Annotated in this window: 39 protein-coding genes; 21 read left to right on the plus strand and 18 right to left on the minus strand. The window is 60.3% G+C overall.

Translation table 11 applies throughout. The features are described from left to right. Positions 1-402: 402 nt before the first annotated feature. The 9 genes from cbiM to ACYQ11_RS17990 all read left to right on the plus strand — a co-directional run bounded on the left by cbiM (position 403) and on the right by ACYQ11_RS17990 (position 6,733). Entirely contained in the window at positions 403-1,032 is a 630-nt protein-coding gene (gene cbiM, locus ACYQ11_RS17950) for a cobalt transporter CbiM (RefSeq protein WP_459925193.1), read from the plus strand. After that, positions 1,025-1,786: a cobalt ECF transporter T component CbiQ gene (gene cbiQ, locus ACYQ11_RS17955; RefSeq protein ID WP_459925194.1), complete on the plus strand. Its 762-nt coding sequence runs from the start codon at positions 1,025-1,027 to the stop codon at positions 1,784-1,786. The genes cbiM and cbiQ overlap by 8 nt, the downstream gene beginning before the upstream one ends. Further along, complete coding sequence (locus ACYQ11_RS17960; protein ID WP_459925195.1) at positions 1,765-2,445, plus strand: energy-coupling factor ABC transporter ATP-binding protein; 681 nt, start codon at positions 1,765-1,767, stop codon at positions 2,443-2,445. The genes cbiQ and ACYQ11_RS17960 overlap by 22 nt, the downstream gene beginning before the upstream one ends. 165 nt (positions 2,446-2,610) lie before the next feature. Further along, entirely contained in the window at positions 2,611-3,048 is a 438-nt protein-coding gene (locus tag ACYQ11_RS17965) for a DUF3842 family protein (protein WP_459925196.1), read from the plus strand. After that, positions 3,041-3,259, plus strand: a complete 219-nt coding sequence (locus ACYQ11_RS17970) for a CooT family nickel-binding protein (RefSeq protein ID WP_459925197.1) — start codon at positions 3,041-3,043, stop codon at positions 3,257-3,259. The genes ACYQ11_RS17965 and ACYQ11_RS17970 overlap by 8 nt, the downstream gene beginning before the upstream one ends. 64 nt (positions 3,260-3,323) lie before the next feature. After that, positions 3,324-5,018, plus strand: a complete 1,695-nt coding sequence (locus ACYQ11_RS17975; protein ID WP_459925198.1) for a hypothetical protein — start codon at positions 3,324-3,326, stop codon at positions 5,016-5,018. Positions 5,019-5,033: 15 nt separating this feature from the next. Continuing rightward, positions 5,034-5,648, plus strand: a complete 615-nt coding sequence (locus ACYQ11_RS17980) for a MotA/TolQ/ExbB proton channel family protein (RefSeq protein WP_459925199.1) — start codon at positions 5,034-5,036, stop codon at positions 5,646-5,648. A 3-nt stretch (positions 5,649-5,651) separates the two neighbouring features. Next, positions 5,652-6,053, plus strand: a complete 402-nt coding sequence (locus ACYQ11_RS17985; RefSeq protein WP_459925200.1) for an ExbD/TolR family protein — start codon at positions 5,652-5,654, stop codon at positions 6,051-6,053. Positions 6,054-6,055: 2 nt separating this feature from the next. Then, entirely contained in the window at positions 6,056-6,733 is a 678-nt protein-coding gene (locus tag ACYQ11_RS17990; protein ID WP_459925201.1) for an energy transducer TonB, read from the plus strand. An 8-nt stretch (positions 6,734-6,741) separates the two neighbouring features. Here ACYQ11_RS17990 and ACYQ11_RS17995 read toward each other — a convergent pair whose 3' ends face one another. The 4 genes from ACYQ11_RS17995 to dfsP form a co-directional block, all read right to left on the minus strand. Then, positions 6,742-7,386 carry a lactate utilization protein gene (locus tag ACYQ11_RS17995; protein WP_459925202.1) on the minus strand — a complete coding sequence of 215 codons (645 nt, stop codon included), beginning with the start codon at positions 7,384-7,386 and terminating at the stop codon, positions 6,742-6,744. Positions 7,387-7,770: 384 nt separating this feature from the next. Then, positions 7,771-11,898, minus strand: coding sequence for a fibronectin type III domain-containing protein (locus tag ACYQ11_RS18000; RefSeq protein WP_459925203.1), 4,128 nt, complete (start codon positions 11,896-11,898; stop codon positions 7,771-7,773). Between the two features lie 297 nt (positions 11,899-12,195). Further along, the gene (gene thpR, locus ACYQ11_RS18005; RefSeq protein ID WP_459925204.1) at positions 12,196-12,783 is read right to left on the minus strand and encodes an RNA 2',3'-cyclic phosphodiesterase; all 588 of its coding nucleotides are present in this window, start codon (positions 12,781-12,783) and stop codon (positions 12,196-12,198) included. After that, entirely contained in the window at positions 12,780-13,442 is a 663-nt protein-coding gene (dfsP, locus tag ACYQ11_RS18010) for a DUF166 family (seleno)protein DfsP (protein WP_459925205.1), read from the minus strand. The genes thpR and dfsP overlap by 4 nt, the downstream gene beginning before the upstream one ends. Before the next feature lie 153 nt (positions 13,443-13,595). Between dfsP and ACYQ11_RS18015 the strand changes: the two genes are divergently transcribed. Next, positions 13,596-14,438 carry a M15 family metallopeptidase gene (locus ACYQ11_RS18015; protein ID WP_459925206.1) on the plus strand — a complete coding sequence of 281 codons (843 nt, stop codon included), beginning with the start codon at positions 13,596-13,598 and terminating at the stop codon, positions 14,436-14,438. A 133-nt stretch (positions 14,439-14,571) separates the two neighbouring features. Here ACYQ11_RS18015 and ACYQ11_RS18020 read toward each other — a convergent pair whose 3' ends face one another. From ACYQ11_RS18020 to ACYQ11_RS18040, 5 genes are all read right to left on the minus strand, one after another. Further along, positions 14,572-14,925: a PilZ domain-containing protein gene (locus tag ACYQ11_RS18020; protein ID WP_459925207.1), complete on the minus strand. Its 354-nt coding sequence runs from the start codon at positions 14,923-14,925 to the stop codon at positions 14,572-14,574. A 50-nt stretch (positions 14,926-14,975) separates the two neighbouring features. Then, complete coding sequence (locus tag ACYQ11_RS18025; RefSeq protein WP_459925208.1) at positions 14,976-17,180, minus strand: DUF4388 domain-containing protein; 2,205 nt, start codon at positions 17,178-17,180, stop codon at positions 14,976-14,978. Positions 17,181-17,490: 310 nt separating this feature from the next. Then, positions 17,491-18,231 carry an amino acid ABC transporter ATP-binding protein gene (locus tag ACYQ11_RS18030; protein WP_459925209.1) on the minus strand — a complete coding sequence of 247 codons (741 nt, stop codon included), beginning with the start codon at positions 18,229-18,231 and terminating at the stop codon, positions 17,491-17,493. After that, on the minus strand, positions 18,221-19,009 hold the full coding sequence (locus ACYQ11_RS18035) for an amino acid ABC transporter permease (protein ID WP_459925210.1): 789 nt from the start codon (positions 19,007-19,009) through the stop codon (positions 18,221-18,223). Before ACYQ11_RS18035 ends, ACYQ11_RS18030 begins: the two co-directional genes overlap by 11 nt. A 105-nt stretch (positions 19,010-19,114) precedes the next feature. Next, on the minus strand, positions 19,115-19,867 hold the full coding sequence (locus ACYQ11_RS18040) for a basic amino acid ABC transporter substrate-binding protein (protein WP_459925211.1): 753 nt from the start codon (positions 19,865-19,867) through the stop codon (positions 19,115-19,117). A 235-nt stretch (positions 19,868-20,102) separates the two neighbouring features. On the opposite strand from ACYQ11_RS18040, the gene ACYQ11_RS18045 reads away from it, so the two are divergent. The 3 genes from ACYQ11_RS18045 to ilvE are packed head-to-tail and all read left to right on the plus strand — an operon-like array spanning position 20,103 to position 22,708. Next, on the plus strand, positions 20,103-20,999 hold the full coding sequence (locus ACYQ11_RS18045; protein WP_459925212.1) for a DMT family transporter: 897 nt from the start codon (positions 20,103-20,105) through the stop codon (positions 20,997-20,999). 12 nt (positions 21,000-21,011) lie between these two features. Continuing rightward, on the plus strand, positions 21,012-21,860 hold the full coding sequence (locus ACYQ11_RS18050) for a TrmB family transcriptional regulator (RefSeq protein WP_459925213.1): 849 nt from the start codon (positions 21,012-21,014) through the stop codon (positions 21,858-21,860). Next, positions 21,857-22,708: a branched-chain-amino-acid transaminase gene (gene ilvE, locus ACYQ11_RS18055; RefSeq protein WP_459925214.1), complete on the plus strand. Its 852-nt coding sequence runs from the start codon at positions 21,857-21,859 to the stop codon at positions 22,706-22,708. The genes ACYQ11_RS18050 and ilvE overlap by 4 nt, the downstream gene beginning before the upstream one ends. 8 nt (positions 22,709-22,716) lie before the next feature. On the opposite strand, the gene parC is transcribed toward ilvE, so the two are convergent. The 3 genes from parC to ACYQ11_RS18070 all read right to left on the minus strand — a co-directional run bounded on the left by parC (position 22,717) and on the right by ACYQ11_RS18070 (position 27,561). Further along, a complete protein-coding gene (parC, locus tag ACYQ11_RS18060; RefSeq protein WP_459925215.1) occupies positions 22,717-25,005 on the minus strand; it encodes a DNA topoisomerase IV subunit A in 2,289 nt (762 codons plus the stop codon). 6 nt (positions 25,006-25,011) lie between these two features. Next, positions 25,012-26,925, minus strand: a complete 1,914-nt coding sequence (parE, locus tag ACYQ11_RS18065; RefSeq protein WP_459925216.1) for a DNA topoisomerase IV subunit B — start codon at positions 26,923-26,925, stop codon at positions 25,012-25,014. 129 nt (positions 26,926-27,054) lie between these two features. Next, a complete protein-coding gene (locus ACYQ11_RS18070) occupies positions 27,055-27,561 on the minus strand; it encodes a shikimate kinase (protein ID WP_459925217.1) in 507 nt (168 codons plus the stop codon). A 295-nt stretch (positions 27,562-27,856) separates the two neighbouring features. On the opposite strand from ACYQ11_RS18070, the gene ACYQ11_RS18075 reads away from it, so the two are divergent. Next, positions 27,857-30,622, plus strand: a complete 2,766-nt coding sequence (locus ACYQ11_RS18075; protein WP_459925218.1) for an Ig-like domain-containing protein — start codon at positions 27,857-27,859, stop codon at positions 30,620-30,622. 30 nt (positions 30,623-30,652) lie between these two features. On the opposite strand, the gene thyX is transcribed toward ACYQ11_RS18075, so the two are convergent. Then, on the minus strand, positions 30,653-31,273 hold the full coding sequence (thyX, locus tag ACYQ11_RS18080) for an FAD-dependent thymidylate synthase (RefSeq protein WP_459925219.1): 621 nt from the start codon (positions 31,271-31,273) through the stop codon (positions 30,653-30,655). Between the two features lie 189 nt (positions 31,274-31,462). On the opposite strand from thyX, the gene ACYQ11_RS18085 reads away from it, so the two are divergent. Both ACYQ11_RS18085 and ACYQ11_RS18090 read left to right on the plus strand, forming a co-directional pair. Continuing rightward, positions 31,463-32,716, plus strand: a complete 1,254-nt coding sequence (locus ACYQ11_RS18085; RefSeq protein ID WP_459925220.1) for a mechanosensitive ion channel family protein — start codon at positions 31,463-31,465, stop codon at positions 32,714-32,716. 32 nt (positions 32,717-32,748) lie between these two features. Continuing rightward, positions 32,749-33,984 (plus strand): DEAD/DEAH box helicase, encoded by a 1,236-nt coding sequence (locus ACYQ11_RS18090; protein WP_459925221.1) that lies wholly within the window; start codon positions 32,749-32,751, stop codon positions 33,982-33,984. Positions 33,985-34,389: 405 nt separating this feature from the next. On the opposite strand, the gene ACYQ11_RS18095 is transcribed toward ACYQ11_RS18090, so the two are convergent. Then, positions 34,390-36,201 (minus strand): BCCT family transporter, encoded by a 1,812-nt coding sequence (locus tag ACYQ11_RS18095; RefSeq protein WP_459925222.1) that lies wholly within the window; start codon positions 36,199-36,201, stop codon positions 34,390-34,392. A 473-nt stretch (positions 36,202-36,674) separates the two neighbouring features. On the opposite strand from ACYQ11_RS18095, the gene ACYQ11_RS18100 reads away from it, so the two are divergent. Continuing rightward, positions 36,675-37,289, plus strand: a complete 615-nt coding sequence (locus ACYQ11_RS18100; protein ID WP_459925223.1) for a hypothetical protein — start codon at positions 36,675-36,677, stop codon at positions 37,287-37,289. Between the two features lie 91 nt (positions 37,290-37,380). Beyond that, positions 37,381-37,755 (plus strand): sirohydrochlorin chelatase, encoded by a 375-nt coding sequence (locus ACYQ11_RS18105; protein ID WP_459925224.1) that lies wholly within the window; start codon positions 37,381-37,383, stop codon positions 37,753-37,755. A 7-nt stretch (positions 37,756-37,762) separates the two neighbouring features. Here ACYQ11_RS18105 and ACYQ11_RS18110 read toward each other — a convergent pair whose 3' ends face one another. Beyond that, positions 37,763-38,128: a PilZ domain-containing protein gene (locus ACYQ11_RS18110; RefSeq protein WP_459925225.1), complete on the minus strand. Its 366-nt coding sequence runs from the start codon at positions 38,126-38,128 to the stop codon at positions 37,763-37,765. Positions 38,129-38,265: 137 nt separating this feature from the next. Here ACYQ11_RS18110 and ACYQ11_RS18115 point away from each other — a divergent pair, with 137 nt between their 5' ends. From ACYQ11_RS18115 to ACYQ11_RS18125, 3 genes are all read left to right on the plus strand, one after another. Beyond that, positions 38,266-38,919 (plus strand): HAD family hydrolase, encoded by a 654-nt coding sequence (locus tag ACYQ11_RS18115; protein WP_459925226.1) that lies wholly within the window; start codon positions 38,266-38,268, stop codon positions 38,917-38,919. A 125-nt stretch (positions 38,920-39,044) separates the two neighbouring features. After that, on the plus strand, positions 39,045-40,532 hold the full coding sequence (locus tag ACYQ11_RS18120; RefSeq protein WP_459925227.1) for a DUF1302 family protein: 1,488 nt from the start codon (positions 39,045-39,047) through the stop codon (positions 40,530-40,532). Between the two features lie 16 nt (positions 40,533-40,548). Further along, positions 40,549-42,246: a hypothetical protein gene (locus ACYQ11_RS18125; protein ID WP_459925228.1), complete on the plus strand. Its 1,698-nt coding sequence runs from the start codon at positions 40,549-40,551 to the stop codon at positions 42,244-42,246. Between the two features lie 79 nt (positions 42,247-42,325). On the opposite strand, the gene ACYQ11_RS18130 is transcribed toward ACYQ11_RS18125, so the two are convergent. The 3 genes from ACYQ11_RS18130 to ACYQ11_RS18140 form a co-directional block, all read right to left on the minus strand. Continuing rightward, on the minus strand, positions 42,326-45,049 hold the full coding sequence (locus ACYQ11_RS18130) for a DEAD/DEAH box helicase (protein ID WP_459925229.1): 2,724 nt from the start codon (positions 45,047-45,049) through the stop codon (positions 42,326-42,328). Further along, positions 45,046-46,116, minus strand: coding sequence for a PDDEXK nuclease domain-containing protein (locus ACYQ11_RS18135; protein ID WP_459925230.1), 1,071 nt, complete (start codon positions 46,114-46,116; stop codon positions 45,046-45,048). The genes ACYQ11_RS18130 and ACYQ11_RS18135 overlap by 4 nt, the downstream gene beginning before the upstream one ends. Then, positions 46,113-46,549: hypothetical protein (locus ACYQ11_RS18140; RefSeq protein ID WP_459925231.1), on the minus strand; the 437-nt coding region annotated here is incomplete at its 5' end. The genes ACYQ11_RS18135 and ACYQ11_RS18140, both read right to left, overlap by 4 nt.

The raw sequence follows: 46,549 nt of genomic DNA on the forward strand, positions 1-46,549 counted from the left end.
GGAGTCGAAGAAAAAACAGTGATCCAGTTTTCAGAAGCATAAAAAGATGGGGTGGCCGCAGCTGTAGGCCAGGCGGGGAAGATGGTCCGGTCGGTGGTGGACGGTTGAGACGCACGGCGTGGGTGGGGGCACGGCGCGCCGTCCCCCTACAAATTCCACCGCGGGGGATGGGTCGGGTATATTTCCGGATACGGTTCAATTCCGGTTCGGGGTGCGAATTTTCCGATTGACAGCCTGAAAACCCTTGGGTATACCTTTTTTAAAGCGTCTGTCCGAAGGCAGATTTCAGATCACTTTTTAGTATCATCGACGTCATCCAAGCCACGAAGGCCTGCACCCGGAAGGGGTGTGTCTTTGCGGCTTTTTTTGTTTTGGGCGAATGATTCGGGAAACGGGGGCAGGGTGCACATTTCAGAAGGTGTTTTGAGGCCGGAGATTCTGGCCGGTGCGGCCGCGCTGACGGCTCTGGGCGTGGCGGCGGGACTGCGGCGCATCGAGGACCGGGAGATTCCGGCCATGGGCATTCTGTCGGCGGCCTTTTTCGTGGGCTCGTTGATCCATGTGCCCGCAGGCGTGGTGTCCGTGCATCTGGTGCTCAACGGGCTGGTCGGGTTCATCCTGGGTATCCGGGCCTTTCCCGTGATCCTGGTGGGGCTTCTGCTCCAGGCCCTGTTGTTTCACTTCGGCGGCCTGACCTCCCTGGGCGTCAACACGCTGAACATGGCCCTGCCGGCCTTCGTGTGCGGCCTGGCCTTCGGCTGGGCCAAGAAACCGGAAACAGGGCGGCTGACGTTCACTGTCGCCGCCTTCGCCTGCGGGGCGCTTTCCGTTTTGCTGTCGGGGCTCATGGTGGGGCTGACCCTGTTTTTGAACGGCCAGGCCTTCGTACCGGCGGCCAAACTCATGATGAGCGCCCATGTGCCGGTGATGATCATCGAAGGGCTGGTCACCGCGTCCTGTCTGGGATTTTTGAAAAAAGTCAGACCCGAAATGCTGACCGGCCCGGGGCCGGTGAAGGAGGCCGATGCGTGACGGCAGCTGTGTCCACGACGGGGCCGTGATGGTTCGTTTCGATCCCCGGCTGAAAGTGATGCTTCTGATCTGGATGTCCGTGCTGATCGCCGTGGCGAAAAGCCCCTGCTGTCTGGGGGCGGGCGCAGTTCTGGCCGGGATCGCCGCCTGTTTTTCCGGCCTGACGGCCCGCGAGGTCCTGACGGGCCTGTTGCCGGTCAACGGCATGGTGGTGTTTCTGTGGCTGGTGGTGCCGTTCAGCCTTCCCGGTGAGGTCCTCTGGACCCTGGGGCCCTTTTCCGCCAGTTCCGAGGGCATCCGCCTGGCCCTTCTGATCACGGCCAAGGCCAATATTCTGATGCTGTCGTTTATCGTCTACACCGCATCGACGCCGCTGGTGGTCACCGGCCAGGCCCTGTCCCGTCTGGGGCTTTCGGGCAAGCTGACCCGGCTGTTGCTGTTCACCTATCGCTATATCGCGGTGATCCACGACGAATACCGGCGAATGAAAACCGCCATGATCATCCGGGGGTTTGTGCCCAAAACCAGCCTGCACACCTACCGGACCTATGCCTGTCTTCTGGGGATGGTGCTGGTGAAAAGCGCGGCCCGGGCCGAGCGGGTGCATCAGGCCATGCTGTGCCGGGGGTTCGACGGCCGGTTTCACAGCCTTTCGGAGTTTTCCTTTCACCGTCGCGACGCCGTTCTGCTTGCCCTTTCCGGCGTGTGGATCACCACCATGGGGATACTGGAATGGACCTTACCCGCCCTGTAATCGATCTGGACGGCATCTGCTACGCCTATCCGGGCTCATCGTCTCCGGTGCTCGATCATCTCTGCATCACGGTCAACGAAGGTGAGCGGATCGCCCTGACCGGTCCCAACGGCAGCGGCAAGACCACCTTGTTTCATGTGATCATGGGCCTTTTGCGGCCGTCGGCCGGGACCGTCCGGATCGACGGGACGCCCCGGGTCCGGGACAGGGATTTCGTTTCGGTTCGCCGTCGCATCGGCCTGCTTTTCCAGGATTCCGACGACCAGCTGTTCAGCCCCACGGTACTCGACGACGTGGCCTTCGGCCCTCTCAACATGGGGCTCTCCCGGCGCGAGGCCCGGGACAAGGCCCTTTCCGTTCTTGACGTGCTTGGGCTTGACGGGTTCGGGCCGCGCATCACCCACCGTCTGTCCGGCGGCGAAAAACGTCTGGTGGCTCTGGCCTCGGTGCTGGCCATGGATCCCGGCACCCTGCTGCTCGACGAACCCACCACCGGCCTGGACGATCGGACCCGGGAGCGTCTGATCCACATCCTTGAGGGCCTGGACAAGACCCTGGTGGTGATTTCCCATGACCCCGATTTCGTGGACCGGGTCACCCGCATCCGCTACCGCATGGACGGCGGCACCCTCCGGGGCTCTCCCGGTTTTTTCAATTGACAGGCACGGGGCCATTGGTTATAGGTAGACCATTAATGTCGGCCCGAAGGCCGGCGGTAAAAAAAATTGAACCACATCCATAAGCCACTTGAAGCCACGAAGGCCGTCCCCCATGAGGGGTGTGTTTTCGCGGCTTTTTTGTTTTTTTGACGGGATAAATGAATCATGACGCGTTCTTTGGGCAGAACCATCTGCGTGATCGACGGACAGGGCGGCGGTATCGGCAAGACCCTGATCAAAGCCATCAAGGCCTGCTACGGTGAAACCTTGGATGTCTGGGGTCTGGGGACCAATGCCATCGCCACCGGCCAGATGCTCAAGGCCGGAGCCAACCGGGGCGCCACCGGTGAAAACGCCATCGTCCGTTCGGTGACGGCGGCGGATCTGATCATCGGATCGGTATCCGTGACCTGGGCCAACGCCATGCTGGGCGAGGTGACTCCGGCCATGGCCGAGGCGGTCATGGGTTCACCGGCCCTTAAAATCCTGCTTCCCCTGACCCAGGAATCGGTCCGGTTGGTGGGGCTGGCCACCGAGCCTCTGCCGCACATGGTCAGGGCTGTGGTCGAAAACGACATCAAGGAGGTTTTTTTTCATGTGTGAAGCCAACGCCTATGTGATCAAGGACGGCAAGGAATCCTTGCTGATGGAATCCGTGGACCTGCTGGAGCCGGTGGGCCATACGGGGTACCGGCTGACCAGCATCTTCGGTGATCAGAAAACCGTGACGGGCAGGATCCGGTACATGAACCTGGTCAACCACAAGATGGTCTTCGACACGGATGACGACGCAGGCCCGACGCCGCCTGTCTGATCCGCATCATCAACACGAAAACGGGGCAAACGGCCATGGGGCAGGGTTTGCCCGGGGAGAAACCATGGAACGACTGAGTGTCCGCCCATTTCGGCGCCGGCTGATCGCGGCGTTGTCGCTGACGGGCCTCCTGATTCCGCTGTGCACGTTTGCCGGTCCCCCCGAGGGGTATCGCACCGTTGAAAAAGACACCGACGGTAACGGCATCATCGATCAGATCGCCGAGTATGACCGGTCGGGGCGTCTTGTGTGCGTCCGACTGGACACCGACGAAGACGGTCGGCCGGACCGGTTTCAGTATTATGAAACGGGCCGGCTTATCCGGGTCGAGCGGGACCAGGACGCAGACGGCCGTCCGGAGGTGTTCGATTTTTTCAACGAGGGGCATCGCAGCCGCCAGGAGCGTCGGGATGACCGGGGCCGGGTCGTTCAGCTCGTTATTTTCGATGAAAACGATCAGCCCCTGTCCATGAAAAAGGACACCACCGCCAGCGGCGTCTTCGATCAGGTGTTCACCTTCGACAAGGGCCTTCCGGTCCGGATGACCCAGGATACCGATGAGGACGGCACCGTGAATGTCCGGGTGACCTTTGCCGCCGGGCGTCCGGTGTTCAAGTCGGTGGATGAGGACGGCGATGGACGGGTGGAAACAAAAACCGATTACGACGGGGAGGGCCTGCCGCTGAAAAGCCTGCACGATCAGGACGGCGACGGGGCCTTTGAGGTCCTGCGCGTTTATGCCGCAGGCGAGGTGGTTCGCCAGGATACGGACCGGGATCTCGACGGACGGCCGGACCGGGTGACCCGTTTTGCCCGGGGGCTTCCCGTTGCGCAAACCGGCGATACCAACCTTGACGGTACCATGGATGTGTTCATGACCTTCGATAAGGCGGGGCAGGTGTCCGAGATCAGGGAAGACAGCCGCCACACCGGCCGCATCGACCGGATCCGAACCTTTACGGACGGCCTGCCGGTCCGAACCGTGGCCGACACCGACGATGACGGGTTCATGGAGTCGGACTACCGCTATGAAGACGGTCTCCTTGTATCCCAGACCCGCGATGAAAACAAGGACGGGAAACCCGACACTTGGCTGACCTTCGGTCCCGATGAACAGAAAAAACGGATGGAGGCCGACACGACCTTCAACGGGGTTGTGGATCTGACCATTGATTATCACCGGGGCGTGAAGACGAAAGCGGAAAAAGACGGCGACGGCGACGGGTATTTCGAAACGGTGGACCGGTTCGACCGGCCGGACTGGGACCGTGTGACCGAGACGGATCAGAACGCCAACCGTGTCATCGAAAGCCGGTTTTGTTTCAGGGAGGGCGTCCTTCGGCGTCGCGAATTCGACGACAACGAGGATGGACGGGCCGATCTGATCGAGTTTCTCAGTGCGGCGGGGCAGGTGGAACGGGCCGAGGAGACGGACCCCCGGAGCGGCCGGGTGCGCCTGGTCTTTTTGTATGACGAAAAGGAAACGCCCTGGTGTGCCGAAGAGGACAGCGACGGCGACGGGGTGTTCGAGACCCGCTTCTTGTATGAAAACAATCGGCTCTATGCCGTGGAAGAGGATACGAACGCCGACGGCAGGGCCGATGTCTGGGAAACTTACGACGAGGCCGAGACGCTGCTGTCCACCCGCCAGGATTTCGATTTTGACGGTGTGCCCGATATGGAAAAGGACAAGACCGGGTCCTGGCCCCTTCTGGCGGCCCAGGACCGCGATAACGGGGAGACCCCCCAAGCCCATTGACGTGAAGGATGATTTATGCTCGATTTTCTGGCAAAAGGCGGTGTGTTGGTGGTGCCGATTCTGTTGTGTTCGGCCCTGGCCCTGGCGATTTTTCTCGAAAGGATCATTCGGTTTTCCCGGATGCGCAGCCGGGGAGCGGGCCTGGCGGATTCGGTGGCGGGCCTGGTGCTCAGCGGCAAGGAGAGCGAGGCCCTCGCCCTGGCCGAACAGAGCGATTCGCCCATGGGCCGGGTACTCGCCCGGGCCCTGGACGTGAAGGATCTGGACCGGGAAATGCTGGAAACCGTGATCATCAACGCCACGGATGAAGAGGTCCGGAGCATGTCCGCCTACATCCAGGCCCTGGCCACCATCGGCAACATCGCCCCTCTTCTGGGCCTTTTGGGGACGGTCATCGGCATGATCAAGGCGTTTATGGTCATTCAGAACACAGGCGGCAAGGTCAACGCCGCCGTGCTGGCCGGGGGCATCTGGGAGGCCATGCTGACCACGGCCCTGGGACTTGCCGTGGCCCTGCCCGTCATGGTGGCCCACAGCTACCTGACCGCCCGGATCGACGCCTATGAGGCCCGGCTCCAGAACGGTTCCGTGGTGTTCATCAAGGCCCTGTCCATGAAAAAGGAAGCCTAGGCCATGCTGGTTCATCGGAAAAGACGTCCCCGTTACGCCATCCAGGCGCCGCTGACCTCCCTGATCGATATCGTGTTTATGCTTCTCATCTATTTTCTCCTGACCACCAATTTCCTGGTCGAGGAGGGCATCCGCATCAAGCTGCCCCAGGCCCGTGCCTCGGCACCCATGACCCAAGAGGAGATCACCGTGTACGTGGACCGGGACGGACGGGCGTTCATCAAAAACACCGAGTACCGCGAAGACCTTCTGTTCAAGGAACTGAAAACCCTGATCGGCGGGCGGTCCGACCGGCTGGTCATGGTCAAGGCCGACCGGCTGGTGGAACTCAACCGGGCCGTGAAGGTGATGGATCTGGCCAAGGCCGCCGGGGCCGAGCGGCTGTGTCTGGCGACGGAAAAGTAGACGTGGACGGGCAGGACATGGGGCAGGCATTGAAACGACAACCCAACCGACTGTTTCAGCTGATGATCGGCCTGTCGGTGCTGGTCCATCTGGGACTGCTTGTTTACATCGCGGGCATCTATCGGTCCGAATCGCTGACCGTCATTGAGATGAGCGTGGCGGATATGCCGGGGCCATCGGGACGGGTGATTCCCCGGCCCAGGCGGCGTCCGGAGCCGCCGAGAATCACCGAGCCGTCCCTGCCCAGTCCCCGGGTTCCGCAGACGGTTCTTCCCATGGAAGCCCCGGACCTTTCTTCCTCCCTGATGGAATCGCTTGCCGTGCCCGCCAATCCGGTGGACGGGCTGGCCGGTTTGCCGGATCTTTCCTCAGCCGACAGCCGGGGCCTGTTTTCACGGAAGGATTATTTCGAGATGGTCCGGATGAGAATCGAGCGGGCCAAGCACTACCCCGAATCCGCCCGAAGCCGCATGGTCGAAGGGCGGGTCACCGTGCGTTTCACCATCACCCCCGACGGTCAGGCCACCGACCTGTCCATCGTGCGTCATTCGGGCCGCCGGGATCTGGATCAGGCGGCTATGGATGCGGTCATGAACGCCGCACCCTTCAGTCGTCTTCCCCGGTCTCTGTTCACCGGCCCCCAGCAGCTGGAACTGACCCTCTGTTTCGAACTGACCTGAGAACCGTTTCAGTATCCCAGCGTTTCGTTGATCACAAGGACGCTGATGTCCGTCATCATGGGTTTGCGATGTAAAATGGACGTGACGTTGCAGATCCGCATGGGTGCGTTGCAGTCGGTGCAGCGTCCGGTGAGGGCGCAGGGGGTGTCCACGCCCAGGCTTTTGGCCCGCATGGGGGCGGCCACCTCCCGGACGCGCCGGACGGCCGACTCGAGGTCCGCCGTGATCTTGTTGACCCCGGCCACGATGATCACCTTGCCGGGACCGAAGGTCATGGCGTTGGTCCGGTTGCCCACGCCGTCCACGTTGACGATTTCGCCGGTCAGAGACAGGGCGTTGGCGCTGCACAGAAAACAGTCGCAGGAGGCTTGTTTCTTACGATAGTCGAGGCTGGTTTCAAAGGGCAGACCGGGCTCGTTGTGGTCGAACAGCCGTTTGCCCTTGTCCTTGAGCAGATCCTGGATTCCCAAGCTCCGGATGGTGTCCGACCCGCCGAATCCGATGCGATCGAAGGGCTCGATCATGCCTAAGATCATCTGGACCGCCGCCTGGGGCGTCTGCACCAGATGGGCGTCAAACCGGTGTTTGATCAGCTGCGTCACACAATGCTCCGCCAGTTTCCCCCCCAGCCACTTGTCCTGCGCGTTGTTCATCGGAAGCCTCCCCTGTGTGGATTGATGGATAATCGTTTCTGTGGACTGTCAGTCGAACCATACCCTGTTTGCACGGCCGTTGTAAAGGCTGCGGTGACAATGTCGGGAAGCACGGCATGGTGCCCTCTGCCTTCGGCGACCCTGCCGGGGGCCCGCCTTTTGAAAAGGCGGCCAAACGGTTTTTTTGGTTTTCTCAGGGCGGGGCTGTTTGCCTGATGCGGTGCGGTGTTGCTCGGTGTGGCAGGCATGGCGTGCGCCCTGTGCCTTCGGTGAGTCCACCCTGTCCACGACGTCCACGCTGTCCACTATGTCCACAAAAAAAGCCATTCCGGCCGGGCCTGACGGCCCGACCGGAATGGCAGGGGGGATGAGGAAGGTTAATGCTTATTCCCGCGAATCACTCACGCGGATACCCGCCCGTTTCAGGGCCGGAAAACCCAGGGCGATCAGCGCCAGTCCGGCAAACCAGGCCAGAGGGAACCGGTCGGTATGCAGACTGCTGTCGATGAAGCAGCCCTGCTCCGCGCCGGGCATGCCGATGCTCATGGTCGGCGAGCTGTTTTTGATGCCCAGGCCCGCCGGATCCACGATGACGCCGTTGGCCACGCCGTCGGCATCGCCCAGTCCGCCGTCGGTCAGGTCCACGGTGATCATGGTCCGGTCGGCGCTGAAGATCGCATGGGAGGTGTAGTCCATCCAGCCGTTGATGGAGTCGTATTTATACCATCCGGCGTTTTCCGGGGCCGGTTTGGACAGAAGGACGCCGATTTTGGCCGTGTCGCCGGGCGTCTCGACCACGATCCGGAAACTGATCAGGCCGGAGGGCAGCTCGTCGGGCATGCCGGCGGTGTCGTTGATGCCGTCTGCGGTCAACGATTCCAGCACCTCGATATCCACCACGTTGTCCATCGGGATCAGGCCCATGGTGTCACCGCCCACCAGGGTTTTCACACAGGTGAGGGTCTCGGGCTGGTCGATGTCGGCAATGCCGTCCTTGTTCAGGTCCGCATCGGCCTGAACCTCCTGGTCATCGGGTACGCCGTTGCCGTTGTTGTCGTTCGTCACCGGGGTTTCGGTGATGAAGGACGCCGCGTCGGACCACTGGGAATCCAGACCCTTGGCCGCCTTGTTCCGGTACCGCCAGAAGTAGGTGGTGCCGCTGTTGAGGACCAGCTGGGGCACGACGATGGAGGTGCCGAGCTTGCTTTTCACGGTCATAACCACGTTGGAGAAAAACCGGTCCATGCTGATCTGCCATTCGAGGTTGATCCGGCCGTCGTTGACCGGGGCCGTCAGTTCGGGTGTTGTGGACACCAGGGCGCCGTCTTCGGGAACGATGGTGCTGACCGGTGTGTCGCTGCCGCCGGTATCGGGAATGGCGGTCACGGTGACGGTCACGGTGTCGCGGGCGATGTCGCCGTCGCTGTCGGTTACGGTGTAGGTCACGGTAAAGGTCCCGGCATTGGGGAACATCACGCTGCCCGGATCTTCGACGGTCTGGGCGGCCGGGCCGCTGTAGCCGAAATTCCAGGCATGGGTGAAGGGGCCGTTGCCGGAGGTCACGGCCGCGGCAAAGTCGATGGCCGCGCCCGCCTCAACGGACAGGTTGGCCGCCGGGCTGACGATGCTTGCCGTGGGAGTCAGGTCCACATACAGGGGGTTCACGGTGACGATGGCCGAATCGGAGGCCGTGTCGCCGTCCTGGTCGGTAACCGTCAGGGTCACGGTGTAGATTCCGGCGGTATTAAAGGTCACGCTGCCCGGGTCTTCCACGGTCCGGGCGGACGGTCCGCCGCTGCCGAAACTCCAGGCATAGGTGAACGGTGCGTTGCCGGAGGTTACGGTGGCCTGGGCGGTCACGGATTCACCTTCGGTGATGGTGGTGCCGCTCAGGGGGCTGTCTATGGACACTGAGGGCTGCACATCCACGTACAGGGGGCGCACGGTGACGGTCACGGTGTCCGAGGCGGTGTCGCCGTCGTTGTCGGTGACGGTGTAGGTCACGGTATAAGTCCCTTCGTTATCGAAGGTCACGCTGCCCGGGTCTTCCACGGTCCGGGCGGACGGTCCGCCGCTGCCAAAACTCCAGGCATGGGTGAACGGTGCGTTACCGGAGGTCACGGAGGCCGCAAAATTCACGGATTCCCCTTCGGTGACGGCCGTGTCGGCCGAGGGACTGGTGATTGCCGCACCGGGCGTCACATCCACGTACAGGGCGTTCACGGTGACGGTCACGGAGGCCGTGGCGGTGTCGCCGTCGTTATCGGTGACGGTGTAGGTCACGGTATAGACGCCGTCGCTGTCAAAGGTCACGCTGCCCGGATCTTCCACGGTCACGGAGGCCGGGCCGCCGTTGCCGAAATCCCAGGCATGGGTGAAGGGAGCGTTGCCGCCGATGACGTTCACCGCGAAATTCACGGATCCGCCTTCGGTGATGGTCGTATCGGAGGCGGGGCTGACCATGCCCACCGTGGGGGTCACGTCCACATAAAGGGCCCGGACGGTGACGGTGACGGAGGCTGTGGCCATGTCGCCGTCGTTGTCGGTGACGGTGTAGGTGACGGTGTAGACGCCGTCGGTGTCAAAGGTCAGGCTGCCCGGATCTTCCACGTTCATGGGCGCGGGACCGCCGTCGCCGAAGGTCCAGGCGTGGGTGAAGGGGGCGTTGCCGGAGGTGACGGCGCCGTCAAAGGTCACGGATTCGCCTTCGTTGATCGCCACGTTGCTCACGGGGCTCGCGATCACGGCGGCGGGGGTTACATCCACATACAGGGCGTTCACGGTGACGGTCACGGAGTCTGCGGCAATGTCGCCGTCGTTGTCTGTGACGGTGCAGGTCACGGTGTAGGTTCCGGCGTTGGGGAAGGTCACGCTGCCCGGATCTTCAATGGTCTGGGCTGAGGGACCGCCCTGGCCGAAGGTCCAGGCGTAGGCGAAGGGGGCGTTGCCGGAGGTCACGTTCATCGAGAAACTCACGGAGCCGCCTTCGGTGATGGTCACATCGGACACGGGGCTGACGATATCCGCCGTGGGGGTCACGTCCACATACAGGGCCCGGACGGTGACGGTCACGGTGTCTGAGGCGGTGTCGCCGTCATTGTCGGTGGCGGTATAGGTCACGGTGTAGACGCCTTCGTTGGGGAAGGTCACGCTGCCTGGATCTTCCACGTTCACGGCGGCCGGTCCGCCCTCGCCAAACTGCCAGGTGTGGGTGAAGGGGGCGTTACCGCCTGTCACGGCGGCGCCAAAGGTCACGGATTCACCCTCGGTGATGGACACGTCGGCGGCCGGGCTGCTGATGGCGGCGGCGGCGCTGACGTCCACATAGAGTTCCTCAACGGTGATGGTCCGCGAGGCCGAGGCGGTGTCCCCGTCGTTATCGGTGACGGTATAGGTGACGGTATAGGTGCCGGCGTTGGGGAAGGTCACGCTGCCCGGATCTTCCACGGTCCGTGCGGCCGGGCCGCCCTGACCGAAACTCCAGCTGTGGGTGAAGGGGGCGTTGCCGTTGGTCACGGATGCCGCAAAATTCACGGATTCCCCTTCGGTGATGGTCATACTCGACGCGGGGCTGGTGATGGATGCTCCGGCGTTCACGTCCACATAGAGTTCTTCCACGGTGACGACGATGGAATCGGAGGCGGTGTCGCCGTCGTTATCGGTGACGGAGTATGATACCGTATAGGTTCCGGCGGTGGGGAAGGTCACGCTGCCCGGATCTTCCACATTGGTCCCGGCCGGTCCGCCGTTGCCGAAACTCCAGGCGTGGGACAGGGGCGCGTTGCCGCTGGACACGGTGGCCGCAAAGGTCACGGAGCCGCCTTCGGTGATGGTGACGTTGCCCGTGGGGGCGGAGATGGAGGCTGAGGCGTTGACATCCACATAGGCCGAGGCCACGGTCACACGGATCGTGTCAGAGGCCGTCCGGCCTTCGCTGTCGGTGGCCGTGTAGCTGACATCGTAGGTTCCGGCGCCGGTGAAGATCATTTCACCGGGGCTCTGGAGACTGCTGGACAGGGGGCCGCCTGCGCCGAACACCCAGCTGAAGGTGTAAGGAGCGGTGCCGCCTGCGGCGGAGCCCTGGAACACCACGGACTCCCCTTCGGTGATCGATACCGCAAGGGCCGGGGCCGTGATGGAGGCGGAAAGGGGATCGGGTTCGGCGGAGGCCGCAGAAGAAACTTCATCGGAGAAATCGCTTGAGTTTCCGCAGCTGTTGAAAGCCTTGACGGCGAAATGCCAGGTGGTGTCGGTCAGGTCGGTGACGGTGTATTCGGTCTGGGGAGCGTAGACCGGATCGCTCTCATGGGTGTAGACGGTGGATTCGGTGCCGTAGTAGACCACGTAGTAGTCGGCGTCGGCGTTGCTGTCCCATTGAAGATTCACATCCCGGGCCTCGGCGTGTGCCGCCAGGGCGTGAAGGATGATCGCGCACAGAATGCTTGAGGTGATAAGGCGAAGAATGGTTCGTGCGGCGGGGGTCAATGAGGCGTTCTTAAAAACATGTTTCATACGGTGGTTCCTCCTGAAGCATGAATGCTTTTCAAACTCGGATTCAATGCTGCACCCAGACCATCCAATAACCGTGCCTGATGTTGGAGGAGTCAATATAATATATTGTAATTGTGGTGTTTTCTATGGGTCAAACAGGATTGTTGCCTCTCAGGGTTCGTGAAATATCATTAGAGGCGCGGTTGAAATGCCGTCAGTGACGACATTTGGCGGGATGTGGCCGGCGATGGGGCCGACGGGCGGTGACGTTTCATCGGTTCGAAGGCACAGGCCCGTTTGACGTGGGCGGCGGCGGTTTCAGGGCGGATCGGCGACAAGAGGCAGGCGGGCCAGATGGGTGTACCGGGCGCCCCGGGGCGTCAGCGTGCTTCGGATCAGCTCCACGGCCCGGACAGGGACGATAAGGCCGTCAAACCGTATGGGCGGGGCCTGGTGTCTCAGGTCGATGGTGTTGCACCGCGCCAGGGTGATGTGGCCGAGAAAGGGTCGGGGCTCCGGTGCGAATCCCAGACGGCGCACGGCGGTTTCAATGCCGAGGGCCAGCTGGTCGAGGGGCGGAGAGGGCGCGATGCCCACGGCCAGCACCCGGGTCCGGGCCGGGCGGGGCAGGCACAGCAGCGAGGCCAGGGTCAGGTCAAAGGGCCGGATCGGTTTGCAGATCCCGTCAAGGGCTGCGATCAGGTCCGGGCATCGGCCGGCCGGGGTGTCTCCCAAAAACCGCAGGGTCAGATGGGTGGTCTCAGGCGTCACCCAGCGCAGGGGGCAGGCCCGTAACCGGGCACGGCCCTCGGCGATGATCCGGTGCATGGCGGCAAGGACGGTCGGATCGGGCACGACGGCGATAAACAGCCGGAGCAGGTCCGATGCCTGACGGTCGGTGCTCATCCCCGGGTTCGGAGGCAACGATGAATGGCGTGTTTCAGGGCGGCCTGGTGAAGCTCGGCCGCGTAGTGAACCGGGCTCTTTCCGTACAATACGTCCCATCCCGCCGGATTGGCCGTGCAGAAAAACTGGGTTTTCAGTCCGAGATGCATGGGGGCGTCTTCCACCGGAATGCCGATGGTGCGTCGGGCCGCCTCCCAGGTGGCACCGCAGGGCGCGCCGTGAAGGACCGAGATGTCCGCGATCAGCCCGTCTTCGATGCGGACCTGAAACTCGGGAACGCCGAAGCACCGGCCGTAGGCCCGGAGTTTTTTCTGACGGGGCAGGGCGCAGCAGACCCGGGGGGTCAGGGCCCAGAGCCCCGTGGTTTTCTTGCTGGATGCAACGACGGGAATCCCCAGCTTTTCGCACAGCGCCCAAAGGTCGTTGGACAGGTCCAGGTGTTTCAGGTAGTCGAGCACCAGGTCGGCATCGATGGTGTTGGGCAGATAGTCGTCGCTGTCGTCGATGACCGGGGGCAGAGGCCCGTCGATGTTGTAACGCTCGATGGTGAAAAGGTCGCCTCCGAATGTTTTCAGGCCGTTGATTTTGTTTTCCCCGCTGCCGTTCTGCTGAAAGACGAGGATGCGCTGGGGCGTGGTGTCGGGTGATTTCTTATCCATGGCGGTGTCCCGGTGTCCGGCTTCCCTGAAAAAATGGCTTTTTCGGAGGCAGGCCTTGTTGTATAGTGGTTGGCATCATGATGTATAATGAACTTTCATAAAAACCGATGTGTGTCAAACGTTAAAAACTGCCGTGGACGAAAGCGCTCCGTCATGAACAGACGAACCTTTATAAGGATGGTGTCCCTGGGGTGCGTGGGCGCCGTCATTCCCGCTGCGGCCCAGGCTGCACTGAAGCGCGCGGCCGTAGGGCGCGTCTCTGCGGAGCACGATGCCCACATCAAAGACTACCTCCATAAAATCGAACATTTTGATGACAGCCATCCGGGCGATCTCTATCTGGATGAAACGAATCTTGACCTGCTCCATGGCTGCCTGGCCCGGCTGACCCGGGTCGAGCAGACCGTGGGACACGGCCTGTTCGCCCTGATCGGCATCGATCAGGCGATCCGAACCGCCCGCATGTACCCGTCCATCGGGGCCTTTACCCGCAGGGAACTTGATTTCCTTGAAATGATTTTTTACCGGGACGGGGCCCAATACGGCTTTCTCGGCGAAAAACCCCTGTCCCGGTTTACCGATACCCTCAAGACCGGTCAACTGGTCAAGATCCGGAATACCGGCAATTACCTTTATAAAGGACGACCCCTTCACACCTACCGGATCATCCGGAAGGCCCTGGGCGACGACCTGGTGCTGACCTCGGGTCTGCGCAGCGTCACCAAGCAGTTTATGCTGTTCCTGGGCAAAACCGCCCGGAGCGGGGGCAATCTGTCCCAGGCCTCGCGGTCCCTGGCGCCTCCGGGCTATTCGTTCCATGGTGTGGGGGATTTCGATGTGGGGCAGCGGGGTTACGGGTCCGATAATTTTACCTGGCGGTTCACACAATCGCCGGTCTATCGGAAGTTGACCGATCTGGGGTATATCCGCCTGCGTTACACCGAGAAAAACGCCCTGGGCGTCCGGTTCGAACCCTGGCACATCAAGGTTGTCTGATCAACATTGAGACGGCTTCGGAAAACGTTCGAGATCAAGGCTTGCGAAGCCTTAAGGAATGAGGCGTACTTAGGGTACGCCGCAGTGACGAGGGCTGACGCGTAACGCAGATATCGGACGTTTTACGAAGCCGTTATTTTTTGGAGTTCAGCTTGGCCATGATGCATTCACCAAGCAGGTGGGTGTCGATGACGGTGAACTTGATGGCCACCCCCCGGTCATCCTGGCGAAGCACCAGCCCCTTGGCGTGAATGAAATTCGGCTGTTTCTCTCCGGGCTGAAAATCAATCTTGATGTCCACCTCGGTGCCGCTGGGGATTTTTTCGTCGGTCAGCACGAAGATGCCGTTGGCGCTGAGGTTGTCCGCATGGGCGGAAATGTCTGCGATACTGTTGGCGTGGAGGGACATTTTGTCCCGGTACTTCAGGTGGACTTCGGTTTCAGGCCAGACCTTGTTCCGGGTGTTTTTTCGTTTGCGTGTGTCCATTCGATCCTTAATTGCCTTTCTGTAAGTCGGGGCCGATGGCCGACCCGTCATCAGGGTCTGACGGCATGGATATAACCGCATTCGCTCTGGCGTTTGAACACCTGCTCGAACGAGTCCTTCCGGTCGGGAAAGAAGACGGCGGCCTTTTCATCCTGACCCCAGTTCTGCTCGCTGGTTTTCCGGGTCCAGTACCAGGAGGCACCGGAAGAGGGGTAGTAAGGCCTGCTGTTGTAAAGAATGGCCAGTTCGCTGGTGTCGGGCATGCGCCAGTCTCTGTAGCCCGCCGTCGTCAGGTCCCGGATGTAGTCCCGGGCCTGGTCGAAGGTCATGCACTCGCCTTCGGCGATGTGGGAATCGATCAGGCACCAGATCAGACCCGTTCGCGTATCGGTGACGGTCCGGTCCGGATGGACCTTGAACCGTCCGCCGGACTGTCCCAGCAGCCCCGTGATGCGGACCGTTTCTTCGGCCAGGCGTTTTTCCCGTTCCTTGCGTCGGATTTCCGCCAGTCGCGCTTCCTCCCGTTCCCGGGCGATGCGGTCCTTTTCGGCCTGAATGCGGGCCAGGCGTTCTTTCTCCTGGCGCTCTTTGAGAAGCTGGGCCATGCGGACCCGCCCGATTTTTTCTTCTTCCTTCAGATCCTTCATCAGAGCCGAGGACTGTTCTTTGAACAGGCCCGAGTAATCCCGCTCGATGTATTCGGAAAGTTCACGGATGCGTTTCTGAACATCGATGTTGGGGTTGGTGCAGAAGGCCCGGGTTTCCTCCCACTTGGACTGAAAATCGATTTTCCGGTTGAGCAGGGAGATTTCGTTTCGAATTTCCTTTTTCAGCGAGGTCTCGGGTTTTTTCTGCAGGTAGGCGATGAACATGGATTTGGCGTCGGCAAACCCCATGGCCCGGGATCGGAACATCATGTCTGCGAATTCGGCCCGGTCAGTCATTTTGTCCCGGACCTCCCGGATTTCATCGATGCGGGCGTCGGCGGGAAAGTCCCGGATGAAGTCATCGGCCAGGCGGATGCAGGAGTCCCAGTTGCCTGCCTGGTTGCAGGTCTGGATTTCCCGGGACAGTTCCGTGTAATACTCGTCGCTGATGGCGGCCATCATGTTTTTAACCGCCTGCTTGTGGCCGGAATCGGGATAATCGGCCAGAAAATTCTTGAAGGCGCTCATCCGGGTCTTTCGATCCCCGTCCTGCATGGCGGCCAGCTTTTTGTAATCATAGGCTTCCATGATTTTGGGAATGCCGCTGATCTTGCTCCGGATGTACGGTTCGAGGAACGTGCCCGGCCGGTCTTTGAGAAAGGTGGTGAAAAGGGTTGTCGCCTGTTTCTTGTAGTCGTCGTCCAGGGACAGGTCGGCGATCTTCCGTTCAATTTCGATCAGCAGGTTGACGTCGTTCATCTTCCCGATGGCGTCCATGATGTAGGCGTTGTCGTCATCCTGGGCGTTGATGTAGGTGTTGAGCAGGCTTTTCATGGTTGCGGGATTTTTCTGGGACAGCACCTGATCGATGACGCGTTGGTAATTCTGTTTGGCGATGTAGATCTTGTAGGCGTAAAGCCCCCCGAAGGTCAGGGCCGAAAGGACCAGGGCCGCCGTAAGGATCCGGGTGAACAGGGAACCCGGGGCCCGACGCGGGCGATGGCTTTCATCCTCGCCTTCGAAATCAATGTCCTGGACCTCCATGGCCTCTTCCGGGCCGTCCTGCAGGTCCGGCGTCTCGTTGTCCGAAACGGGGGGCGGCGGGGGCGGTGACGCCTTTGGGGGTTCTGCTCCGGCCGGGGGGGGAGGCGGAGGCGCCTGTGCGGGTGTCGGCTGGGGGGTGTCGTCGACCACGAACTGTGAGGCGATTTGCTCATCCCGGCTCACATAGGTGTCGGGATCGAATTCCACCTCGAGTTCCTTGGTTTCGACCTCTTCGACAACCCCCATCTGGGCGTTCTTTTCGTCCTTGCGGCGGAGCCCCTCCATGAGGATGCTCATCAGGGGCATGGTGATTTTCTGGTTGGGGATCGGGGCGTTGTCGATGATGATGACCGCCTTGTTCCAGCTGAGGATTTCGTAGGCAGCCTCGACTCCTTCAAGTTTGCCGGTTTCGGCGGCGACCAGAGCACCGTCTTTCAGGTACAGATAACCGATGTCATCGTTGGAATAGATTTTCAGGGTGCAGGTGGTTTTGTCCATGTGGACGATCTGAAGGAATGATCCCAACGATATGCCCTGAATCTGACCGCCAACTTCAATATCCATCTCGACTTAAGTCCTTTCGCTCAGAGGTATGGGTCACCCGTTGCGGTGCGCCCAGCGGTACATCCTGCGGCATGCACGCGGTCATGCGCAAACACTGTTTCGTTCGTAAAAACAACAGGGTAGGCATTAGGGTGTCCGTCGTTCACCGGTATGTCTCCCATGATCAGACGCGCTTTATTGTCAAAATACCCTATCAAACCGATGTGTTAGTGTCAATTGTTAGATGACGGTTTCCCGTTTCGTCCACGGGAATGCCGTCGCGCCCGAGGGCCTCACGGGCACGGTCAGGAAACAAAACACCATGCAATCACTAGAGGATTTTGTCAAGAAAGGACCGGGCCCGTTCATGGCGGGTCCGGTCGAAAAATTCATCGGGCGGCCCTTCGTCCAGGATGCATCCCCCGTCCATGAAGATGATCCGGTCGGCCACCTCCCGGGCGAATCCCATTTCATGGGTCACCACAATCATGGTGATGCCTTCACCGGCCAGTTTTTTCATGACGGCCAGCACTTCGCCGATCATCTCCGGGTCCAGGGCCGAGGTGGGCTCGTCGAACAGCATGATTTTCGGGGTCATGGCCAGGGCCCGGGCAATGGCCACCCGTTGCTGCTGGCCGCCGGAGAGCTTGCCGGGATACTCGTTTTCCTTGTTGAGAATGTCGACCTTGCGCAGCAGTTCCGTGGAGATGGCTGTGGCCTCTTCCCGGGACCGTTTGCGGACGATCATCTGGGCCAGGTTCAGGTTTTCCATGACGGTCTTGTGGGGGAAGAGATTGAACGACTGGAACACCATGCCCACTTCTTCCCGGATCTTGTTGATATCGGCGCCCGGATCCATGATGTCCATGCCGTCGACGATGATCCGGCCCCGGTCCACGGTTTCCAGCTGGTTGATCGACCGGAGCAGGGTGCTCTTGCCCGATCCGCTGGGCCCGATGATCACCACTTTCTCACCGTCCCGGACATCCAGGCTGACGTCGGTCAGGGCTCTGAAGGAACCGAAATATTTGCTGACCCGCTCCACGCGGACAATGGCCGGATTAGTCGACATTGAGACGGTCCTCCATGATGCCCACCAGTTTGGACAGAATGAGGGTGATGATCAGATAGAACAGGGCCACCATGGTGTAGGCCTCGAAATACTCGAACCCCTGGGAGGCAAATTCCCGACCCCGGCGCAGCAGGTCGGACACGGCCAGGATAGAGACCAGGGACGAGTCCTTGAGCAGGGCCACGCATTCGTTGCCCACCGGCGGAAGAATGGTTTTGATCGCCTGGGGCAGGATCACGTAGCGCATGGTCTGAAACGGCGTCATGCCCAACGATCGGGCGGCCTCGGTCTGTCCGCCGGGAACGGATTCGATGCCGGCCCGGATGATTTCGGCGATGTAGGCCCCGTAGCAGATGGACATGGAGATCACCGCGCAGGTGATGGCCGGCAGGTTCACCACCCGTCCCAGGGCGTAATAGATGTAGAACAGCTGGACCAGAAGGGGGATGCCCCGGATGACCTCCACATAGAGGGAGGCGATGCCGTTGATGATCGGATTCCGGGACAGTCGGCCCAGTCCGGCGAAAAGGCCGATGATCAAAGACAGGACGATGGACATCACCGTGACCTGAAAGGTGACCAGGATCCCGTCGGGCAGAAATTTAACGATGTCCAGATAGGGATCGGGCTTGAGGGTCACCAGAGCGATGACGGCGGTAACGGCCCCGAAAAAGGCGATGCGCCAGGCGGTAAACAGGCCCCGGTCCAGTCGGGTGGGGATGGCGCCCCCTTCGGATACGTCGATGTGGGGTGGTTTGGCTGAAACGGATTTGGGCATGACGACCTTGTGTATCGGTTATGGCCGGAAACGGCGAGCGTCAACGGACCTTTTCAGGTCGGAATCCGGACCGGTGCGCATCCGGTCCGGATTCCGGCGGTTGGATTATTTGAACCACTTGGCCTTGAGTTCCTCGTCGATGCCTTTGGCCTTGACGGCCTTGATGCCCGTGTTGATCAGCTCAAGGAGTTTGGTGTTGCCCTTTTTGACCACGATACCGTAATATTCTTCGGTAAAAGGCTCGCCGGCGATTTTGAATTTCCCCTTGTATTCCTCTTTCTGCAGGGCGTAGTTGGCGGCGATGGGCGTGTCGCAGACGATGCCGTCGATGCGTCCGGCCAGCATGTCTTCAAAGGCCAGGCCCAACTCGTCGTAGGCTTTGAGAACCACGCCCTCGACCTTGTTGATTTCAAAGGCTCCGGTGGTTCCGATCTGGGCGCCCACGGGTTTGCCTTTCAAGTCGGCCAGGACCTTGGCCGTGGAGGCTGCGGGCACCACGAGTACCTGGCCGGCATTGATGTAGGGATCCGAAAAATCGACCATTTTCTTGCGTTTTTCATCGATGGTCACCGAGGAGATGATGGCGTCGTATTTGCCGCTGGCCACACCGGCGAAAATGCCGTCCCAGGCCGTGTTTTCGATCAGGACCTTGAATCCCGCCTCCTGGGCCACGGCGTTCATGAAATCGATGTCGAAACCCACCAGATGCTTGTTTTCGTTAAGCATCTCCATGGGGGGCCAGGTGGCGTCCGAGGCCACGGTGACGATCAGTTCATCTTCCAGGGCCCAGGCGGCCATGGGAATCAGAAAAAGCACGAGGACAGTCATCAGTTTGAGCGCGGTACGAAAGCCTTTCATACATTCCTCCTGAACGTGGTTTGGGACCGGAATCACACGGAATCCGGTTCAGTTGAGTCACATGGACCAACACTTTTTTGTTTGTTTTAAGGGGCTCCCCGGTGTATAGTCTGCGCTTCTTTTTGGAATAAAACCAGGGAGCTGGGTTTTTCCGTCCCCATCCGGCACCTGGGCCGTTTCAGCCTTGAAACGGTGGCGGGGCAGGGGCGGTCAAACAGGTATTCATATATAACACATGGCTTTTATTAAAAAAATGATTTTATCAGGGTCTTCGGCAAAAAAAACGGCCGCCCGGGCGCTTCTGGTCCTGACCACCTTTTTCTGGGGGGTGACCTTCGTGGTGGTCAAGGACGCCGTGGCCCGGGTCGATGTGTTCGTGTTCCTGGCCCAGCGCTTTTCCCTGGCCTTTGTCCTGCTTCTGCTCATGCGGCTGATCGTGTGGCGTCCCCTGGACCGATCGACCTTGCGGCGTGGGCTGCTCTTGGGGCTCATGCTGTTCGGCGGCTTTGCTCTCCAGACCCTTGCCCTGGTGTATACCTCGGCGTCCAACACGGCTTTTCTCACGGGCCTCAATGTGGTGTTCGTCCCCCTTCTGGCCGCCCTGCTCTTCAAACAGGTCATCGGCCGGGCCCTTGCAGCCGGGGCGCTGTTCGCCGTCATCGGGCTTTACCTGCTGTGTGCCGGGAAAGGGTTGCACCTGAACGGCGGCGATGTGCTGGGGGTGCTCTGCGCGGTGTTCATCGCCGTCCACATCCTTTACACCGGCCGGTATGTGGGCACCTGCGACATCTTCTGGCTGACCACCATCCAGATCGGGGTCATCGGCCTCGTCAGCGCCCTGATCGCCCGGGGCACCGGCCACGCCGTCCTGACCGTGGACCCTTCCATCGTTCCCGCCCTGATCGTCTGCGTGCTGTTCGCCACAATCTTTGCCTATCTGGTCCAGACCACCATGCAGCGGTTCATTTCCCCCTCGGCCACGGCCCTGATTTTTTGCATGGAACCGGTGTTTGCCGCCCTGAGCGCTTATGTGCTCACCGGGGAGCGGCTGGGTTTCCGGGGTCTGATCGGCGCCGTGCTCATTCTGACCGGGATGGGACTGTCCCAGTGGTCCGGGGCAGACGACGCCTGAGATAAAAAAAGCTTGACCGGATCAGCGGCCGACTTTATATTCACTACCATGGTAGTGAACGAACTCATCGAACCGATCAAGCGTCTGGGGTTTTCCGAATACGAAGCCAAGGCCTATCTGTGCCTGCTCCGGATTCAGCCGGCCACGGCCTACGAAATCGCCCAGGCCTCGGGCATTCCCTCATCGAAAATCTATGAAATCATCGCCCGGCTGGTGGACAAGCAGGTGTTCATGCCCGACGGGGAGGGCAGCAAGAAAAAATACATGGCTCTGTTGCCCGATGAATTCATCGACAGCCGGCGCCGGGAGTTCGACCGGACCCTGTCGGTGCTCGAACGGGATCTCCCGGCCCTCCGGAACGAGCGGGCCGTGTCGTTTATCTGGAACATCGGAACCTACGAGGATCTGATGGCCAGAGCCTGCCGCCTGATCGACGAGGCCGAGGACACGCTTTTGCTCTCGGCCTGGGCCCCCGAGCGGGAAAGCCTGGAACCGTTCCTGGTCCGGGCCGAGGCGCGGACGGTGCGCATCGCAGCCATCCATTTCGGGCACAGCGGCGCCGGCGCCGGGGCGGTGTTTTACCATCCCATCGAGGACACGATCTACCAGGAGAAAGGCGGGCGGGGTCTGGTCCTGGTGGCCGACGGCCGGGCGGCCCTGGTGGGGACCATCGACGAGGACGGCCGGGCTCACGGGGCCTTCAGCGCCAATCCCGGATTCATCACCCTGGCCGAAGACTACATCAAACACGATATCTACATCATGAAAATCATCCGACGGTTCGACGGGCTGATGGTCCGGACCTTCGGCGATAATTACACCCATCTCAGAAACATTTTCGAGGACAAGGACGAGCCATGAAAATCTACATTGACGGTACGTATTACGACAAAGACGAGGCGAAGGTGTCGGTGTTCGATCACGGCCTGCTCTATGGGGACGGTGTGTTCGAAGGCATAAGGATTTACGGGGGTAAGGTGTTCAAGCTGGATGAGCATCTGGAGCGCCTTTACGACAGCGCCGCCGCCCTGTATCTGACCATTCCCATGGCCCGGGAGGACCTGGCCCGGGCGGTGCGGGACACCGTGTCGGCCAATGAAAAGCATGACGGGTACATCCGGCTGATCGTCACCCGCGGCCGGGGCAACCTGGGGCTGAACCCCTTCACCTGCGACCGGGCCTCGGTGATCATCATCGTCGACGACATTCAGCTTTATCCTCAGTCCTGCTATGAAGAGGGCATCGCCGTGATCACGGCCTCGGTGCGCAGGACGCCCCCGGACTGTCTGGACCCCCGGATCAAGTCCCTCAATTACCTGAACAACATCATGGCCAAGGTCGAGGCGATCCAAGCCGGGTGCCTGGAAGCCCTGATGCTCAGCCGGGAGGGTTATGTGGCCGAGTGCACCGGCGACAACGTGTTTTTCATCAGGGGGGGCGTTCTGGTGACCCCGGACAGCGCTCAGGGCGCCCTGGCCGGCATCACCCGCAGCACGGTCATCGAGGCCGCCGGTCAGATCGGGGTGCCGGTCCGTGTGGCCTGTGTGACCCTGTATGACCTGTACACCGCCGACGAATGCTTTCTCACCGGAACAGCGGCGGAACTGATTCCCGTCACCCGTATCGACGGCAGGGTCATCGGCGACGGACGCCCCGGTCCCCTGACCGCCGATCTGAAACGGGCCTTTCTGGCGGCCGTGGCCGCCTGACCGTCTGTTTATTCCTCCGGCATTCCGGACTCGTGTGCAGACTGGGGGTGCCGGGGGATGATGTCGTAACGATCCACCTTCTGATAGCCCCGGGGCAGCTTCTTGCCCCGGAGTCCCCGTGATCCGATGTAACCGGCCAGATTCCCTTCCTTGAGCGTGAAGTGCCGTTTGCCTGAATAAATCACCAGCTGGCAGTCCGGCGGCATGAGAAACAGCGTTTGAAGCAGTTCCTCCCGGGCCCTGGCCCGACGGGAAGAAATGTTGATGATCTTGTTGCCCTTGCCCCGGGCCAGGGTGGGCAGGTCCTTGATGGGAAACAACAGCATGCGTCCCTCGTTGGTGATGGCGGCCAGAAGGGCCGATTCCATCGCCTCGATCCGGATGGGTTTGAGGGGCAGGGCCTGATCGGGCAGGGTCAGCACCACCTTGCCGTTTCTGTTTTTGGTGTGAAGGTCCGATAATGAGGCGATGAAGCCGTAACCGGCATCGCTGGCCATCAGCACCCGGTCTTCGGGGTCGCCCATCAGGGCATCGCAGACCGTGGCCTCGGGGGGAATGGCCAGGCGTCCGGTAAGCGGTTCGCCCTGGCCCCGGGCCGAGGGCAGGGCATGGGCCTGGATGGCGTAGGTCCGGCCCGTGGAATCCAGAATCACCACCTGCTGGTCACTGCGGCCGAAGACCACGGAAAGCAGTTGATCCCCGGCCTTGAATTTCAGCTTGCTTTCGTCGATATCGTGGCCCTTGGCCGAGCGGATCCAACCGTTTTTCGACAGAATCACCGTCACCGGTTCGGTGGGGATCAGGTCCGTGGGGGTCAGGGCCTGGGCCTCGGTGCGTTCGACGATGGGGGACCTGCGGTCGTCGCCGTAGGTCTGGGCATCCTGTCTGATTTCCTTGCGGATCAGGGTGTTCATCCGGGCCTTGGACCCCAGGATTTTCTCCAGCATGTCCCGCTCGGCGGACAGGTCGTCCTGCTCTCCTTTGATCTTCATTTCCTCGAGTTTGGCCAGGTGGCGCAGTTTCAGCTCCAGGATGGCTTCGGCCTGGACGTCGGTCAGGCCGAAACGCTCCATCAGCACCGGTTTGGGCTTGTCTTCGGTCCGGATGATATGAATCACCTCGTCGATGTTCAAAAAGGCGATCAGGAGGCCGTCCAAAATGTGAAGGCGGTCCCTGACCTTCTCGAGCCGGGCCGAAAGGCGCCGCGTCACCACATCACGCCGGAACTCCAGCCATTCGGTGAGCAGCACGTCAAGGCCCTTGACCTGGGGCTTGCCGTTAAGGCCGATCAGGTTCATGTTGACCCGGTAGTTTTTTTCCAGATCCGTGGTGGCGAACAGGTGGGCCATCAGGGCCTCCTTGTCGATGCGGCTGGACCGTGGCACAATCACCAGACGGGTGGGGGATTCGTGGTCGGATTCGTCCCTAAGGTCCTCGACCATGGGCAGCTTCTTGGCCTGCATCTGGGCGGCGATCTGTTCGAGAATCCGGGCGCCGGACACCTGGTGGGGCAGGGCGGTGATGACGATGTCCCCGTTTTCAAGACTGTAGACGGCGCGCATTTTCAGGGTGCCGTTGCCGGTTTCGTACAGTTTGATCAGGCTGTCCGCCGGGGTGATGATCTCCGCTTCCGTGGGATAGTCCGGTCCCTTGATGAATCGGCACAGCTCGTCGACCGTGGCCTGGGGGTGGTCGAGCAGGTGGATGAGAGCCTCGGCCACCTCCCGCAGGTTGTGGGGCGGGATGTCCGTGGCCATGCCCACGGCGATGCCCGTGCTGCCGTTGAGCAACAGGTTGGGCAGCCGGGCCGGCAGCACCTCGGGCTCGTCCAGAGTGCCGTCGAAATTGGGCACCCAGTTGACCGTTCCCATGCCCAGCTCTTCGAGCAGCACCTGGGCGTAGGCGGACAGCTTGGCCTCGGTGTAGCGCATGGCCGCAAAGGACTTGGGATCGTCCGGGGCACCCCAGTTGCCCTGGCCGTCGACCAGGGGATAGCGGTAGGAAAAGGGCTGGGCCATCAGGACCATGGCCTCGTAGCAGGCCGAATCCCCGTGGGGATGGTACTTGCCCAGCACGTCGCCCACGGTGCGGGCCGATTTTTTGTATTTGGCCGTGGATCTGAGCCCCAGTTCGCTCATGGCGTAGACGATGCGCCGCTGGACCGGCTTGAGGCCGTCGCCGATATGGGGCAGGGCCCGGTCCAGGATCACGTACATGGAGTATTCCAGGTAGGCGTTTTCCGTAAACAGTTTGAGGGGGATCTGTTCGACCCCGTCGAGGCTGACGTCGTTCATCATGATTCCTTATACACTGATACTGACCAGGTCGCCTTTGGTTTCCAGCCAGGTTTTCCGGTCCCCGGCCCGTTTTTTGGACAACAGCATGTCAAGGACCCCGTAGGCACTGCCTTCACCGGCTTCGATGTCCAGGTCGTCCACCGTGAGCTGGACCAGACGGCGGGTATCGGCGGACATGGTGGTTTCCCGAAGCTGGAGGGGATTCATCTCCCCCAGTCCCTTGAACCGCTGGACGTTGATCTTGCCGTTTTTCTTTTCGGCCCGGATCCGGTCAATGATGCCGTTTTTTTCCGAATCGTCCAGGGCGTAGTACACGTCCTTGCCCACGTCGATGCGATACAGGGGCGGCATGGCCACAAACACGTGTCCGGCGGACACCAGGGCGGGGAAATGCCGGAGAAACAGGGCGCAGAGCAGGGTGGCGATGTGGAGCCCGTCGGAATCGGCGTCGGCCAGGATACAGATCTTGCCGTAACGCAGCCCGGTCAGGTCCGAGGAGCCGGGATCCACCCCGATGGCCACGGAGATGTCGTGGATTTCCTTGGAATTGAGGATCATGTCCGGGTCCACTTCCCAGGTGTTGAGGATCTTGCCCCGCAGGGGCATGATGGCCTGGTACTGGCGGTCCCGGGCCTGCTTGGCCGAGCCGCCCGCCGAGTCGCCTTCGACCAGGAACAGTTCGGCCTTGAAGGGATCCTGGACCGTGCAGTCGGCCAGTTTGCCGGGCAGGGCCGGGCCGGCGGTCACCCGTTTCCGGGCCACTTTTTTTCCGGCCCGCAGCCGTTTCTGGGCGTTGTCGATGGCCATCTCGGCCAGGCGCTCACCCACGTCGGTGTTTTTGTTGAGCCAGAGGCTGAAGGCGTCCTTGACCACGCCGGACACGAAAGCCGCGCTCTGGCGGGAGGACAGGCGCTCCTTGGTCTGCCCGGAAAACTGGGGGTCGGCCATTTTGACGGACAAAAGGTAGGCACAGCGGTCCCAGATGTCCTCGGGGGCCAGTTTCACCCCCCGGGGCAGCAGCTTGCGGAATTCGCAGAACTCCCGGATCGAGGCCAGAAGGCCGGTGCGGAAGCCGTTGACATGGGTGCCCCCCTGGGCCGTGGGAATCAGGTTGACATAACTCTCGGTAATCAGGTCGCCGCCGTCGGGCAGCCAGACCACGGCCCAGGAGGCGGTTTCTCCGGCCGATTCGAAATGGCCGACGAAAGGGTCGTCGGGCAGGCGTTCCCAGTCGGCCAGGCTGTCGTTCAGATAATCCTTGAGGCCGTCCTCGTAATACCACTCGTCCTTTTCGCCCGTTGCGGCATCCAGAAAGGAAACCTTGAGGCCCGGGCAGAGCACGGCCTTGGCCCGCAGCACGTGGCGCAGGCTTCGGACCGAGATTTTCGGGGTGTCGAAATAGCGGGGATCGGCCCAGAACCGGACGGTGGTTCCGGTGTTTTTTATGCCCACGGTGCCGGTGACCTCAAGGTCCCGGCTTTTGTAGCCGTTTTCGAAGGCGATCTCGTAGCGTCGGCCGCCGCGCCGGATTTCCACGGAAAGTCGGGTGGAGAGGGCGTTGACCACCGAAACCCCCACCCCGTGGAGGCCGCCGGAAAACTGGTAGTTCTTGTTTGAAAACTTGGCCCCGGCATGGAGGCGGGTCAGGATCAGCTCCACCCCGGTGATGCCTTCGTCGGGATGGATGTCCACCGGCATGCCCCTTCCGTTGTCGCTGACTTCCAGGGACTGGTCCGGGTGGAGGATCACCTCGATCTTGTCGGCAAATCCGGCGATGGCTTCGTCGACGGCGTTGTCGATGACCTCCTGGGCCAGATGGTTGGGCCGGTCCGTGTCGGTGTACATGCCCGGACGCCGCCTCACCGGGTCGAGCCCCTTCAGAACTTCGATGGAATCTGCATCGTACCTGCTTGCAGTCATGGGTGTGTTATCCTGTCATGATGAGGGTCGGAGTTTGTTTTCGGGGGTATCATAGCGCGTTTGAATTTTTTATCAACACCTTATTTCAGGGGCGTGAATCGTGCGGAAAGGCAGGGGTTTCGGGGTGTTTCAGGCGAGAATGTTACGCAGTCTGGCAAGGGTCGCCGCAGGCGATTCCCCGCCCGGGCAGGCCAGGATCAGGTCGGCGTACCGGCGGTACAAGAGATCCCGCTCGGCCAGCAGAGACGACAGGCTCTGGCCCGGCTTGCGGACCACGCCCCGGCTGTCCGGATCGGAAAACCGGGTAAGCAGCAGGTCAAGGTCCGCCGCCAGGTAAATGACGGTGCCCAAGCGTTTCAGGTGGGCCATGGCGCTGCTGCCGTAGACCACGCTGCCGCCGGTGGAAATGACCGTGCGGCGGGCCCGGATGCCCAGTACGGCCCGCTCTTCGGCGGTACAGAAGGCGGACAGCCCCACCCTGTCGATGATATCGTGGAGAGCCATGCCCTCCTTCTCGACGATCAGGGCGTCCGTGTCGAGAAAGTCCCATCCCAGGTCATGGGCCAGAAGCCTCCCCACGGTGCTTTTCCCCACCCCCGGCATGCCGATCAGAACAATGTTGGTCGTCAGATTCATGGCGCGTATCCTACCACACAACCGGCACGAAACCCAGGGCAATGATTATGGATAAGCCGCCTTCCGTGTGATCGGTTCATGCCGTGTTTTCGCGGCCCGTTCGTTTAGCATGCAACTTGCATGGATGAACGCTGTTCTAAAACTGGAGCCGGGTTCGGAGTTTTGGCCAGATTGGCGATGGGGCATGGAGATGCACGCTCCTGAAGGGTTTCGAGTTTTAGACGGTCAAACGAGGATGTATTAAGGGGTGTGGAAATCATTTCACACCCGACAGGACGGATGTCAAAGGGGGGGTATGAAACGACTGGTTGTACTGGGGATAATGATCATTCTGACGGCCTGCGGGGGCGGCGGCGGATCGTCCTCCGGTCCTTCGCCGGGAACGGGAGAGCCCGGCGACACCGGTCCGACCCTTGAGAGTATCGACCTGGAATCCGCGGAGAGCCGGATTCCACTGGGCCGGAGCCTGTCCCTGACGGCCACGGGCATTTATTCGGACCTGAGCAGTGTGGATCTGGTGGACACGGCAAACTGGGAGATCGAACACCCGGATGTCGTGGACTGGGATCGGACCAAGGGTCATAACGTGCTCCGTGCCAAGGCCCCGGGGCAGAGCCGGGTCCGGGTGTTTCAGGACGGCATCGAGGCAGGGATTCAATTGACGGTGACCGACGCCGTGCTTGAGCAGATCATCGTTCAACCGGCCCGGCCCCGTCTGGCTGCGGGCATGGAGGCCGTGCTCGACGCCGTGGGCCTCTTTTCCGATCAGACCGGCCGGGACATCACCGATGATATCACCTGGACCGTGGACGATCCGGCCGTCGCCGTCATCGAGGGCCGGCGTCTCCACGCCCTGGCCGCCGGCATCACGACCATCAAGGCTGAACTGGACGGCCGTGAACACACCCTGACCCTTACGGTGACCGATGCGGTGCTGGTCCGCCTCGAACCGTCACCGGCGGAACCTTCCGTGGCCGTCGGCGTCACGGTCGATATCCGGGTGACGGGCATTTTTTCCGATTCAAGCAAAAAGGACATGGGCGGGCTGGTCGACTGGGACAACCCTGAACCGGCCATGGCCGACGTGTCGACCGAAGGCACGCGGGACCTTCTGACGGGGGTCAGCCCCGGCCGTGTGACCCTGACGGCGGAGCGGGACGGGATTGTCGCCTCGCTTCCCGTGACCGTGACCGAAGCCAGGCTCCGCCGCATCGAGCTTTCCCCGGCCGGATCGACCATGGCCAAGGGGCAGAGCCGCTCATTTCGCGCCACGGGCATCTATACCGATCAGAGCAGCCGGGACCTGACCGAAACCGTGCTCTGGGAATCCGATGATCTTGCCCGGGCCCGGGTCAGCAATGCCGCGGCGTCCAAGGGACGGGTCACGGCCCTGTCCATGGGGACGGTCGGCATCGGCGCCGCCCTTGGGGCGGTGGCGGCCCGGACAGAGATCACCGTGGGTGAAGCCGCCCTCGAATCGGTGTATCTGGTCGCCGAAGGCCCTCATTTCCCGGCGGGCCTGACCCGTTCCCTTTCGGCCATGGGACGGTACAGCGATGATTCGGTTCAGGATCTGACCGGTATGGTCACCTGGGCGTCTTCGGATCTTCAGGTGGCCGTTGTGGGCAACGGCGACGACGGCGGGCGTCTGACCGGCCTCGAACCGGGCGAGGTGACGGTGTCCGCCTGCCTCGACGGGATCGACGGGCGCATGACCCTGACCATCGAAGATCCTCTTTTGACCGACATGGAGGTCAGCCCGGCTGCGGCGACCCTACCGGCGGGTCACGGTCTCGCCCTGACCGCCGTGGGCCGGTTCACCGACGGCGCCGTCATGACGGTCACCGACGAGGTGCTGTGGACCTCCTCGGACCCTGCGGCGGCACGGGTGGATAACGCCTCAGGCACCGCAGGGACGGTGTTTGCCCTCGCTCCCGGCCGGGTGTCGATCAGCGGCGTTCTGGGCGGCATCGAACGCACCGTCGATCTGACCGTCACCGCCGCCACCCTTGAGGATCTGGAGGTGGTTGCCGGCGACGGATCCCTTCCGGCAGGTCTGGTCCGGTCCTGCCGGGCCCTGGGGCATTTTTCCGACGGCGAGGTTCAGGATCTGACCGATCAGGTGCTCTGGCAGGTCAGTGACCGAAGCCGGGCGGGCATCAGCAACGTGCCCGGACTCAAGGGCCGTCTGTATGCCTTTGCCCCCGGCCCCGTCACCATTTCGGCGGCCGTCGGGGCCGTCACGGGCCAGGCCGGCCTCACCGTCACCGGAGAAACCCTGAGGTCCCTGAGATTTTCACCGCCCTTTGCCGCCGTCGACGCCGGATCGTCCGCGACGCTGACCCTGGAAGGGATCTTCTCCGACGGCTCGGTTCTGAACCTGGGTGAGCAGGCGCTGTGGCTGTCACTCGATCCCCGGGTCGCCACGGTCGGCAGCGCACCCTTAGAGGCGGGAACAGTCACCGGCATCGCCCCCGGCGCCACCTACGTGCTGGCCGTGCTCGGCCAGGTGGGCGCCGTGACGGCGGTTCAGGTGCTTAAACCCTTGGACCATATCGAGATCCATGCCGTCAGCGACCTGTTGCCGCTCAACTGGACCCTGACCTACACGGCCACGGCCGTGTATGAAGACGGCGAATCCGAGGATGTGACCGACCGGGTGGTGTGGACGTCGTCGGACCGGGCGGTGGCGGATTTTTTTGATTTCGGCCGGATGCTGGCCCTGTCGGAAGGAACGACACAGATCGGTGTGTCGGTCAATGGAATGGTTCAGGACTCGGCACGCCTCGAGGTCCTGGCCTTCGAGAGTCTGGTGATGGGGTATGAATCCCTGGGCGGCGGGGCCGTCCAGTTCCGGGTTCAGGGCCTGTTTACCGACGGCCGGGGGCTGGAACTGACCGAGGCCGTCACCTGGAGTTCGGACAACGGGGCGGTGCTTTCCATCAGCGACACCGAAGGGGAAAAGGGGCTGGCCCAGGTGCATCAGCCCGGCACCTGTCAGGTCACCGCCGAGTACGACGAGGCCCTGACAATCACCCGGACCGTGGTCATTCAGCCCTGAGGGCGATGCGGGCGGGACCGCCCGCATCGATTACGATGCCGTAACGGTCAGGTCTTCGAAGACGCTGGGAGCGTGCTGCATCAGGATGGTCCAGATCATGTGGGCGATGGGCCGGATCTGGGGGTGGGCCGCCTTGGTGCCCCGAAGGCCGATGAAATGACGCCATTCGCGGAAATTGGCCATCATCACCAGTTCGGTCTTGAGGCAGGTGGGCAGCACCGACCGGGCGACCTGGGCCGAGCAGCCGGCTTTGAGCATCTCGAAGTAACGCGCCTCGGCGTCGAGGCAGGCCTTTTCCCAGAGGGCCCGCTGCCCGGCGTTGAGATTGGGCGGTTCGATGAAGGTGCACTGGTTGTCGAACTTGTCGGCGCTGTAGTTGCAGTACCGTGTGGATTCCTGGGCAAAGGAGGCCAGCCGGTGGCGGACGATTTCATGGGTGATGCCCCGGTCCGTGATGATGCGAAAAGAGGCCACGGCGTGTTCGATCATGGCGTGATGGCCGTGCTCGCGCATTTTTCCGGCGAACAGCCGGGCCGAATCGGCGGTGATTTTGTCCTCGCTTTTGTAGCAGGTCCGGCCGGCCCGCTCGATCTGGTATTCGGGGTTTTCGGTGATCCACAACAGGTCGACGGAAGGTTCCACGATTTTCATTGATCGGTCCTTTGTTTGGTTGAAAGAGTGATGGTTCATCCTGAGGTTGAAGTTTACCCTTAGCACGTTCGCCGGGCCAGATAAAGAGTCGAGTGGGGCAAGCTTCGAAAATCCCCCGGGAGTTGAAAAAAAAGATCAAAGCGGTTAGGATGAGGGCTCCTGTCAACCCTCTGACCAAGGAGCGCCCCCATGTCCTTCGACCGCCTGACCCAATGGTTTGAAACGCATCCGGCCTTTGAGCAGATGCTGGCCCTTTTTGCCCTGCTGACCCTTTCCTGTCTGGCCTACCTGATCACCCGGCATTACATTCCCAAAGCGGTTTTGGGCATCACGGCCAAAACCCGGACCCGCTATGACGACATTCTCCTGAACGACACCGTTCTAAGACGGATCTCCTGCCTGGTCCCCCTGTTCGTCATCCACGGCCTGGCCTTCCTGGTGCCGTCCCTTGAGATTCTGATCCGCAAGCTGGCCCTGTCGGGCATGTTCTTCGTCGCCCTTCTGGTGATCGGGCCCCTGATCAACGGGCTTCACGATATCTACCAGTCCCTTGCCGTGTCCAGGGACCGGCCCATCAAGGGCTATGTCCAGGTGGCCAAGCTGGTCATCTATATTCTGGGCGGCATCGTCATCGCGAGCAGCCTCCTGGGGCGCTCCCCCCTGGTGATTCTCAGCGGGTTCGGGGCCATGACCGCCGTGATCCTTCTGATTTTCCGGGACACGATTCTCTCGTTTCTGGCCAGCCTCCAGATCAGCTCCAACGATCTGGTGCGGGTGGGGGACTGGATCGAGGTGCCCGCCTTCAACGCCGACGGCGACGTGGTCGATATCGCCCTGCACACGGTGAAGATCCAGAATTTCGACAAGACCCTGACCATCATTCCCACCCACCGCCTGATCGACGTGACCTTCAAGAACTGGCGGGGCATGCAGCAAAGCGGTGGGCGGCGGATCAAGCGGTCGATCTTTATCGACATGACCAGCATCCGCATCTGCGACGCGGCCATGCTCGAAGCCTTCCGGACCATCGACCTTCTGGTGCCCTACCTCGACAAAAAGGAGGAGGAGATCGCCGCCTACAACACGGCCCACGGCGTCAACACCGACAACCCGGTCAACGGCCGCAGGCTGACCAATGTGGGAACCTTCCGGGCCTACATCGAAGCCTACATCCGGAGCCAGACCACCATCCACCGGTCCATGACCTTTCTGGTGCGCCAGCTTCAACCGGGGCCGGGCGGTCTGCCCATCGAGATCTACGTGTTCACCAACGATACCGCCTGGGCCCGTTACGAAGGGATCCAGTCGGATATCTTCGACCATCTTCTGGCCGTGATCTCCGAATTCGGCTTGAGGGTCTTCCAGAATCCCACGGGATTCGATTTCAGAGCGCTTTCGGCAGGCCCGGATTTAACCGTTGCAATTCCGGGGATGAAGGGGTAGATTCGCCGCACACCACAGGAGGGACGAGGGGCATGAAATTCGACAGTTATCCGATTTCGGACGAAATCAAGAAAAACCTGGCCGCCATGGGATTCAAACGGCCCACGGACATCCAGTTCAAATCCATTCCCTCGATCCTGAACGGCGAGGATGTGCTTGCCATTGCCCAGACCGGCACCGGAAAAACGGCGGCCTTCGCCGTTCCCATTGTGGACCGGATTCACCGGTCCAAGTCCAGTAAACGCTCGCCGGGCATCCGCTGCCTGGTCATGGTGCCAACGCGGGAGCTGGCCATGCAGATCGGGGAGGTGGTCAGCACCCTGTCCCGGCATACGCGGGTCAAGTCCTTCGCTCTCTACGGCGGCGTCGAGCAGGACCAGCAGATCACGCGCCTCCAGGACGGGATCGATATCCTGGTGGCCACCCCGGGCCGGATGTTCGACCTGATCAGCCAGGGTCACCTGCGTATCGGCCGGATCGACACCCTGGTGCTCGACGAGGCGGACCGCATGCTGGATCTGGGGTTCATCGAGGATATCCGGCAGATCAAAGCGAAGCTGACCCGCCGTCACCAGACCCTGTTTTTTTCCGCCACCATCGATCGGAAGATCAAGAAACTGGCCTTTTCCCAGGTGAAAAGCACGGCCATCCGCATCCAGATTTCCCCCGAGGACCGGGTGTCCCGTAACGTGAGCCACGCCGTGATGAGCGTGGCCATGGACGACAAACGGTTTTTCCTCGAACGCTACATCAAGGATCACCCCGGCGAGAAAATCATCGTTTTCGTCCGCACCCGTGTCCGGGCCGAGCGGGTCGCCAAAGCCATGGACCGGGTGGGCATCGAAACGGTGACCCTCCACGGCGACAAGGATCAGGCCCAGCGGTCCGACGGCATGGCCGCCTTCCGCCGGGGCGACTGCCGGATCATGATCGCCACCGATGTCAGCGCCCGGGGTATCGACATTCCCGACATCACCACGGTGATCAACTACGACCTGCCCACGGATCCCGAATATTACGTCCACCGGGTGGGCCGGACCGGCCGCGGCATCAACAAGGGCGTGGCCCTGTCCTTCTGCAGCGACGAGGAAAAAGACGCCCTTTCCGCCATCGAGGCCTTTCTGGAATCCCCCGTGGAGCAGCTTTCCATCAGCCGGAAGGACTATGCCGAAACCCTTGAGACGCCCAACGCCAACGAGGACGTCATGGCCCTGATCGCCGCCCACGAAAACCGCAAGCCCCGCAAGAAGGGCAAATCCAAACCCTGACGGCTTCGGGAAAATATTATCCGGTTATGCACCTCCCTCACGTTTTCGGTGATCATCCTATTGCTAAACCACCCGTTCGCGTTGCTCACTGAAGGGCACGAAGTTCACGAAGATGGGCGTAAAGAGAGATTTATTCTTCGTGGCCCTTCGTGATCTTCAGTGAGCGCAGCGAACGGGTGGTTAATGAACGCGTTGTTCTTCCCCAAGGGAAAGCCTGTCGCCTTATCGACACATCGCAAAACCAAATCCATCGTGAGCCCAATATCGTAAAGTTAAGACCATGAAGGGCATGCTTTGCTTTGCCAATCGATTGGACAGTGAGAATATGTTAATGGCATTGATTAAGCGGTTGAAGAACTACTGAAATCAAGTGCATAACCAGATTTGTTTTTTTCGCGACCCCGATCAGGGCTGGGGCGGCACTCCCATTCCTTTCTCCGCTTTCTCCACAAACCCCTCCACGGGGATTTCGATGGTTCTGGTCGTGGGTTTGATCGTCTCGATGATGGTCGCGTGGTAGTGTTCTTCCTGCAAGCCCTGGTACAGGCTGTAGCACATGACCAGAAGCACGATGGTGAACGGCAGGCCCGTGGCGATGGACGCGCTTTGAAGCGCCGTCAGACCTCCGCCCAGAAGCAGGGCCGCTGCGCAGACCCCTTCCACGGCTCCCCAGAAGATCCGCTGGGGCACGGGGGAATCCAGCTTGCCGCCCGAGGTCAGGTGATCGACCACCAGGGACCCCGAATCCGACGAGGTGATAAAGAAAATCGTCACCAGAAGAATGCCGATAAAGGACATGACGCCGCTCAAGGGGAAATTTTCAAGCATCACGAAAAGGGCCGTGGATACGTCCTTGCCGACGGCGGTTGCGATGTCGGCGGCCCCGGTCATCTGGAGCCAGAGAGCCGACCCGCCGAAGGAGGACATCCACAGAAAGGACAGGATCGTCGGGAAGATCATCACCCCCACGATAAACTCCCTGACGGTGCGCCCTTTGGAAATCCGGGCGATGAACATGCCGACGAAGGGCGACCATGAAATCCACCATCCCCAGTAGAAGATCGTCCAGCCGTTCTGCCATCGGCTGCCGTCGGTGCCGTAAAAGGTTTCCACCCAGAAGCTCAGCTGGGGCAGGTTCTGGATGTAAAATCCGATGTTCTGGGTAAAGGCCTTGAGGATGAACACCGTGGGCCCCACCACCAGCAGAAAGACCATGAAGGCTCCGGCGGCGATCATGTTGGCCAGGCTCAGAAACTTGACGCCCTTGTCCAGGCCCGTGGCGATGGAGGCGATGGCCAGAAGGGTGATCAGGGCGATGAGCAGCACGGCGAATTCCGTGGAGGTGGACCAGCCGAACAGGTAGTTGAGGCCGGAGGCCACCTGTTTGACCCCCAGCCCCAGGGAGGTGGCCAGGCCGAACAGGGTGGCCAGAACGGACAGGATATCGATGAGGTTGCCCCAGAATCCGTAGATTTTTTCGCCAAGCAGGGGGTAGAAAATCGACCGGATGGTCAGGGGCAGTCCCCGGTTGTAGGCGAAAAACGCCAGAGACAGGCCGACCAGGGCATAGATGCCCCAGGGATGGATGCCCCAGTGATAATAAGTCAGTCCCAGGGCCACCTGGGCGGCCTGGGCCGTTTCCTTGGGGACGGCGAACATGGGCGACGGGGTCATGTAATGGAACATCGGCTCGGCGACACTCCAGAACATCAGCCCGATGCCCATGCCCGCGCTGATCAGCATGGCGTACCAGCTGAAGGTCCTGAACTCGGGCAGGGCGTCGGGCCCCCCGATCCGGATTTTTCCGTAATCGCTGGCGGCGATCAGCACCATGACCAGCACGAAGAAATTGGCCGACAGGATGTACAGCCAGCCGAAGGTGTCGCCGATGCCGTCGAGAAGGCTCTTGAACAGCACGGCGGCCTGCTCCCGGAACAAAAGGGTCAGGACGATGAAGGCCAGGACCAGGCCCCCGGCCGTCAGGGATACCTGGGGGTGGAGGTCGAAGCCCAGGCCCTTCCAGTTGTTCTCGCCCGGGCGGTGCCCCTTGGATTCATCGTAGTAGCTGGCCGTGGGAATGATCTGGAGGCCCCGGAACACCGGGCGGTCCTTGATGGCCTTTTCCGTTTGTTTTTCCCAGTGTTCCCGGGCCACGGCAATGGCTTTTTTCCGGTAGGTGAGTTCTTTTTTCTTTTTTTTCTTCTGTTTTTTGATCATGAAGTCCTCCTGTGTCTGTCGTGCCTCGTGGACGCATCGGGGTGATCGGCGGATGTGATCGGCTGGGCTTCGGCGGGGACCGGGTCCGGTCTCCGGGCCGGCCGATTGACCCCCACCATAGCGGAATTTGCCGGAAACATTAAGGAAAAAATGGCCGATCGACTGAACTCTCCGGACAGCGATGAAAAATACGCTTGCCGAGTTTCGGGAAACTGACGTATACAGTCAGGGTTGATGAACGCGTAAAACGTCATCAAAGGACGGCAAAGAAAAACGTTCGAGCTTGCGGCGTCGCGAATCCGTAAGGAATGAGGCGTACTTAGGGTACGCCGCAATGACGAGGGATGACGCGCAACGCTTAAAATCGGACTTTTTACGAAGCCGTAAGGGTTGGCACCGGGTCGGACCACGGGGGTCCCTCCTGCCTGTGACACAAGATCTCTTAACAGCATGTCGAAACAATGGGGGGTACGATGAAAAAAATAATCCTTGCGCTGGTGTGTCTGGGAACGATGGTCGGAGCGGCGATGGCCGACGATCCGAAGCAGGAAGCCCTGGAAAGCCTGACCACGGCCCAGACCATGATCAAGCAGGGGGCCGTCAACAAGGCCGTCGAGGAAATCAACTATGCCTTGAGCAAACTGAACGAAGTCACGGCCGCCAATATGCTGGCCTTTATTCCGGCGCCTCCGGCGGGCTTCACCCTGGAAAGCAAGAATGCCCAGGGCATGGGCCAGATGGCGTCCATGGTGGGCAATGCCGGGGCCGAGGCCCAGTACGCGGGACCCGATGACGCCAGTGTCAAACTGACCATCGCCACCGGCGGCGTCACCGGCAAGCTGGGCAGTCTGGCCGGCTTCGGCGCCATGTTTGCCGGCATGGCCCAGGAAACAGGCATGAAAAGCATCCGCATCCAGGGCTATACCGGAACCCTTCAGTTTAACGCCGAGGACCGGAGCGGCACCCTGAGCATTCAGGTCGGTGAAAAAACCTCGGTTCAGGTCGAGGGCTACGGTATCGCGTCGGGGGACGTACTCAAGGCCTTTGTCCAGCCCATGAACCTGTCCAAGCTGGCCGGAGCGTTCTGATCCGGCTGTTCAGGATCGATCATCAGTTATCGTTACGGGCGCTTTCGGACCGGTTCCGGGAGCGCCCCTGTGTTTTATGGAGGGATGAACGATGCATGCGTTGCTTGTGGTGGCCCACGGCAGTCGGGCCAAGGAATCCAACGAGGAAGTGATCCGTCTTGCCGAGAGTCTGAACCGTCGGCCGGACAGCGGGTTCGATACCGTGATCTGCGCCTTCAACCAGTTCAGTGAACCCACGGCGGAACAACAGATCCGGGTGCTGGCCGATCGGGGGGCGACGACCATCACGGTACTGCCCTATTTTATCGCCGCCGGAAGCCATGTGCGTGTGGATCTTCCCGAGCTGGTCGAGACGGCCCGATCGGCCTATCCGCAGATCCGGTTCCGTCTGAGCCCTCATTTCGGGGCTTTCCGGGGCGTGGCGGATCTGATTGTCGGGGAGCTGAGCGAGGGCCGGAGCGCCTGATTGCGGGTCAGGCCTGCATGTGTTTGCGGTGCTGGTAGGCTTTGACAAAGGTCACGATGGCCTGGACCTGTTTGTCCCGGGGGCCGGTGAATTCGACGCCGGACAGATACCGGCCGGAACTCTCGTCCCGTTTGGTATAGATCAGTCGTCCTTCGACCTTGACATCGTTGCCGTTGAGGTCGATGGTCATCAGCATGACGAAAACGCCCTTGAGAGGGACGGGCGTTTGGAGAAGAAGCCCGGTCTGGCTGAGATTCAGGGTGTGGCCTTTGCCCTTTTCCAGGGTGTTGCGCGCCTGGTCGAAGAGGACATAGTCCACCAGATTGGAGGTCTCGATGCGCGGTTTGCGCCGTTTTTCGTTGTGTCGTTCCATGACGGTTTCCTGTGCCCGTTGCTTCCGATTCCGCCCCCCGTGGCGCGGACAGAGTTGTTGGTTCCATTCCGAAGGCGCGTATCCTATCATGTCCGGCCCTGTCTCTCAAGCGACATTTTTTTTAAATGAGGGAAACGATGATCAAAGCGATTTTATGGGATAACGACGGGGTTCTGGTCGATACGGAAAAACTGTTTTTCAGGGCCACCCGTGAGACCCTGGCCGAGGTGGGCATGGACCTGAGCCAGGAAATGTTTGTGGAATTCTCTCTGGTCCGGGGGTACGGTCTGGCGGAGTATCTGACCCGGGGGGGCCTTGACGCCGAAGGGTGGGAAACCCTGCGCTTCCGCCGCAACCGCCGCTACGCCGAGCTGCTTTCCGGGGCCCGGAATACCTTGATGGACGGGACCCGGGAGGCCCTCGATGCGCTCCACGGCCGCTACATCATGGGCATCGTGACCAGCTCCCGGCGGGAGCATTTCGAGATTATCCACCAATCCACCGGGATCCTTTCCTATGTGGATTTCGTGATCACCTCGGACGACTGCGAACAGACCAAACCCCATCCCGAACCCTATCTCAAAGGGCTTGCCCGGGCGGGGGTGGCCCCGGACGAGGCCGTGGCCGTCGAAGATTCGGCCCGGGGCCTTGTGGCCGCCAACCGGGCGGGCCTGCGCTGCCTGATGATTCCCCACGCCCTGTCCGATCCGCGCACTTATCGGGGCGATTACCGTCTGCTCGGTGATATCCGGGAGGTCCGTGATACACTCGACCGGTTCCACGAGTTCTAACGCTCTGGTAAACCAGTGAAAAACATCTTTTATCCAGGCGGAAAACTTGCTATGACCAGGGTCGGGATGTCTGCCGCATACCACGCACCGTAAACGAAAAACACAAAGATTGAAGGGTGAGGACCATGTTCGACCGTGATTTCCTGTGGCGCCTTGCGGCGCTGGTTCTGCTGGTGTCGACCCTGGCCCCGGGCCTTTCGGTTGTTCCCCGGACCGCGCTGGCCCAGGAGGAGCTGCTCGACGGCTTTGACGATGATCTGGGCGATTTCTCCGATGATTTCTCGGGCGACGTTTCCGATGATCCGGCCCCCGCAGCAACGCCTTCTTCCTCTGAAAAACCGTCCCAGCGCCTGCCTTTCGATCTGTCGGGTCGGTTGGGCCTGATGACCACCGTCAACACTGCCCATCACCGGCCCGACGCGGGCCGGATCGACTGGCGGGGCCTCTCGGCGTTGCGGACCGAGCTTCGGCTGACCGTCGAGGACAAGGTGCTCGACACCCTCAGCTGGCATGTGAGTGTCCGGGCCTCCCATGACGGGGTTTACGGACTCCGCCGGTCCCATACCTGGACCCCCGAGCTGACCGACGACCGGGAAGCCGTGGTCGAGCTGGACAAGGCCTATGTGGGGGGGCGTATCAACCGCTTCATGGATCTGTATATCGGGCGGCAGATCGTCATCTGGGGCAAATCCGACACCCTCCGGGTGGTGGACGTGATCAATCCGCTGGATATGCGGGAACCGGGGTTGACCGACATCGAAGACCTGAGGCTGCCCGTGACCATGACCCGGCTGGATGTGTTTCTTGGCGGATGGACCCTCAAGACCATGGCCATCCACGAAACCCGCTTCGACATGCTGCCGGTCTGGGGCAGCGATTATTATCCCTCAAAAGCCCCCCTGCCGCCCGAACACGGTCCCGACAGCGATCCGGGCAACACCCAGTTCGCGGTGTCCTTGGGCCGGACCTTCAACGGCGGGGACCTGACCTTTTACTACGCCGACATCTACAACCGCGATGTCCACCTGGAAACACTTTCCGCCGACGAGCCCCCCCAATACAGCCTGAGTCTGGATCACGGCCGCATCACCATGCTGGGCCTGGACGCCAACCGGGCCTTTGGCAATCTGATGCTGAAAACCGAACTGGCCCTGTTTCGTGACGTGGCCTACATCAACCCGGCCCGCATCGCGGGCGGGGTTCTGGTCCGGGGCCCCTGTCCCGGCTACACCCGCTACGACGGCCTGGTGGGCTTCGAATACCTGGGCATTCGGGATACGATGATCAGCGCCGATGTGGTGCTTCGCTATATCGATGACTACGACGGTCTGCTTGAAGCCTCCCCCTTCAGCCCCAAAGAAAAGGAAGAACAGTGGGTCCTTCGGCTGACCCGGGATTTTTGGCATGAAACCCTGTCCGTGGAACTTCTGCTGTCGGGTTACGGCTGGAGCGCCGAGGGCGGGTCTTTCGAGCGGCTCAAGGCCGTGTATGATGTGAGCGATGATCTGACGCTGACGGCAGGGTGCATTCTTTACCAGGGCGGCAGCGACATTCCCATCGACACCATCGGCGATAACGACCGGATTTTCGGCGAACTGGTCTACAGTTTCTGACCAAAGGAGGACGACCATGCGTCGGCACAGGCCCCATCTGTCACCCCTTCTGGGTATTATCCTGAGCATCGCGCTTTTCTCCTGCGGCTCGGTGAGCGATGATCCCGTAATCACGTTGTCCGGCCAGGTGAGCTTCGGTGATCCGGATCCGGACCTTCTGGGACCGGTCTTTGTGGCCGTGCTAAGCAGCAATCCCATGGCGCCGGGTGCCTCACTGAATGACGCCCTGGTGACGATCCAGTCCATTGACAAAGCCGATGGCCGGTTTCATCTCTCCCTCACCGGCACGGGGCTTGCCCCCGGTGATCCGGTGTACATCATCGCCTTCGCGGACAACGATTTCATAAACGGCATCCCCGATCCGGGGCCCGGCGACGTGATCGGCTACTATCTGGACCCCGCCGGGTTCAGTCCGGCTTATGTGCTCGCGGCAGGCCACAATGAGGGCATCGCCATTGACGTCAGCAAAACGGTGTACGATTTCGCGGCCTCCCTGTCCGGCGAGGTTCTGGGGGCGGATCACGGCACGGTGACGGTCTTCGCCTATGCCGGGGACATCGACAGCCTGGATTTTTCCCGGATCGATCCCTACGAGATTCTGGGCTATACCCGCATCCGGACGGGGGACGGTCCCTCACCCTTCAGCGTCACCATTCTTCCCTACGGGTATCCGGTGCCCATCGAGCAGGTGTATCTGATCGCCTTTGACGATGCCAACGGCAACGGGACGCCCGACGCCGGTGACCGTCTGGGGTTTATGGCCGACGACCGGGGGCTGCCGGAACTCCTGACCATTGAGCCGGGACGGCGTGACGGGCTTGCCGTGACCCTTTCCCTGACCCTTCCCGAACCCTCGGGGGCGATCCTGAGCCTGGAAGGACGGGTCGAGGTGGCCCCTGAATTCGATGCGGATGACACGCCCCTGTTCGTTCTGGTCATCCGGAATGACGGGGAAGCCGACCTGTCGGCTCTGGCCGCCGGCGGCCTGGATCAGGTGGCCGCCTTTGTCCGACTTGATCCCGGCATCCGGGAGTTCACCGTCGACTTGACGCGCACCGGGCTTGGGCCGGGGGATTCGGTGATGGTTCTGGCCGTCTGCGACCGTGAGTTCATCGCCGGATTTCCGGATATCGGGGCCGGGGATTATCTGGGTTTTTATCAGAATCGGACGGCCATGGCCGTGGATGTGACCCTGACCGAGGGGGTCAACCGGATCGAACCGTCAAGCGACACGGATTTCATGGTAAGCCGGGTGGTTGTCGACCATGCCGCCTCCCTTGTCTTCGAACTCGACGATGAAAACCTCGCCGCCCTCTCGCCGCCGGTGCGCCTGGATCCTTCCGAGCATGTGACCGTCGTGGCGGTTCAGGAAGGCGGGGTGACCCTCGGCCTGAATCCGCAGATCGATATGGACTACATCATCGGGCTGGCCTCCCTGGTCATCCCCGACACAGGCAATGACGGTCAGATTTACACCCTCCCCCTTCTGCCCGCCTTCGACCGCAGGATTGCGGTGGACGATCCCTTTGCCGTCAGGAACGTCTACGTGTTCGCCGTCTTCGACGGCAACACCGACGGAGGGGGCCGGAACAACTACCTGGGCTATTACTGGCGAAGCATCCTGGGCTTCATGACGCCCCGGCTGATCGACCGCATCGGCGACGAAACACTCGCCCTCGATCGCACCGTCCGCTTCACCACACGGACCCGCTAACGCGGGGCGTGGGCCGGGACGCCTGGCCGATCCGTCTGAGCGACAGGAGGGGTAGCCGCCCGTTCGCTTTCAACCGAGATCAGCTTACGGCAAACCGCTCAACGAGCCCGCCCAAGGTAATGTTTGAGGCAATCTCAGTGTGTGGAATCAAAATATATCGCCAGGGTTTGCCGGCATAGCTCTTTGTGTGAGCTGACGCATTGTTGCACCAGGTCACCGCCACTTTTTGTTTGGCAAGAACGGCTGGGTCATTCATCTGATTGGCGGCCTTGGGTTCAAGGATGAAAATGTCATTATCGGTTTCTGCCACAAAATCAGGTATGTACTCAAGATGGTCGGATTCGTGACGGTAAAACATCTGGAATTGACCTTTGGCTGGTTTAAACCATTTCAGAGCATCCCTTTCCAGTATCAACGCGAGTTTCCGTTCAGCTTCTGAATCAAACTTCTGGACCGGGTAGAGGCAACGCTGAAAACCGCCAAACAGATACCGGCTCATGTTGCTCTTGTCGTCCGGTGAGGCATGGACATCCAATGGCGGTTCATCGGCTGAGTAGGAATAGGCACTTTCCTTGAGTTCCGTGAATCCCTTGCTGATCTTCACTTCATACTCGACGGCATCCTCCCAGTAGTGAGCCTGCATCTGAGCGTGAATAAACTGACAAATGTTTTTTTGATAACAACGAAGCACCTTTCGAACTTCTTCTTCTGAAAGGTACGTCTTGAAGTGTTTCACCGTTTGCGACGCCAGATCATAGAGATGGTCGGCATGGTCATCATATGAGATATCGTTGAAATCCATAAGCCCACTGACGATAACATCTTCGAGACGGGATTCTTCGATTCCACCCTGACCCAAGGAGAGTATTTCCGTCGTATGTGTACGGAGGTGTTGAATCCATAATTCTTCCGGCACTGATTGATAATGGAGTGTCGAAAGTTCAAGTGAAAAACGTTTAAATCCGGTTTTTAATTCTCCTTTTGGCAAAACAAGGATTCGAGGGATATCGATGGTCTGACGTGTGACCACCTCGATGGTTTTGGCGACCACATCTTCGATGTCCGCTTTTTCAGTACTCCCATCAAGTGTCATTTGTCTTGGTGCCGGATAGCGTTCTTTCAGTTCGTTGATAATCGTCTTCTGAACGTCCGGTTTGTTCAAATATGAAACGCCGGGAAGAATATCCGGCTGATGAGATAGATTTCTGATTACGTCCCAGGCGGCCTGGGCAATTTCCTGCTCATCGGGTTTGGTGAATACCGGGGACTCTTTCCTTCCTGGGAAACGGGTGTTGTCCGTCACCTGACCGGGCGTGATCCCAAGTTTATCTGAAATTGTGGGCCGGGAGACCACGGTGGCCGTTTTCCGAATCAGATCGGAGTTGTCGAGAATCACGGCCTGCATCCGAATGGAGGAATCGGGTCGGTTGGCTTCGGCAATGATTTCCTCAAATTTATCATGGGCAACGATATTCAGTCGATCAACGCTTATGACCCCGGTGCGTTTTCCTTTGTAGGGAAGTCGAAGCCCCCGTCCGATGGACTGCTCGATGAGAATCCGGGCATTGGCCGCCCTCAGGGGAACGATGGTGTAAAGGTTGGTCACATCCCAGCCTTCCTTGAGCATGTTGACATGAATCACGATTTCCGTGGGTTCCTCTGCATCCTCAACCTTGAGAAGGCGCTCTATCATTTCCTCTTCTTTTTTCCCGGTCTGACTGGAATCCACCTGGATGACTTTTTCTGCGTATCGTCCGTCAAAAAAGGAGTTTGACTGAATCAGTTTAAGCAACCGGCTTGCGTGGGTTGTGTCGCGTGCAATGACCAGCAGGAAGGGCTTTACAATGTCCCGGTTGTTTTCTCTGGCGTAGGTTTCAAGTTCCACCTTGACGCTTTCATGAAGACGGATTCCGTCTTCAAGCTTGATCCGTTCGATTTCATCGGGACTCATCCCTGCAGGATTGAAATCTTTACGTGTGACCACGGCCGGTTCCTTGACATAACCGTCAACCATGGCTTTACCCAAAGGATAATCGTAAATCACGTTTTTAAATTGAACCGCCCCCCGGCCGGACTCCACAAAAGGGGTGGCCGTCAACTCAAGACCCAGAACGGGCTTGAGCTCATTGATGGCCCGGACTCCCGCACTGGCCCGGTATCGGTGGGATTCATCCATGAGCAGCACCAGATCGGGCAAACCGGAAAGATATTCGAAGTAGCTCTCTCCAATGTATTCAGACAGGCGTTTGATGCGAGGGGCATGGCCGCCGCGCACTTCGGCGTTGATTTTGGAAATGTTGAAAATATTGATGTGGACACCCGTGTCGGTATCCCAGGCAAAATGGTGTTGTTTACGGTGATCCGTTCGGATTCCGATACCGCTTTCATAGGTGTCGCCGGTGATCACCGTCGGTGGATTTACCGCAAATTCAGCGATGCCTTTAAAGACATATTTTTCCGTGTTGGGGCTGAAATCGGTAATAAGCTTGTTGTAAATGGTCAGGTTGGGGGCCATTACAAAAAAATTTCTGATGCCGTGCTCCAGATACAAATAGCTGATAAAGGCTCCCATAAGCCGGGTTTTTCCCACACCCGTGGCCAGGGCAAAGCACAGAGAAGGGAAGTCACGCTCAAAATCCGTGACAGTGGGGAATTCGCTTTGGATGGCCTTAATCATTTCGGCCAGGTCGTTGCCATTTCCCGGCGGAGCGATTTCGGTGATCCGATGGAGAATCTCAAGGGATCGGCGCTGGGGCGTCCTCAAGCTCAGGCGGCCGGAAATGGCATTCACGTGTCGGTTCACGAATGATCCTCCTCTGAAAGTCTGTTTTGTGCCGCAAATCTCTGGCGTGCCTGGACCAGGGCTTTATGGAGCTCTTTTTCAAGGATATCCCTGGGCGGCAGTTCGGTCATGTATTCGGCGATACGGATCGAGCTTTTTTCAAGCTCAAGCAATTCCACGGTTTCCTGTTTTTTCCCGGCACAAAGGATCAGACCGATGGGTTCGTTTTCTTCGGGCTGGCGTTCGTATTTTGTAAGCCACCGTAGATAAAGTTCCATCTGCCCTTTGTAGGCCGGTTTGAAATCTCCGAGTTTCAATTCAATGGCCACAAGGCGTTTGAGCCGCCGATGGAAAAAAAGCAGATCCAGGTAATAGTCGTCATTGTCCACCTGGATGCGTTTCTGTCGGGCAATGAAGGAAAACCCGTCTCCCAGTTCAAGGAGGAACTGTTCCAACTCCCGGAGAATGGCGTCTTCGATGTCTTTTTCCAGATAACGATCGGTAAGGCCCAGAAAATCAAGAAAATAGGGGTCGCGGAACACCAGGTCCGGAGAAAGCCGGTCTTCGTTCCGAAGAGCATCCAGCTCCGTGCGGATAATCTCATCGGGTTTTTGTGACAAAGCCGTGCGTTCGTAAAGCATGGTGTCGATTTTTTTTCGGAGTGTCCGAACGCTCCACCGTTCGATTCGGCACATTTCCGCGTAGAAATCCCGTTTCAGCGAATCTTTCTGATAGATAATCTCCTTGAAATGGGACCAGCTCAACTGTCTCCACAGTGTCGAGACAATGGCTTCATCGTCAAAAACTTCCGCAAAGCGGATCATGTGGCGGAGGTTTTTGGCTGAAAACCCGCGTCCGTAGCTTGTTTCCAATTGTCTCGACAGCGTGGAGACAACGGCCTCCCCATAGTCGGCCCGGTCGCCTTTCAGGATATCTCGGTTGATGCGGCGGCCGATTTGCCAGTAAAGCATGGTGACTCCGGCATTGACCGCAAGCGCCACGGATTCGCGGGCGTCTTCAATCAAACGGCGGATGTCCTGAAAAAGGGGGTCTCCGGAATCCATGATGGTTTTGTTTTTCGTCATCATTCATCCTCATCGGGAAACAGCATCATCTGGCCTTTGGGGTCAGGGGCCTTGGGGAGGTTGTCTACGCGCAGGCTGTAATCATCATGCCCCCATTCGCATTTGGCAAGAACCTGTTTGGGAATTTTTTTCACGGTCAGGTTGGGATACAGTTCGTCATTGGCCCGGAAGGCCGTACACAGCACAAGAAGGGACCGGTTTGGCCCAACCTCGTCGGAAAGCTGCTGAAGCTGATCATGGTTCAGGTTGGCCGTGGTCACATAGATGAAATCGCTTTCCGTGGAATGACCGTGCTGCCAATACACTGAATCGCTGGGTGCATAGGTGAATCCTTCCAGTTTACACAGAGCCTCGGCCAGCATGGCCGCGTTGTAGCTTGTGTTGATCACCCAGTTGCCCCAGCGGTCTTTTTCAAGCAGGGACGGGGCCAGTTTAT

The organism is Desulfatiferula olefinivorans (assembly GCF_054657895.1).

Coding starts and splice junctions, on each gene's coding strand:
- parE (WP_459925216.1), bottom strand. CDS start 26,925: ATGACTGCAAGCAGGTACGATGCAGATTCCATCGAAGTTCTGAAGGGG.
- ACYQ11_RS18095 (WP_459925222.1), bottom strand. CDS start 36,201: ATGATCAAAAAACAGAAGAAAAAAAAGAAAAAAGAACTCACCTACCGG.
- ACYQ11_RS18120 (WP_459925227.1), top strand. CDS start 39,045: ATGTTCGACCGTGATTTCCTGTGGCGCCTTGCGGCGCTGGTTCTGCTG.
- ACYQ11_RS18020 (WP_459925207.1), bottom strand. CDS start 14,925: ATGGACACACGCAAACGAAAAAACACCCGGAACAAGGTCTGGCCTGAA.
- ACYQ11_RS18015 (WP_459925206.1), top strand. CDS start 13,596: ATGAACAGACGAACCTTTATAAGGATGGTGTCCCTGGGGTGCGTGGGC.
- ACYQ11_RS18000 (WP_459925203.1), bottom strand. CDS start 11,898: ATGAAACATGTTTTTAAGAACGCCTCATTGACCCCCGCCGCACGAACC.
- thpR (WP_459925204.1), bottom strand. CDS start 12,783: ATGAGCACCGACCGTCAGGCATCGGACCTGCTCCGGCTGTTTATCGCC.
- ACYQ11_RS17980 (WP_459925199.1), top strand. CDS start 5,034: ATGCTCGATTTTCTGGCAAAAGGCGGTGTGTTGGTGGTGCCGATTCTG.
- ACYQ11_RS17960 (WP_459925195.1), top strand. CDS start 1,765: ATGGACCTTACCCGCCCTGTAATCGATCTGGACGGCATCTGCTACGCC.
- cbiQ (WP_459925194.1), top strand. CDS start 1,025: ATGCGTGACGGCAGCTGTGTCCACGACGGGGCCGTGATGGTTCGTTTC.
- ACYQ11_RS18115 (WP_459925226.1), top strand. CDS start 38,266: ATGATCAAAGCGATTTTATGGGATAACGACGGGGTTCTGGTCGATACG.
- ACYQ11_RS18070 (WP_459925217.1), bottom strand. CDS start 27,561: ATGAATCTGACGACCAACATTGTTCTGATCGGCATGCCGGGGGTGGGG.
- ilvE (WP_459925214.1), top strand. CDS start 21,857: ATGAAAATCTACATTGACGGTACGTATTACGACAAAGACGAGGCGAAG.
- ACYQ11_RS18030 (WP_459925209.1), bottom strand. CDS start 18,231: ATGTCGACTAATCCGGCCATTGTCCGCGTGGAGCGGGTCAGCAAATAT.
- ACYQ11_RS17985 (WP_459925200.1), top strand. CDS start 5,652: ATGCTGGTTCATCGGAAAAGACGTCCCCGTTACGCCATCCAGGCGCCG.
- ACYQ11_RS17970 (WP_459925197.1), top strand. CDS start 3,041: ATGTGTGAAGCCAACGCCTATGTGATCAAGGACGGCAAGGAATCCTTG.
- ACYQ11_RS18075 (WP_459925218.1), top strand. CDS start 27,857: ATGAAACGACTGGTTGTACTGGGGATAATGATCATTCTGACGGCCTGC.
- ACYQ11_RS18085 (WP_459925220.1), top strand. CDS start 31,463: ATGTCCTTCGACCGCCTGACCCAATGGTTTGAAACGCATCCGGCCTTT.
- ACYQ11_RS17965 (WP_459925196.1), top strand. CDS start 2,611: ATGACGCGTTCTTTGGGCAGAACCATCTGCGTGATCGACGGACAGGGC.
- ACYQ11_RS18125 (WP_459925228.1), top strand. CDS start 40,549: ATGCGTCGGCACAGGCCCCATCTGTCACCCCTTCTGGGTATTATCCTG.
- ACYQ11_RS18090 (WP_459925221.1), top strand. CDS start 32,749: ATGAAATTCGACAGTTATCCGATTTCGGACGAAATCAAGAAAAACCTG.
- ACYQ11_RS18110 (WP_459925225.1), bottom strand. CDS start 38,128: ATGGAACGACACAACGAAAAACGGCGCAAACCGCGCATCGAGACCTCC.
- ACYQ11_RS18045 (WP_459925212.1), top strand. CDS start 20,103: ATGGCTTTTATTAAAAAAATGATTTTATCAGGGTCTTCGGCAAAAAAA.
- ACYQ11_RS18025 (WP_459925208.1), bottom strand. CDS start 17,180: ATGGATATTGAAGTTGGCGGTCAGATTCAGGGCATATCGTTGGGATCA.
- dfsP (WP_459925205.1), bottom strand. CDS start 13,442: ATGGATAAGAAATCACCCGACACCACGCCCCAGCGCATCCTCGTCTTT.
- ACYQ11_RS18040 (WP_459925211.1), bottom strand. CDS start 19,867: ATGAAAGGCTTTCGTACCGCGCTCAAACTGATGACTGTCCTCGTGCTT.
- ACYQ11_RS18105 (WP_459925224.1), top strand. CDS start 37,381: ATGCATGCGTTGCTTGTGGTGGCCCACGGCAGTCGGGCCAAGGAATCC.
- ACYQ11_RS18035 (WP_459925210.1), bottom strand. CDS start 19,009: ATGCCCAAATCCGTTTCAGCCAAACCACCCCACATCGACGTATCCGAA.
- ACYQ11_RS18135 (WP_459925230.1), bottom strand. CDS start 46,116: ATGATGACGAAAAACAAAACCATCATGGATTCCGGAGACCCCCTTTTT.
- ACYQ11_RS17995 (WP_459925202.1), bottom strand. CDS start 7,386: ATGAACAACGCGCAGGACAAGTGGCTGGGGGGGAAACTGGCGGAGCAT.
- thyX (WP_459925219.1), bottom strand. CDS start 31,273: ATGAAAATCGTGGAACCTTCCGTCGACCTGTTGTGGATCACCGAAAAC.
- ACYQ11_RS18100 (WP_459925223.1), top strand. CDS start 36,675: ATGAAAAAAATAATCCTTGCGCTGGTGTGTCTGGGAACGATGGTCGGA.
- parC (WP_459925215.1), bottom strand. CDS start 25,005: ATGATGAACGACGTCAGCCTCGACGGGGTCGAACAGATCCCCCTCAAA.
- ACYQ11_RS17975 (WP_459925198.1), top strand. CDS start 3,324: ATGGAACGACTGAGTGTCCGCCCATTTCGGCGCCGGCTGATCGCGGCG.